This is a genomic window from Arthrobacter sp. StoSoilB20 (genome assembly GCF_019977295.1).
GTDB classification, from domain to species: Bacteria; Actinomycetota; Actinomycetes; order Actinomycetales; family Micrococcaceae; genus Arthrobacter; species Arthrobacter nicotinovorans_A.
In genome coordinates this window covers 1-57476 of the sequence record NZ_AP024651.1, presented here as the reverse complement: position 1 = coordinate 57476, position 57476 = coordinate 1, and the positions used below count along the sequence as shown (strand labels likewise).

52 protein-coding genes and 3 tRNA genes (1 of these 55 running past the window's edge) are annotated in these 57476 nt (G+C 62.4%); 26 read left to right on the top strand and 29 right to left on the bottom strand.

Going from position 1 to position 57476, the window contains the following annotated elements; all coding sequences use genetic code 11:
• A protein-coding gene (locus LDN85_RS00275) for a bile acid:sodium symporter family protein (protein ID WP_223944294.1) crosses the window boundary here: on the top strand, nt 1–649 show its 3' portion. 347 nt of this gene lie to the left of the window's left edge; the window shows 649 of its 996 coding nt (coding positions 348–996); its start codon lies beyond the left edge, outside the window; the stop codon is at nt 647–649.
• Between the two features lie 3 nt (nt 650–652).
• Here the strand turns inward: LDN85_RS00275 and LDN85_RS00270 are convergent, their stop codons facing one another.
• Nucleotides 653–1657, bottom strand: a complete 1005-nt coding sequence (locus tag LDN85_RS00270) for a LacI family DNA-binding transcriptional regulator (protein ID WP_223944293.1) — start codon at nt 1655–1657, stop codon at nt 653–655.
• Nucleotides 1658–1785: 128 nt separating this feature from the next.
• Here LDN85_RS00270 and LDN85_RS00265 point away from each other — a divergent pair, with 128 nt between their 5' ends.
• Entirely contained in the window at nt 1786–3033 is a 1248-nt protein-coding gene (locus tag LDN85_RS00265; RefSeq protein ID WP_223944292.1) for a D-arabinono-1,4-lactone oxidase, read from the top strand.
• 76 nt (nt 3034–3109) lie between these two features.
• Here the strand turns inward: LDN85_RS00265 and LDN85_RS00260 are convergent, their stop codons facing one another.
• The 4 genes from LDN85_RS00260 to LDN85_RS00245 are packed head-to-tail and all read right to left on the bottom strand — an operon-like array spanning nt 3110 to nt 8713.
• Nucleotides 3110–4873 (bottom strand): biotin carboxylase N-terminal domain-containing protein, encoded by a 1764-nt coding sequence (locus LDN85_RS00260; RefSeq protein WP_223944291.1) that lies wholly within the window; start codon nt 4871–4873, stop codon nt 3110–3112.
• A 7-nt stretch (nt 4874–4880) separates the two neighbouring features.
• Nucleotides 4881–6551, bottom strand: a complete 1671-nt coding sequence (locus tag LDN85_RS00255) for a 5-oxoprolinase/urea amidolyase family protein (protein ID WP_223944290.1) — start codon at nt 6549–6551, stop codon at nt 4881–4883.
• A 6-nt stretch (nt 6552–6557) separates the two neighbouring features.
• Nucleotides 6558–7907: an MFS transporter gene (locus tag LDN85_RS00250; protein ID WP_026547236.1), complete on the bottom strand. Its 1350-nt coding sequence runs from the start codon at nt 7905–7907 to the stop codon at nt 6558–6560.
• 47 nt (nt 7908–7954) lie between these two features.
• On the bottom strand, nt 7955–8713 hold the full coding sequence (locus LDN85_RS00245; protein ID WP_223944289.1) for a 5-oxoprolinase subunit PxpA: 759 nt from the start codon (nt 8711–8713) through the stop codon (nt 7955–7957).
• Nucleotides 8714–8822: 109 nt separating this feature from the next.
• On the opposite strand from LDN85_RS00245, the gene LDN85_RS00240 reads away from it, so the two are divergent.
• Nucleotides 8823–9521 carry a GntR family transcriptional regulator gene (locus LDN85_RS00240; RefSeq protein ID WP_223944288.1) on the top strand — a complete coding sequence of 233 codons (699 nt, stop codon included), beginning with the start codon at nt 8823–8825 and terminating at the stop codon, nt 9519–9521.
• 160 nt (nt 9522–9681) lie between these two features.
• On the opposite strand, the gene LDN85_RS00235 is transcribed toward LDN85_RS00240, so the two are convergent.
• Nucleotides 9682–10407 (bottom strand): LysR family substrate-binding domain-containing protein, encoded by a 726-nt coding sequence (locus LDN85_RS00235; protein ID WP_223944287.1) that lies wholly within the window; start codon nt 10405–10407, stop codon nt 9682–9684.
• Nucleotides 10408–10440: 33 nt separating this feature from the next.
• On the opposite strand from LDN85_RS00235, the gene LDN85_RS00230 reads away from it, so the two are divergent.
• Entirely contained in the window at nt 10441–10890 is a 450-nt protein-coding gene (locus LDN85_RS00230; RefSeq protein WP_026540973.1) for a DUF5997 family protein, read from the top strand.
• 50 nt (nt 10891–10940) lie between these two features.
• Here the strand turns inward: LDN85_RS00230 and LDN85_RS00225 are convergent, their stop codons facing one another.
• Nucleotides 10941–11324 carry a VOC family protein gene (locus tag LDN85_RS00225; RefSeq protein ID WP_223944286.1) on the bottom strand — a complete coding sequence of 128 codons (384 nt, stop codon included), beginning with the start codon at nt 11322–11324 and terminating at the stop codon, nt 10941–10943.
• Nucleotides 11325–11428: 104 nt separating this feature from the next.
• Here LDN85_RS00225 and LDN85_RS00220 point away from each other — a divergent pair, with 104 nt between their 5' ends.
• On the top strand, nt 11429–11992 hold the full coding sequence (locus LDN85_RS00220; protein ID WP_223944285.1) for a hypothetical protein: 564 nt from the start codon (nt 11429–11431) through the stop codon (nt 11990–11992).
• A gap of 65 nt (nt 11993–12057) precedes the next feature.
• On the opposite strand, the gene LDN85_RS00215 is transcribed toward LDN85_RS00220, so the two are convergent.
• From LDN85_RS00215 to LDN85_RS00205, 3 genes are all read right to left on the bottom strand, one after another.
• Nucleotides 12058–13563, bottom strand: a complete 1506-nt coding sequence (locus LDN85_RS00215; protein WP_223944284.1) for an APC family permease — start codon at nt 13561–13563, stop codon at nt 12058–12060.
• A gap of 23 nt (nt 13564–13586) precedes the next feature.
• Nucleotides 13587–14462, bottom strand: coding sequence for a universal stress protein (locus LDN85_RS00210; RefSeq protein WP_223945507.1), 876 nt, complete (start codon nt 14460–14462; stop codon nt 13587–13589).
• Between the two features lie 132 nt (nt 14463–14594).
• Complete coding sequence (locus tag LDN85_RS00205; RefSeq protein ID WP_223945506.1) at nt 14595–15974, bottom strand: NAD(P)/FAD-dependent oxidoreductase; 1380 nt, start codon at nt 15972–15974, stop codon at nt 14595–14597.
• A 106-nt stretch (nt 15975–16080) separates the two neighbouring features.
• On the opposite strand from LDN85_RS00205, the gene LDN85_RS00200 reads away from it, so the two are divergent.
• Nucleotides 16081–16794 (top strand): TetR/AcrR family transcriptional regulator, encoded by a 714-nt coding sequence (locus LDN85_RS00200; protein WP_223944283.1) that lies wholly within the window; start codon nt 16081–16083, stop codon nt 16792–16794.
• A gap of 10 nt (nt 16795–16804) precedes the next feature.
• Here LDN85_RS00200 and LDN85_RS00195 read toward each other — a convergent pair whose 3' ends face one another.
• Nucleotides 16805–17644 (bottom strand): hypothetical protein, encoded by an 840-nt coding sequence (locus tag LDN85_RS00195; RefSeq protein WP_223944282.1) that lies wholly within the window; start codon nt 17642–17644, stop codon nt 16805–16807.
• A complete protein-coding gene (locus LDN85_RS00190) occupies nt 17641–18204 on the bottom strand; it encodes a sigma-70 family RNA polymerase sigma factor (RefSeq protein WP_223944281.1) in 564 nt (187 codons plus the stop codon). The genes LDN85_RS00195 and LDN85_RS00190 overlap by 4 nt, the downstream gene beginning before the upstream one ends.
• 152 nt (nt 18205–18356) lie before the next feature.
• On the opposite strand from LDN85_RS00190, the gene LDN85_RS00185 reads away from it, so the two are divergent.
• The 3 genes from LDN85_RS00185 (at nt 18357) to LDN85_RS00175 (ending at nt 21230) form a co-directional block, all read left to right on the top strand.
• Complete coding sequence (locus LDN85_RS00185; RefSeq protein WP_223944280.1) at nt 18357–19274, top strand: alpha/beta hydrolase; 918 nt, start codon at nt 18357–18359, stop codon at nt 19272–19274.
• A 119-nt stretch (nt 19275–19393) separates the two neighbouring features.
• Nucleotides 19394–20521: a mandelate racemase/muconate lactonizing enzyme family protein gene (locus LDN85_RS00180; protein ID WP_223944279.1), complete on the top strand. Its 1128-nt coding sequence runs from the start codon at nt 19394–19396 to the stop codon at nt 20519–20521.
• A 10-nt stretch (nt 20522–20531) separates the two neighbouring features.
• Nucleotides 20532–21230, top strand: a complete 699-nt coding sequence (locus LDN85_RS00175; protein ID WP_026540984.1) for a FadR/GntR family transcriptional regulator — start codon at nt 20532–20534, stop codon at nt 21228–21230.
• Between the two features lie 130 nt (nt 21231–21360).
• On the opposite strand, the gene LDN85_RS00170 is transcribed toward LDN85_RS00175, so the two are convergent.
• Nucleotides 21361–21443, bottom strand: a tRNA-Leu gene (locus LDN85_RS00170).
• A gap of 385 nt (nt 21444–21828) precedes the next feature.
• Here LDN85_RS00170 and LDN85_RS00165 point away from each other — a divergent pair.
• From LDN85_RS00165 to pknB, 7 genes are read left to right on the top strand one after another with little or no spacing between them, the layout of a single operon-like run.
• Nucleotides 21829–22578 carry a DUF3662 and FHA domain-containing protein gene (locus LDN85_RS00165; RefSeq protein ID WP_223944278.1) on the top strand — a complete coding sequence of 250 codons (750 nt, stop codon included), beginning with the start codon at nt 21829–21831 and terminating at the stop codon, nt 22576–22578.
• A complete protein-coding gene (locus tag LDN85_RS00160) occupies nt 22575–23063 on the top strand; it encodes an FHA domain-containing protein (protein ID WP_026540986.1) in 489 nt (162 codons plus the stop codon). The genes LDN85_RS00165 and LDN85_RS00160 overlap by 4 nt, the downstream gene beginning before the upstream one ends.
• A gap of 3 nt (nt 23064–23066) precedes the next feature.
• A complete protein-coding gene (locus LDN85_RS00155; protein WP_223944277.1) occupies nt 23067–24758 on the top strand; it encodes a PP2C family serine/threonine-protein phosphatase in 1692 nt (563 codons plus the stop codon).
• Complete coding sequence (locus tag LDN85_RS00150) at nt 24755–26182, top strand: FtsW/RodA/SpoVE family cell cycle protein (protein ID WP_026540988.1); 1428 nt, start codon at nt 24755–24757, stop codon at nt 26180–26182. Before LDN85_RS00155 ends, LDN85_RS00150 begins: the two co-directional genes overlap by 4 nt.
• Nucleotides 26179–27636 carry a penicillin-binding transpeptidase domain-containing protein gene (locus LDN85_RS00145; protein ID WP_026540989.1) on the top strand — a complete coding sequence of 486 codons (1458 nt, stop codon included), beginning with the start codon at nt 26179–26181 and terminating at the stop codon, nt 27634–27636. Before LDN85_RS00150 ends, LDN85_RS00145 begins: the two co-directional genes overlap by 4 nt.
• Entirely contained in the window at nt 27633–29480 is a 1848-nt protein-coding gene (locus LDN85_RS00140; protein WP_026540990.1) for a protein kinase, read from the top strand. Before LDN85_RS00145 ends, LDN85_RS00140 begins: the two co-directional genes overlap by 4 nt.
• A gap of 10 nt (nt 29481–29490) precedes the next feature.
• Nucleotides 29491–31413 carry a Stk1 family PASTA domain-containing Ser/Thr kinase gene (pknB, locus tag LDN85_RS00135; RefSeq protein WP_026540991.1) on the top strand — a complete coding sequence of 641 codons (1923 nt, stop codon included), beginning with the start codon at nt 29491–29493 and terminating at the stop codon, nt 31411–31413.
• A 188-nt stretch (nt 31414–31601) separates the two neighbouring features.
• On the opposite strand, the gene LDN85_RS00130 is transcribed toward pknB, so the two are convergent.
• Entirely contained in the window at nt 31602–32240 is a 639-nt protein-coding gene (locus LDN85_RS00130; RefSeq protein ID WP_026540992.1) for an aminodeoxychorismate/anthranilate synthase component II, read from the bottom strand.
• A 170-nt stretch (nt 32241–32410) separates the two neighbouring features.
• Nucleotides 32411–33238 carry a class E sortase gene (locus tag LDN85_RS00125; protein ID WP_026540994.1) on the bottom strand — a complete coding sequence of 276 codons (828 nt, stop codon included), beginning with the start codon at nt 33236–33238 and terminating at the stop codon, nt 32411–32413.
• A 157-nt stretch (nt 33239–33395) separates the two neighbouring features.
• Between LDN85_RS00125 and LDN85_RS00120 the strand changes: the two genes are divergently transcribed.
• The 7 genes from LDN85_RS00120 to LDN85_RS00090 all read left to right on the top strand — a co-directional run bounded on the left by LDN85_RS00120 (nt 33396) and on the right by LDN85_RS00090 (nt 38259).
• Nucleotides 33396–33650 (top strand): cell division protein CrgA, encoded by a 255-nt coding sequence (locus tag LDN85_RS00120; protein ID WP_026540995.1) that lies wholly within the window; start codon nt 33396–33398, stop codon nt 33648–33650.
• Between the two features lie 45 nt (nt 33651–33695).
• On the top strand, nt 33696–34205 hold the full coding sequence (locus LDN85_RS00115) for a methylated-DNA--[protein]-cysteine S-methyltransferase (protein ID WP_026540996.1): 510 nt from the start codon (nt 33696–33698) through the stop codon (nt 34203–34205).
• Nucleotides 34205–34753 carry an RNA polymerase sigma factor gene (locus tag LDN85_RS00110; RefSeq protein ID WP_026540997.1) on the top strand — a complete coding sequence of 183 codons (549 nt, stop codon included), beginning with the start codon at nt 34205–34207 and terminating at the stop codon, nt 34751–34753. The genes LDN85_RS00115 and LDN85_RS00110 overlap by 1 nt, the downstream gene beginning before the upstream one ends.
• Nucleotides 34750–35379 (top strand): methylated-DNA--[protein]-cysteine S-methyltransferase, encoded by a 630-nt coding sequence (locus tag LDN85_RS00105; RefSeq protein ID WP_026547259.1) that lies wholly within the window; start codon nt 34750–34752, stop codon nt 35377–35379. Before LDN85_RS00110 ends, LDN85_RS00105 begins: the two co-directional genes overlap by 4 nt.
• Nucleotides 35376–36110: an alpha-ketoglutarate-dependent dioxygenase AlkB gene (locus tag LDN85_RS00100; RefSeq protein ID WP_091550504.1), complete on the top strand. Its 735-nt coding sequence runs from the start codon at nt 35376–35378 to the stop codon at nt 36108–36110. The genes LDN85_RS00105 and LDN85_RS00100 overlap by 4 nt, the downstream gene beginning before the upstream one ends.
• 92 nt (nt 36111–36202) lie before the next feature.
• Nucleotides 36203–36802 carry a DNA-3-methyladenine glycosylase I gene (locus LDN85_RS00095; RefSeq protein ID WP_026547261.1) on the top strand — a complete coding sequence of 200 codons (600 nt, stop codon included), beginning with the start codon at nt 36203–36205 and terminating at the stop codon, nt 36800–36802.
• An 836-nt stretch (nt 36803–37638) separates the two neighbouring features.
• Nucleotides 37639–38259 (top strand): GyrI-like domain-containing protein, encoded by a 621-nt coding sequence (locus LDN85_RS00090; RefSeq protein ID WP_223944276.1) that lies wholly within the window; start codon nt 37639–37641, stop codon nt 38257–38259.
• A 149-nt stretch (nt 38260–38408) separates the two neighbouring features.
• Here LDN85_RS00090 and LDN85_RS00085 read toward each other — a convergent pair whose 3' ends face one another.
• Together LDN85_RS00085 and LDN85_RS00080 are read right to left on the bottom strand one after the other, a co-directional pair.
• Nucleotides 38409–39263, bottom strand: coding sequence for a rhomboid family intramembrane serine protease (locus LDN85_RS00085; RefSeq protein WP_223944275.1), 855 nt, complete (start codon nt 39261–39263; stop codon nt 38409–38411).
• A gap of 21 nt (nt 39264–39284) precedes the next feature.
• Complete coding sequence (locus LDN85_RS00080; RefSeq protein ID WP_026541003.1) at nt 39285–39827, bottom strand: peptidylprolyl isomerase; 543 nt, start codon at nt 39825–39827, stop codon at nt 39285–39287.
• A gap of 153 nt (nt 39828–39980) precedes the next feature.
• Between LDN85_RS00080 and LDN85_RS00075 the strand changes: the two genes are divergently transcribed.
• Nucleotides 39981–40961 carry a hypothetical protein gene (locus LDN85_RS00075; protein ID WP_223944274.1) on the top strand — a complete coding sequence of 327 codons (981 nt, stop codon included), beginning with the start codon at nt 39981–39983 and terminating at the stop codon, nt 40959–40961.
• Between the two features lie 141 nt (nt 40962–41102).
• A complete protein-coding gene (locus LDN85_RS00070) occupies nt 41103–41978 on the top strand; it encodes a glycosyltransferase family 2 protein (RefSeq protein ID WP_026541005.1) in 876 nt (291 codons plus the stop codon).
• A gap of 39 nt (nt 41979–42017) precedes the next feature.
• On the opposite strand, the gene LDN85_RS00065 is transcribed toward LDN85_RS00070, so the two are convergent.
• Nucleotides 42018–42926, bottom strand: coding sequence for a DMT family transporter (locus LDN85_RS00065; protein WP_026541006.1), 909 nt, complete (start codon nt 42924–42926; stop codon nt 42018–42020).
• Between the two features lie 118 nt (nt 42927–43044).
• On the opposite strand from LDN85_RS00065, the gene LDN85_RS00060 reads away from it, so the two are divergent.
• Nucleotides 43045–45042, top strand: coding sequence for a beta-N-acetylglucosaminidase domain-containing protein (locus tag LDN85_RS00060; RefSeq protein ID WP_223944273.1), 1998 nt, complete (start codon nt 43045–43047; stop codon nt 45040–45042).
• A 278-nt stretch (nt 45043–45320) separates the two neighbouring features.
• Here LDN85_RS00060 and LDN85_RS00055 read toward each other — a convergent pair.
• The 11 genes from LDN85_RS00055 to dnaA all read right to left on the bottom strand — a co-directional run bounded on the left by LDN85_RS00055 (nt 45321) and on the right by dnaA (nt 57476).
• Nucleotides 45321–45396 (bottom strand) — tRNA-Ala (locus tag LDN85_RS00055).
• Between the two features lie 70 nt (nt 45397–45466).
• Complete coding sequence (locus LDN85_RS00050; protein ID WP_209320078.1) at nt 45467–45586, bottom strand: DLW-39 family protein; 120 nt, start codon at nt 45584–45586, stop codon at nt 45467–45469.
• Between the two features lie 47 nt (nt 45587–45633).
• A tRNA-Ile gene (locus LDN85_RS00045) sits at nt 45634–45707 on the bottom strand.
• Between the two features lie 113 nt (nt 45708–45820).
• On the bottom strand, nt 45821–46525 hold the full coding sequence (locus tag LDN85_RS00040; RefSeq protein ID WP_026541007.1) for a DUF3566 domain-containing protein: 705 nt from the start codon (nt 46523–46525) through the stop codon (nt 45821–45823).
• Nucleotides 46522–49194 carry a DNA gyrase subunit A gene (gene gyrA / locus LDN85_RS00035; protein WP_026547264.1) on the bottom strand — a complete coding sequence of 891 codons (2673 nt, stop codon included), beginning with the start codon at nt 49192–49194 and terminating at the stop codon, nt 46522–46524. The genes LDN85_RS00040 and gyrA overlap by 4 nt, the downstream gene beginning before the upstream one ends.
• A 63-nt stretch (nt 49195–49257) precedes the next feature.
• On the bottom strand, nt 49258–51336 hold the full coding sequence (gyrB, locus tag LDN85_RS00030) for a DNA topoisomerase (ATP-hydrolyzing) subunit B (protein ID WP_026541009.1): 2079 nt from the start codon (nt 51334–51336) through the stop codon (nt 49258–49260).
• 337 nt (nt 51337–51673) lie between these two features.
• Nucleotides 51674–52228, bottom strand: a complete 555-nt coding sequence (locus tag LDN85_RS00025) for a DciA family protein (RefSeq protein WP_026541010.1) — start codon at nt 52226–52228, stop codon at nt 51674–51676.
• On the bottom strand, nt 52215–53408 hold the full coding sequence (gene recF / locus LDN85_RS00020) for a DNA replication/repair protein RecF (RefSeq protein WP_223944272.1): 1194 nt from the start codon (nt 53406–53408) through the stop codon (nt 52215–52217). The genes LDN85_RS00025 and recF overlap by 14 nt, the downstream gene beginning before the upstream one ends.
• A gap of 23 nt (nt 53409–53431) precedes the next feature.
• A complete protein-coding gene (gnd, locus tag LDN85_RS00015) occupies nt 53432–54316 on the bottom strand; it encodes a phosphogluconate dehydrogenase (NAD(+)-dependent, decarboxylating) (protein WP_026541012.1) in 885 nt (294 codons plus the stop codon).
• 41 nt (nt 54317–54357) lie between these two features.
• On the bottom strand, nt 54358–55482 hold the full coding sequence (dnaN, locus tag LDN85_RS00010; protein ID WP_026541013.1) for a DNA polymerase III subunit beta: 1125 nt from the start codon (nt 55480–55482) through the stop codon (nt 54358–54360).
• A 575-nt stretch (nt 55483–56057) separates the two neighbouring features.
• Nucleotides 56058–57476 carry a chromosomal replication initiator protein DnaA gene (dnaA, locus tag LDN85_RS00005; protein ID WP_026541014.1) on the bottom strand — a complete coding sequence of 473 codons (1419 nt, stop codon included), beginning with the start codon at nt 57474–57476 and terminating at the stop codon, nt 56058–56060.

Here is a 57476-nt window from a genome sequence, read left to right as displayed (position 1 = left end):
GCCGGAACTGGCCGTCGGCCTGATCCTCGTCGGCTGCGCCCCGTCCGGCACTGCGTCCAACGTCATGGCATTCCTGGCCAAGGGCGATGTGGCGCTGTCCGTGGCCGTTGCCTCGGTTTCCACCTTGATCGCGCCCATCGTGACGCCCGCACTGACGCTTTTCCTGGCAGGCTCCTTCCTGCACATTGACGCCGGGGCCATGGTGATGGACATCGTGAAGACCGTCTTGCTGCCCGTGATCGCCGGACTGTTGGCCCGGCTGTTCCTTTCGAAGCTCGTCGCGAAGGTCCTTCCGGCACTTCCTTGGGCCTCCGCCGTCGTGATTTCACTGATCGTGGCGATCGTCGTGGCGGGCAGTGCCAGCAAGATCGTGGCTGCCGGCGGGATCGTTTTCCTCGCAGTAGTCCTCCACAACGGATTCGGCCTGGGCCTTGGGTACTTGGCGGGCAAGCTGGGCAGGCTGGATGACAAGGCACGCCGGGCCCTCGCCTTTGAGGTTGGCATGCAGAACTCCGGCTTGGCCGCGACCCTGGCCACCGCACACTTCAGTCCCCTGGCTGCCCTGCCATCCGCAGTGTTCTCGCTCTGGCACAACATCTCGGGGGCGATCGTGGCAGCCTGGCTGGCACGCCGGCCCCTGAAGGACTAGCTCCTAAGACTGCGTGGTGCCGCGGTGGTGCAGCTTCCACGGCGATGCCACCCGGATGCCCTCCGCCGGGGTGGTGCCCGCCAAGCGGTCAAGCAGCATCCTGACTACTTGCTCGAACATCGGCTCCGGACCCACGGTGGTCAGCGCCGGATCATATTCCTGGCCTTCGGTAGAGTTTCCCACTCCCACGATTTGGACGTCCTCCGGGACCCGTAGACCGAGGCGGTAGGCGGCGCGAATGGCTTGCAAAGCCTCCATGTCGTCTGTGCAGAAGATGGCCGTGGGCCGGTCCGGAAGTTGGAGCAGCTGCAAAGCCGACTGGTACGCGGTGGCCGGCTGATGCTGCGATGTCCTGACCAAGGACTCATCCAGGGGTATGCCTGCTTTCTTCAGTCCGGCTGCGTAAGCATTGAACCGGCTTTTGGGCCGGCCATCCGGAGCGGCCCTGCGGATGCAGGCGATCTGACTGTGGTTTGCAGTGAGATATTCCATGCACTCCGCCAGCCCTTCGTCGGATTCGGGAGCCAGGACATCGAACCCGGCGGGCTTCATGGTTCCGGAGATCACCACTTGCGCAACCCCGCGGCGGGCCAATTCGGTCACTGTTTCATCCTCGGAGCGCGCTTCCGGGAAGTAGCCGATGATGACGCCGTCGGCGCCGCCGGACATCATGAACTTCCTCCAGTCGTCGCCCAGGAGGATGACCGGCTGGTAACCGTGCCCGGGGAGAATCCGGGCTGCGGCTGTTGCGAGGGCCCGGTCCCACGGCCAGTCCAGGTTTCCAATGGCCACCGCCACCACATCCGTCTTGCCGCGACGCATCCCGCGGGCAGCTTGGTTGGGCACATACCCGAGTTCTTTGACCGCGGCCAGAACCCTGTCCTGCGTGGGCTGGCTGATCCGGGTGGTGCCGCCGTGACGGCCGGAGAGAACGTAGGAAACTGTTGTCAGCGATACATCCGCCGCCATCGCTACGTCCCGGATGGTGGGCTTGGATCCCTTGCTCACGTTGTGACTCCTGGTAGACGGCCAATCTCTTGAACTCTAGCCGCAACCGGCGTGGACTCCCCTTGACGCAATTAGTTGAGAACGTTAACAATTGCGGGAGCCTACAAATACGAGCGGGAGATCTTTCGATGAAGAACTGGGCAGGAAATCTTGAGTACTCGTCTGCGGACGTCCAGCGGCCCACAACCGTGGAGCAGCTGTGCGGGCTGGTAGCCAAGGCAACGCAGATCAAGGCCCTTGGTTCCCGGCACTCCTTCAACACCGTTGCCGATACTGACGGCACCCACCTCCTCCTCGATGCCCTTCCCCAGGAGGTCGTTTTGGACACCGCCAAGGGCACGGTGAAAGTCAGCGGTGGCATCAGCTACGGCGCCCTGGGCCGCGCGCTCGAGGAACAGGGCTACGCCATCCACAACCTGGCCTCGCTCCCCCACATCTCCGTTGCGGGTGCCATCCAAACCGGCACGCACGGCAGTGGAGTCAACAACCCCTCCTTGGCTGCCGCCGTCGTCAGTATTGACCTGGTGCGCGCCTCCGGCGAGCTGGTGACCCTGACCGCGGACGACGACGAATTCCTCGCCAGTGTTGTGGGCATGGGAGCCTTGGGCATTGTCACGGGACTGGAACTGGCAGTCCGGCCGAGCTTTGAGGTCCGGCAGCGCGTGCTTACCGGGCTGTCCTGGGATGGCGCTTTGGCGAACTTCCAGGCCATTGCTTCCAGCGCGTACAGCGTCAGCTTCTTCACGAACTACACCGGCGACACCATCCCCCAGGTTTGGCTCAAGGCGCTGGACTCCGAAGCTCCCCTGCCTGATTTGTTCGGGGCAACAGCTGCGACGACGGCCATGCACCCATTGCCGGACATGTCGGCCGAAAACTGCACGGAACAGCTGGACGTGGCTGGGAAGTGGCTCGACCGCTTGCCGCACTTCCGCCACGAGTTCACTCCGAGCAACGGAGAAGAACTTCAGAGCGAATTCCTTTTGCCACTCGACCAGGCACCGGCTGCCCTGCAGGCCGTCCGGGCCCTCGCCCACAAACTGGCCCCGCTCCTGTTCATCTCGGAAGTCCGGACCATTGCAGCTGATGAATTCTGGCTCAGCCCCTTCTACCAGCAGCAAAGCGTAGCGCTGCACTTCACGTGGAAACCCGTGCAGCAAGAGGTGGAAGCAGTGCTGCCCGAGCTCGAGGAAGCCCTGCGCCCGTTCGGTGCCCGGCCCCACTGGGGCAAGCTGTTCACGCCCGGCCAGTACGACTTTGCCGCACTGTACCCGCGGTTCGAAGACTTCCGGGCCCTGGTGCAGGCCCACGATCCCTCGGGGAAGTTCCGCAACGAGCTCCTGGACAGCGTGCTGGGCGTAGCCGTTAAGTCCTAGCCCCCACCCACGTTGCCAACCCTCTGTTCCCCTCGCTGACTGCAACGGGAAAGGGTTGTCAACGTGGTTGGCGGGTTTAGGAGATGTGCGCCAACACGGCGCCGGCAGTAACCACGCCTCCTGGCGCGGACACGACTTCCGAGAGCGTTCCTGTGCGGTGGGCGGGGACCTGGGTTTCCATCTTCATGGCCTCCAGCACCACCAAAGGGTCACCGGCGGATACCTCTTCGCCGGGTTCGACGAGCCACTTCACTACTGTTCCGGCCATGCTGGAGACGAGGGCTGATTCGGCCGGGGAGTCACCTGTGCCGATGACAGAACCCGGCGTATCGGTCGATGGTGAAAAGGCCGGAACACCCTGTCCGGAGCGGGCCCAACCATCCAGGAGGTCAGCCGGGAGCCCCACAGCGAGGCGTTTTCCGTCGACATCCACGGTGATGGTTCTGCGCTCACCCTCCGGGGCCATCACTTTGAACTCCGGATCCACCGGGATCTGGTCTGCGAAGTCCGTCTCTATCCAGCGGGTGTGGACCCGCATCCCGGCAACGGAGGTGAAGTCCTCGGACTCCAGGACTGCGCGGTGGAACGGCAAAACGGTCGCCAGGCCGGTGATGTTGATTTCGGCAAGTGCCCGGCGTGCACGGCGGAGTGCCTGTTGGCGGTCAGCGCCCGTCACGATCAGCTTGGCCAGCAGCGAGTCGAACTGGGGCGCCACGAACGATCCGGAACGGACTCCGGTATCCAGGCGGATGCCCGGACCGGTAGGTGCCTCGAAGAGGGCGACGGTGCCTGGTGAGGGAAGGAATCCGCGGCCGACGTCCTCGGCATTGATGCGGAACTCGAAGGAGTGGCCCCGCGCCACAGGATCTTCCAGGACGCTCAGCGGCAGGCCGGCGGCGATGCGGAACTGCTCCTGCACCAGGTCGATACCTGCGGTTTCCTCCGTAATGGGGTGCTCAACCTGGAGCCGTGTGTTCACCTCAAGGAAGGCCACGGCACCGTCGGCCGAGACAAGGAACTCCACCGTTCCGGCACCGTAATAGCCGGCTTCGCGGACAATTGCCTTGGCGCCGTCGTAGATTTGCTGCCGCTGCACGTCACTGAGGAACGGGGCGGGAGCCTCCTCCACCAGCTTCTGGTGGCGCCGCTGCAACGAGCAATCGCGGGTGCCCACTACAACGACGTTCCCGAGTTTGTCTGCGATGATCTGTGCTTCCACGTGCCGCGGCCGGTCAAGGTACTGCTCCACGAAGCACTCGCCTCGGCCAAAGGCGGCAACAGCTTCACGGACAGCGGAATCGAACGCTTCCTCAACTTCGCCGAGCTCCCGGACCACCTTCAGCCCGCGGCCACCGCCGCCAAATGCGGCTTTGATGGCGAGGGGAAGTCCGTGCTGCTCAGCGAAAGCACGGGCCTCCGCAGCCGACGAAACAGGGCCGTCGCTGCCGGCAACCATGGGTGCGCCCGCGCGGACGGCAATCTCCCGTGCCGTGATCTTGTTACCCAGCAAGCGGATGGACTCCGGTGAGGGGCCGATCCACTCGAGGCCGGCGTCGAGTACCGCCTGCGCGAAGTCCGCATTTTCGGACAGGAAGCCATATCCGGGGTGGACGGCGTCCGCACCGGACTGCGCTGCGATATCGAGGAGTTTCCCCATGTTCAAATACGTTTCAGCCGGCGAGTTTCCCACCAGGCTGTAGGCTTCGTCGGCAGCACCGGCATGCATGGCATCGGCGTCGATGTCCGCGTAGACGGCGACAGACTGTATGCCTGCGTCATCGCAGGCTCTGGCGACGCGGACTGCTATTTCGCCACGGTTCGCGATCAGGACCTTGCGCATCAAATACTCACTTTTCTGGGGACTTGTTGGTGGTGAAATCCGGGGAATCCGGGACGAGGCGGAAGCGGATCCTTCCGCCGATGGGAACCTGCGCGGCGAGGTCAAGGTGTTCGTCACGCACCACGCCAATCACCGGGTATCCGCCCGTGATGGGGTGGTCCGCCAGGAAGAGCACCGGCAATCCGGCCGGTGGGATCTGGAGGGCTCCGGCCATGGTTCCTTCACTGGGCAGTTCGCCATCCCGCGTGCGCTGCAACGGCGTTCCGTCCAGGCGCATGCCCACCCTGTTGGACTGCGGTGTCACCAGCCATTCCTGATTGCAGAGCGAATCCAGGGCATCGGCGCCGAACCAATCCGCCCGCGGCCCGGGAATGACATCGAGCACAGTGACTCCCGTTCCCCGGAGGTCCGGGAAATCCGGCTGGAGTTCGGGGCTTCCCACCGCTGTGGAAGCCGTTTCGTCCCCCACAGCAAGGACCTGCCGGATGGTCAGTGGGGCGGGTCCGATCCCGCTCATGGTGTCCGCGGACCGGCTGCCCAGAACCTTTGGGACATCCACACCGCCACGGATCGCGGTGTAGTTCCGGAACCCCGCTTCCGGAGTGCCCACGGTGAGGATTTCGCCGTCGAGCAATGCGAAAGGAGCGGCCATGGGAACGGTCCGCGTCGCACCCGGCTGGGCGCCGGCGTCGTCCGGCTCTTCGTCCTCAACCCACGACGGCGACTCGATGGTCAGCGTCGTCGGCGCACCGGTCACAGCAATCACCTGATCGCCAACAGCTTCCAGTGCCAGCCCGCCGTTGACCGATTCGATGGCCGCAGCTGAAGCGGCGTTCCCGACCAGCCGGTTGGCCCGACGCAACGAGGCCCTGTCCAGGGCGCCCGCAGCCGAGACACCGAGGGGACCATAGCCTCGGCGGCCGAGATCCTGGATAAGGCTCTGCGCGCCTGGGTTCAGTATCCGCAGGCCGGGCTCAGCATGGTCTTCCTTGTCGGGTTCGCGCGCTGGGGATTCAGCAGCCGTGACAACCTCGCGGACGGCCCGGTACTGGACCCGGTCACCTGGCCGGACAAGGGCCGGTTGTGCCCGGTCCAGGTCCCACATCCTTGAACCGGTGCGTCCAATGAGCTGCCAACCACCCGGAGACCGGCGGGGGTAGACCGCGGAATACTGTCCGCCGAGAGCTACGGATCCGGCCGGCACAGCCGTCCTGGGGGAAGAGCGTCGTGGAACCGTGAGGACCTCATTTTCGCCCACCATGTAGCCGAACCCCGGCGCGAAGCCTGCAAAGGCAACAGTCCAGATCTGGCCCGTATGGGCGGCTATGACGCCCTCCACGCTCAGGCCGGTGAGCACCGCGACATCCGCCAGGTCCTCGCCGTCGTACACGGTATCGATGACCACCAGCCCGGAATCGGTCACGTCCGGCGCAATGAGCTCCAGCTCCAGCAACCGTGCGCCGATTGCCCGGGTGGCCGCTGCGGACTCACCCACCACCATGACAGTTTCTGCGGCGGCCAGAACGTCCACTTGTCCCGGCAGCGGGGACTTGTTGAGCATGTCCTGCAAGGCAAGGACGTCCGGGAGTCCGTCCAGTTCCGCCAGCACGGCACGGGTGCCCACGGGCCTGACGGAGCGAACCCTCTTGGCTGTGGCTGTGTGCATCACGGTTCCCATTGTTCGTTACGCCGCCGGCTGGGCGTGCGTCCCCTGCATGAGCCGGACGTCTTCTTCCGGCTTCGGGTCGCGGCCGAGGAGCATGCCAACGATCGTGACAATGGCAGCGAGGAGGATGTAAACGGCAATCAGGTACCAGCCACCGGTTCCTCCTCCGTAAAGGAGGGTGAAGATCACCGGGGCGAATCCGCCGCCGATGACGCCGGCCAGGGTGTATGCCAGCGAGCTGCCGGCGTAACGAAGCCTTGCCGGGAATTGCTCGGTGATGAAGGCAGCCTGCGGACCGTACATGAAGGCGTGGAGCGCCAGGCCGATAACAGCGCCCAGGATCAGCATTCCAACGGACTTTCCTTGAATCATCAGGAAGAATACCGGGATGTAGGCCGCGGTTGCAGCGGCAGCGATGCCGTAGACCCAGCGACGGTTGAAGCGGTCCGTCAGGGCGCCGGCAAGCGGGATCAGGAAGAGCTGGAAGGCCGAGCCGATCAGGATGGCGGACAGCACGTTGCCCGTGGTCATTCCCAGTTCCTTGGTGGCGTAGACGGCCACGAACACAGTGAACAGCGAGTAGAGGATGTCGGGGCAGATGCGGGATAGCGAGGCAGCAATCAGCGCCCGGGGCTGGGTGGTGAAGACTTCTTTGATGGGAGCCTTGGGACGGTCTCCCTGGGCTTGGATGGCCTTGAACACTGGGGTTTCCTCCAGCTTCAGGCGGATCAGCAAGCCAAAGACCACCAGCACTGCCGAGGAGAGGAATGCCACACGCCAGCCCCAGGAGAGGAAGGCCTGGTCGCTGAGCGAAGCCGCAAGAATGGCGAGGACGCCGTTGGCCATCAGGTTTCCTGCCGGCGGGCCAATCTGCGCCGCCGACGACCAGAAGCCGCGCCTGTTGGGGTCGCCGAACTCACTCGAGAGCAGTACGGCGCCACCCCACTCGCCGCCGACTCCGATGCCCTGCGCGAGGCGCAACAACACAAGGATGATCGGGGCCGCCAGGCCAATCACGGAGTAATCGGGCAAGGCTCCGATGAGGACTGTGGCTGCGCCGATCAGCAGCAAGGTGAAGACCAGGACGTATTTGCGGCCGATCTTGTCGCCGAGCCGGCCAAAGATGACGCCACCGATCGGACGCGCAAAGTAGCCAACTGCGAAGGTGGAGAAGGACAGGATGAGCGCAACGAATTCGTCGTTGCCCGGGAAGAAGATCTTAGGGAACACGAGGGCCGAAGCCACCGAGTAGATGGCGAAGTCGTAGTACTCAAGCGAGGTGCCGGTGAGGCTGGCGATGTACGCCTTGATGGCGCCGGCCGGTGGCTTCCTTGTCACGGCCCTGGCTGCCTTGTTGGTGCTGGTCATGATTTCCTCCGGGGGGATGAGGGATGTGATGCAGAGTCTTGTTGCAGTTAGAGGAACGAGCCGACGGTAACGCCGGCCTCGCCCAGAGCGGACTTCACGGCGGTAGCCATTGCCACGGCTCCGGGTGAGTCACCATGCACGCAGATGCTCTCCGCGCGGATTTTCAGGATGGAACCGTCACGGGTCTTGACGGATTGTTCGGTGGCCATGCGCAACACGTGTTCAGCCACTTCTGCGGGGTCATGGAGAACCGCGCCGGCTTGTGAGCGTGCCACGAGTGTTCCGTCCGGGTTGTAGGCACGGTCCGCAAAAGCCTCAGCAACGCCACGAAGTCCTGCTTCTTCAGCGAGACGCAGCACTTCGGAGCCCGGGAGGCCGAGAATCGGGAGGTTGGGGTCCACCGACTTAACAGCATCCACCACGGCACGCGCCTGGGCCGTGTTCTTGACGATGGCGTTGTAGAGGCCACCATGCGGCTTGACGTACTGGACGCGGGCACCAGCGGTGGCGGCAAGCGCCTGCAGCGCACCAATTTGGTAGACCACGTCATCAGCCAGTTCAACAGGATCGATGTCCATGAAGCGGCGACCGAATCCAGCGAGATCGCGGTAGCCAACGTGGGCACCAATAGCGACGCCGGCCTTGGCCGCATTTTCGCAGGTGCTGCGGATGACACTGGGATCGCCGGCGTGGAAGCCGCACGCAACGTTGGCGCTGGAGACGGAGGCGAACATGGCAGCATCATCGCCGAGCGTCCAGCGCCCGAAAGACTCTCCGACGTCGCTGTTCAGATCGATGGTTGCCATGATGTGATCCCTGCCTCGTGATGTGCGTTACATCCAGCATGCACCAATCTGCTGGATTGTTCAACAATCCAGCGATCCTATTTTTCGGCAATCGTGTAATTTTGGAGTTATGGCCAGTGAAGATCAGGAACCAAGCGAACACGCTGGCTTTGACGGTGCGCGGGCACGCGTCCGCATGAAAGTCCCCTCCGTGGCAGAACGGGTCGCTGAAGAACTGCGCTACCAGTTGGCCGAAGGCTTCCTGGTTCCTGGCGCCAAACTGACCGAAGCCACCATTGCCGAGGATTTGGGCGTCTCCCGGAACACGGTCCGGGAAGCTTTCGCGGAACTGGCCGGGGAACGGCTTCTCCTGCGCCAACCCAACAAGGGCGTCTTTGTGGCAACCCTTGAAGCAGGCGATATCCACGATGTTTATACGGTTCGCCGCGCCATCGAAGTCAGCTCCATCCGGGCGGGGGGTTCACCGGAGCGCATTGCCGCCGTCAGGGCCGCCGTCGAAGAGGGCAAGCGGGCCGCTGCGGCCAACGACAACGAGGGCCTGGGCAGCGCCAACCAGCACTTTCACGGCGCAATCGTCGCCCTGGCCGAGAGCACCCGGCTGGACACGATCATGGCCCAGATCCTGGCGGAGATGCGGCTCTACTTCCACAAAGCCACCATGAACGCCCACTTCTACAGCGATTGGCTCAAGGAAAACGAGCACATCTGTTCGGCGCTGGAAGCCGGCGAACTCGAACGGGCCGGGGATCTGCTCCTTGCCTACCTCAACCGCTCAGAGCAGCAGCAAACAACAATCCACGGCGAGTAGTCAGCGCTCCTCCCCAGTTGGTCACCCCAAATGCGCCAAATTCCCGCTACTTGGGCGCAGGAACGCATCAATTTCCCCACCAACCGGGCAGAAGCGTCACGGCGGAGTGATCCAACCGGGCAGGAGCGTCACGGCGGAGTGATCCAACCGGGCAGGAGTGTCAGCGTTTGCCTTTTTTGCGTGAACCTTTGCCCCGGCCCTTGTCCGGATTCGGAGCGTAGCGCTGCGCGACCGCAGGCTTCCTGGGGCCTCCACCGCGGCGATCCGGCTTGGGTTCCTTCTTGGGCTTCTCCTGCTGCGCCGAGGGCTGGCGCGAACTCTGTGCGGTACGCCCACGGACAATGCCGATGAATTCCTCGATCACCGGGCTGTCAGTACCAATCAGCCATGCCAGGCCAATCTGGGTGGTGGGGGCGCCGGTCAGGCGGCGCATCACAGTGTCCTTGGCATTCAGGTGCCGTGCCACCGACATGGGCAGGATTGCCAGTCCGGCGCCGGAGGCAACCACTTGGAGGGCCATGTCCGGCCCGCCCATCTCGTCAATGTCGAGGAAGTTCTCCTCGGAAAGATCGTCGAGGGCCACCTCTTCAAACACCGAAATCTCGTGCCCCTTGGGAGCCACAACCACGGGCTGTTCTTCATACAAAGGGATGACGTTCAAGCCTTCGCGCTCAACGGGCAACCGAACGAAGCTGAGGTCGGCGGAACCGTCACGCAAAACCGAAACCTGGGCGGCGTGGTCGGACATGAAAGAGTGCAACGGGAAGTTCGGCATCCGTTCTTCCCACCGCCGGATCCATTTCCCAGGAGTCACACCCGCAACATAGGCGAAGCGGAGGCCGGCTAGGGGTTCGGTTGTTTCGGCGGAATCTTCAGCGTCTGGCACACACTCACAGTACCGGCCAGATACCCTTGAAGCATGACGTCCTCGAACTCCCAGTCCATGAAGCCGGCAACCGTTGCCAAGAAACTCGGCATCTACCTGCCCGCAACACCCCAGGAGTTCCAGGATTCGTCCATCTCCCGCGAAGAATTCGCTGAACTCCAGGCCAACCCGCCGGAGTGGCTCGCCGAACTGCGCCGCAATGGCCCGCACCCGCGCCCGGTGGTCGCGCAGAAGCTGAACGTCTCCATCAGCGGCCTCGCACGCGGCGGCGTCGAGGATGCGCTGACGACGGCGGAGATCACCGAGCTGCTGCAGACTCCGCCGCAGTGGCTGGTCACCGAGCGCGCCACACACGCCGCTGTCCGGTCCGAGGCGCAGCGTGTCAAGGACGAGGCCGCCAAGAAGGCCGCAACGAAGGAAGCCCGCGACAACGCTGCCGCAAAGCGCGATGCTCCGAAGACCTCCAAGCGCGACCACGCGTAGCTTTCACGAACTGTGGCCGGGACCTGCGTCCCGGCCACAGTTGTTTAAGCTCAGTCCTGGTGGAGCTGGATGAAGTTCCCGCAACCGTCGTCGAAAACTGCGCTGACGCCGAAAGGGTCCTCGGAGGGTTCGCCTTGGAACGTCACTCCGGCGGCAAGCAGACGCTCGTACTCAGCCCTGACATCCGGCACGCCGAAGGTGATGGCGGCCAGGCCGGACTCGTGCAGGGCGTTCATGTAGTTCGAGGCGATGGGGTTGTCACTGGGTTCCAGCAAAAGCCCTGGCGAACTGCTGTCTTCCGCGCCTGGATCCTTGATGATGTACAGGTTGTACTCGGGCATGGCCATCAGGGTCTCGAAGCCGAGCGTCTCCGTGTAGAAAACGTGGGCGGCGGCGGGGTCCTTGACGTGGATGCTGCACATTTTCAGTCTCATGGTGCCTAGGCTACGCCCCGGGCCCGACAAGGAAACCCCTCGCGCCCACGCAGTCACTGCCGCATACTGAATTCAAAGCAGCGAATTCGCCTGGAGGTGGTCCGATGCCCGCCATGATGCTCCTGTGGGGTGTTGCCCTGGTTCTTGCAACCGCAGCAACCACGTATGTCCTGCACAGGAAACTGACCCACGGCCGCGGCCCGGAGCCGGACGGCGTGTTTTGGGACTTGTTCGGGGGGCTCGTCGTCATAGCGCCCGCCATCATTGTCCCTGCCGTCCATTGGTCTCCCGCCGGGCTCATCATGGTTTTTGTGGGGGTCGCTACTGCGGCCGGAACCCTGCTGAGCATCCGCAAAGTGGAGCGCCTCCACGCAGCTGAGCCCCGCCGTCGTGCTGGTTTCCCGGACGACGCAGCCCGCCACGAAAACATTCTGGAGCAGTGGCGCCAATACGAGCTCGATCCCGCCCGGACCATCGATTTTCCTGCCATGACGGACGTGAGGGCTGCCGAAACAGCGGCGCTGACGCGGGCCATGCGGGAGGCCGAGTACTGCAAGGTGACAGCCGGGACTGACTACCGTGCCGCCGTCGAGCGTCTTGCCGAAGCGCTGGCCGCAGCCGAGCGGGCCGCCGGCGTCCCTGCACCCGCCCTCCCCTCGCCCAGATGACACTTAACGACAATCCCAGTGATCAGGATTGTCGCTAAGTGCAGTCTCGGCGGGGCGGCAGGAACCTACAGAACCTTGCCCTTGAAGAACTCGGGCCGCACCCGGTACATCACCAGCATGATCACCACGCCCAACAGGATGACGCCCATACCCAGGACGAATACCAGCCCGACGCCGCCCACCGATGAGCCCGAGCCGTATTCCGGATCCAAAGAGTCCATGGCCGTCTTCACGAACATGACCAGCAGGATGACGCCGCCCACCAACGGTGCCAGGAACTTGAAGAAGAACGAGCGCGCACCGCGGAAGGCCTCTGCACGGAAGAACCAAACGCAGGCCAGCGCGGTGATGCCGTAGTAGAAGCAGATCATCATGCCGAGGGCCGTGATGGTGTCCCACAGTGCATTCTCGGACACTGTCCTGGTGATCACATAGAACGCCGCAGCGGCTATGGCGGCCGCGATCGTGGCGAAGCTTGGCGACTTGTAAGTGGGGCTGATCTTGCCGAACTTCGGCGAGATGGCGCGGTAGTGGCCCATGGCCAGCATGGTGCGGGCCGGGGAAACGAACGTCGACTGCAACGATGCTGCGGAGCTGCTCAGGATGGCCAGCGACATCAGGATCGCGAACGGGCCCATCACCGGACCCGCCAGTACGGCGAAGATGCTGGACTGGTTCTCCGGATTTCCTGCGCCCAAACCGGTCTCGCCAACGCCGGCGAAGGACAGGGTTGCCAGCGCAACGGTCATGTAGATGATCACAATGACCAGCACCGTGATGGTCGCTGCACGCCCCGGGGTCTTTTCCGGGTTCTTCGTTTCCTCGTTCATGGTGAGGGTGACGTCCCAGCCCCAGTAAATGAAGATCGAGAGAGACACACCTGCGGCAAAGGAGGAGAAGGAGTCCACGGCGAACGGGTTGAACCAGTCCGGTGAAATCGCGGTGGCATCGAAAGCCGTGCCGTTGGCGACGTGGGCGAATGCAGAGACCGCGAACCAGCCCAGGACCAACAGTTGGAAGGCCACCAGCACGTACTGGACGCCCTTGGTGGTCTCCATGCCCCGGTACGAGATCCAACATGCCAGGGCAATGAAGACCAGGGTGGTGGCGATGTTCAGCGGCAGGATCTTGCTGAGATCGGCCAGTTCCGGATTGCTGAAGATCTGGGCGAGCATCAGGTAGAAGAAGTCCACCGCCACGGCCGCCAGGTTGGAAAGCACAATGATGGTGGCCGCGATCAGCCCCCACCCGCCCATCCAACCGATCCACGGACCGAACGCACGGGTGGCCCACGTAAAGGAGGTACCGGCGTCGGGCATGGCGTTGTTCAGTTCGCGGTAGCCCAAGGCCACCAGCAGCATGGGGATGAAGCCCACCAGGAAGATGGCGGGCAGGTGCACGCCTACTTCGGACACCGTTGGCCCCAGGGCCGCGGTCAGCGTATAGGCGGGCGCGATGCAGGAAACGCCGATCACGACGGCGCCGATGAGGCCCACCGATCCGGCCTTCAGGCCCTTTTCACTCAGGGCCGGCGTTTCTTTCGACTGGACCGTCTTTGGTGCAGTTGACATGGGTTTTGCCTCTCAGGCGATTGCTAGGCGCTTTGGCGCGTGTAGTCGCGGGGAACCACGATCATGGGGACGGGGAGGGCACGCAGGATCCGGTTTGCGGTAGTGCCGAGGAACGTGGCGCGCTGTTGGGCCAGGCGGCTGGAACCGATGAGCAGGATTTCGCCGTCCTCCCAGTCGAGCCGGTCCACGGCTTCTTCGATGGTGCGGCCTTGGGCAACGACGATTTCCGGTTCGGGTGCATCAGCAGAGCGGCCGGCGTCAGCGGAACCCACGACGGCGGCAAGTCGGGCGGTGGCATGCTCCCGGGCGGCGTCGGCCAACTCAGGCGAGTCACCGCCGTCGAGCGCCAACAGGGAGACGAGCCGCAGCGGAAGGCCGCGATCGCGGGCGGACTCGACGGCAACATCCAGGAGCTCGTCTGCGCCCGGACGCGTGCCGAATCCGCAACTCATGCGGGTGATGGGATCGGTCCGGTGGTAACCCTGGGGCGCCAGCACGACGGGAACCGGCGATGAGTGAAGCAGCGAGCTTGCAACGGAGCCGATGGTGAAGCGCTTGAACAAGCCGCTGTTGGTGGCACCGATGACCAGAGCCGCTGCATCCGTTTCCACAGCGGCATCGATCAGGGTTTGGGCCTCGGAGTCACCGCGGCGGATGTGCCCGCGGGCGGTGACATCGGCCGGAACCAGGGCGAGGCCTTCGTCCAACCAACGCTGCGCCTGCTCGGTCAGGATGTCGTTGTAGCCGGTCTCCGGTGGGTAGACGGCGTTGTATGGGGAATCCTCCGGCACCACCAGGACAAGGTCCAGGCTCACATCGTGATTCCGGGCCAGCGCAACGGCGAGGTGAACGGCGTCGTGCCCCCTCGCGTTGGCGGTGTAACCCACTACGTAGCGCATGGTGGTCCTTTCCTGGGTGGTGCTCAACTGGATGGTTCTTCCATAAGCGGCGCTGCTTAAGCGGCGCTGCTTAAAAAGTGGCGCCGGCAGGCCGGGCATTGTGCTCCCGGCCTGCCGGTTTGATGCTTGGTCCTAGGCGACCGGGACTGCGCTCAGCTTGTTGGCTTCGACAATGCGGGCGGCAGTTGCCTGGCCCATTCGGACCGCGCCGTCCACGTGCTGGTAGCCCTCGGCTGCGAGGTCGGACGAGGACCAGTAGATCGGTCCGACATTCGCGTGCTGGTCCTTGCCGTAGCGGTGCAGGCCGCCGAGGTCGTAGCTGGATGCGTAGGCACCGCGGGTCCATTCTTCGGAGCCCCAGTCGGACTCGTAGTAGACCTCGGGGTTGAGGGCCTTGTCGCCGAGGAAGCCGGCGATCGACTCAAGGATGGCCTTCTTGCGGTCTTCGGCGCTGAGCTCGAACACGGCGTCGGCCTTTTCGTCGGAAACGAAGCCCACCAAGGTGCCGCGGGTGTCGCCGTGGTTGGTGTTGTCGTAGACCTCCTGGACCAGTGCGCCGGCGCTGAAGCCGGTGCCGGAGAGTCCTTCTTCACGCCAGAACGGAGTGTTGTACACAGCATGGACCTTGATGACCAAACCCAGGGACTGGTGCTGGTGCATCTGGTGCTGGCGGCGCGGCAGCGGCGGGTCGAAGGAGACGCGGGAGTACAGGTTGGGCGGCACGGCCATGATGACGAAGCGGGCGTTGACGGTTGCCTGCTCGGACACGACGGTCACGTTGTTGTTGTGGTCCCACTTGATGGTGCGGACAGGGCTGTTGAGGATGACGTCGTCGCCCAGCTCTGCTGCCTGCAGTAGGGAAACCTGCTGCATGCCGCCGATGACCCGCTTGTCCAGGATGAAGTCCTCATCCGTCAGGTGGCTGAAGGATCCGGCCGAGGCAGCCATGAGGACTGCCTGCAGAGCGGAGAAGGCGTGGGCCGGCTTGGTGAGCATGCCACCGGCGATGAAGAGGCCGATGTTGTTGCAGGCTTCCTCGTCGCTGGAGTTTTGCCGCAGCCAGTGGTGGAAGGAGATGGTGTCCAGCTCGCGTGCCTTGGGGTGGGCCCAGGGTTCGGTGGGGCCGATCTCGGCTGCGAGGCCGTCCAGGATGGCCACGAGCTTGTCCATCTCGGCTTTGGTGGTTTCATTCACCGGGAAGGTGTCACCGGTGTACTGGGTGCGCTTGCCGTCTGCGCCGATGTAGACGGACTCGCCGTCGCGGTAGCGCGAGTACATTTTCAGTCCGAGCTCGTCCAGCAAGTCCATGAGGGCTGTCTGGTCCGGGGAGACCCACTGGCCGCCGATTTCCAGCATGGCGCCATCAATGGTGTCGGTCCAGGTGCGGCCGCCTACCCGGTCGCGTGCTTCGAGCACTGCAACGCTGAGCCCGGCCTTCTTCAATTCGCGTGCGGCCGTCAACCCTGACGGTCCGGCGCCGACGATCACAACGTCGCGATCAAGATTCTGCATGTTGTCCTCTCCGTGGCCGTCCGTGGTGGCTGACCAATAAATGAATGGCATTCATTTACATCCATAGTAGCGCCGGAGTCAGCCGCTGTGAAGACCCAATGAAATAATGCTGGGGATACAGGCAGCAGAAAGGCTCCCGATGCCCGCACCCACCCCCGCTACTTCCAGCCCTGCCGGTGCTGTGCGCCGACGCGCCGGACGACCCACTGCGGCCATCCTGGACCAGGACGGGATTACGACGGCGGCGCTCCAGTTGATCAGCAACAAGGGCTACAACGGACTCACCATGGCGGCCCTTGCGCGCTCCTTGGGCGTTGCACCCTCCGCCCTCTACAACCATGTGGCCTCCAAGGACGACGTACTGCTTCTGGTGGAAGACCACTTGGCCGCGATGGTTGACGTCTCCGCTTTCGGGGTGGAGCCCTGGGATGAAGCTGTACGCCGCTGGGCCTGGTCCTACCGCGACGTTTTCTCGGAGCATACGCCGCTGATCCCCGTCATTGCGGTACTTCCGGTGGCCGATGCACCCAAGACCCTGGCCATGTACGAGGCCGTGACGGCCGGATTCCGCGATGCCGGATTCCCGGAAGAGAAGATCATCTCGGCGATCGTCGCCCTGGAAGCTTTCGTGTTCGGCGCCGCTTACGATGTCAACGCGCCGGAGGACATATTCGACGCCGGCAGCCTCGCCGGGCAGGTCCCCAACCTCACGGCCGCAGTGGACCGGCTGGCTTTGGAACGGCATGAGCGTCCCACTGACGTGGCGTTTAGCTTGGGGCTTGAGGCACTGATTGCCGGATTCGGGGCTTTGCGAGGATAGCTTTCCGTGGTTACCGGGTTGAACCGCCGAGGCTGAGGTAGCGAATTTCGGTCGAGTTATCGGTATACGTCACCTCCACGGGAACGCTTTGGCCGGAGGAGTTCGGCAGTTCCCCGCCCGGGAGCCAAAAAGCGAACTGGCCTTTGGACACCGTGGCCGTGATCTTTTCCCCGGCCCTGCTGGTGTAGGCCATTGCTGCAATATCGGGGCCAACCTGGCCCGAAGCCATGGAGAGGGGATTGTCTGCAATGACGCCGGTTCCCAGTTGCGTCGCCTTGATTTCGCGGAAAATGGGTTTGCGTCCATCGGCGGGCTTTCCCACTGAGCCGAAGGATCCCTTCTTAAACCATGCTGCGGTGGAGTCGGTGGTGCAGGTGGCTTCGAAACCATCAGGGCCGGTGAGGACAACCGTGGTCCAGGCCCCGCGCCTCTCGGCAATGGCAACTTCCGCCGCGTCAACATCGCCGGCGAACATGCCATCACCAACACCCTTACTCGATCGGACGCAATCGGAGACCGCACTCTCCCTCTCGGCACCGACCAATCCACCCGGAGCGGCGGTCCACGTTGCGAAGGCAGGGTCACCCCCCGAAAGTGCCGGCACCACCAGGAACCCGGCCGTCGCGGCAACAGCAACGGCACCCAAAGCGAAGGTTCGACGACGACGGCGGCTTGGGTGCGGCGTCGTGGTTATGTATCCAGCGACTCCGGGATTCATGCCCGTAGAGGTCGGATGGGACCTGAGGATACGTTCCAGATCGTTCTGCGAACGGCGCGGGTCGGGAGCTGCACTCTGCCCGGCTGCGTCCATGGAGCGCAGAAGTGTGTCGATGTTCCGGTTGTTTTTCATGGTGTCCTGGCCTCTTCGGAAAGTGTTGCGGGCAGTTCGTCCTGGGGGACATGGTCCAGAAGGAGCCGCAGGGCCCGCCTTGCGCGGGTAAGGCGGAGCCGAAACGCCACCGGAGAAATACCCACCACCTGGGCTGCCTGGGGTGCCGACAGGTTCTCGAAGACCGCAAGCCCCAGGGTCTCTTGATGGACCTCGGAAAGAAGCGCCCAGGCCCTGCCCAGATCAACGCGGCTGCTGACCAGGTCAGCATGGGAATCAGCGTGGGATATGTCTGTTGCCTCAGCCAAGCGAACACCAAGGGCTTGCCGCCGCTGCTCTCCGCGGCGGGAGTTCAGCATGAGATTCCGTGTGATGCCGAAGAGCCAGGCCCGGGCGTCATCCTGGTGCTTCGGAGCTTCCGGAAACCGCCGCCAGACTGTAAGGAATGCCTCCGCCACTACGTCCTCGGCGTTCGCCGCGTCCGTGCGGCGCTGCACAAAGCCCAGAAGGTCGGGGTAGGCGGATTGGTACAACGACCGAAAGGCCTCTTCCCGATCCGGGGCTCTCGAAAGATAGCTCATACCCTGTACCTGTCCGCCACGTAGCCAAGTGTGTTGCAAGGGCACGGAAAAACGAAAGTAATCGCCGCGTACCAATGACGTGGAACCGGAACCCTGCCCTCCACGTCCGTCTCGCCTCCACCGCCCGCTGGGCGTGATTCCGGAGGCGATGAATGATTCACTTGACTATGGCCATGGGAGAACTGCGCACCGCGAAAACCGATGACCTTGAGGTTGCCTACTACGACAACGGCCCGGCGGACGGAGCAGTCGCGGTACTCCTGCACGGCTTCCCCTACGACGCCCTCAGCTTCGAGGTCGTTGCCTCCATGTTGGCGGACCGCGGGATCCGTTCCATAACCCCGTACCTGCGGGGCTACGGCCAGACCCGGTTCCTTAAGTCCTCGACTCCTCGCTCCGGACAACAAGCCGCCGTCGGACAAGATCTGCTCGACCTCATCGATGCCCTTGAATTGCAGCGTCCAGTGGTGGCCGGGTATGACTGGGGCGGCCGCGCTGCCTGCATTGCCGCAGCCGTCCGCCCTCTGGACATAGCGGGCCTGGTGACTGTCGGGGGCTACGCCATCCAGGACATTGCTTCGTCGATCAAGCCCGCGGAACCACTGGACGAGTATCGGGACTGGTATCAGTGGTACTTCAACACCGATCGCGGACGCGCCGGCCTCCAAGCCAACCGCGACGAATTGTGCCGCCTGCTTTGGCAATTGTGGTCGCCGGAGTGGGCCGACGCCGACGAGGCATTCAACTCCTGCAAGCCCAGCCTGCACAACCCCGATTTCGTTGATGTCGCCGTGCATTCCTACCGTCACCGCCATCGCGCCGCGGTTGGCGATGATCGATTCAACGAGATCGAAGCATTTCTTGCGAAGTCACCGCCTATCCCGGTACCAACCATTTCGTTCGACGCCCTGGCTGACGGGTTCGGGCCGGACGACTCCGCGCGGGACAGGCAGCATTTCGCCGGTCCTTTCGAAGTCCGCAGGCTACCCGGAATAGGTCACAACGTGCCTCAAGAGGCGCCCGGAGCGTTCAGCAACGCTGTCGCCGACCTTCTGTTCGCTGCTATCTGACCTGAAGGGGTTGCCCATCAGCGACAGGACTCCAGCCGGACTGGGGCAGCTCTTGTAATACAAGTCTACAACTTGTAGCCTAAGTGGCAGGCAAGGACGCCGCACCCACTAGGAGAACCATGAGCACCGTAGACCTCATTCGCCACGTCAAGCTATCCACGGCACGTTTGCCCCTCACCGTGCCCATCAGCGATGCCAAGGTCTTCACCGGCCGGCAGAAACCCATGACCGAAGTGGTGTTCCTGTTTGCCGAGATCACCACGGAACAAGGGCACAGCGGCATCGGCTTCAGCTACTCCAAGCGTGCAGGCGGCCCCGCCCAGTACGCCCACGCCAAGGAAGTCGGCGAAGGCATCATCGGCGAGGACCCCAACGACATCGGCAAGATCTACACCAAGCTCCTCTGGGCCGGCGCCTCGGTGGGCCGCTCGGGAGTGGCAACGCAGGCGTTGGCCGCAATCGACATCGCGCTCTACGACCTCAAGGCCAAGCGTGCCGGGCTCCCCCTGGCTAAACTGCTGGGTTCCTACCGCGACTCCGTGCAGACCTACAACACCTCCGGCGGCTTCCTCAACGCAACGCTGGACGAGGTCAAGGAGCGCGCCACACGGTCCATCGACGAGGGCATCGGCGGCATCAAGATCAAGGTTGGCCTGCCGGATTCCAAGGAGGACCTGCGGCGCGTGGCCGGAGTCCGCGAGCACATCGGCTGGGACGTCCCGCTCATGGTGGACGCCAACCAGCAGTGGGACCGTGCCACGGCGCTGCGCATGGGCCGCCAGTTGGAGGAGTTCAACCTCATCTGGATCGAAGAGCCGCTGGATGCGTACGACTTTGAAGGCCACGCCCACCTGGCCCAGGTGCTGGACACCCCGATCGCCACCGGTGAAATGCTCGCGTCCGTGGCAGAACACAAGGGACTCATCAACGCCAACAGCTGCGACATCATCCAGCCCGATGCCCCACGCGTCGGCGGCATCACCCAGTTCCTGCGCCTCGCAGCATTGGCGGACGAGCGGGGCCTCGGCCTGGCACCGCACTTCGCCATGGAAATCCACCTCCACTTGGCCGCCGCCTACCCCCGCGAGCCGTGGGTGGAGCATTTCGACTGGCTTGACCCCTTGTTCGAGGAGCGCCTGGAGACCAAGAACGGCCGCATGATCGTCCCGGATCGCCCCGGTTTGGGCGTCACGCTCAGCGGGCAGGCCCGCGCGTGGACCACGGAATCGGTGGAGTTCGGCGCGTAATCTTGAACCCATGAGCCGAAACCTGACCGCGGATCTCGCCGCCGACCTTCGCAACCGCATCGTCGACGGCGCCATCCAGCCAGGTGAGAAGCTCCCCAGCGAAAACACCCTTATTACCGAGTTCGGGGTGAGCCGGACCGTGGTCCGGAGCGCCCTGACCCGCTTGCAGGCCGAAGGCCTTGTTGAAACCGAACGCGGGCGCGGCAGCTTCGCACTGACCCCGCCCGCGGACGGTCCGGCAACAGCACCAGGAAGCCGGCCCGTTTCCAGCATGGAAGACCGGCTGCAGATGCTCGATTTCCGTATCGGCGTCGAAACTGAAGCCGCAGCATTGGCGGCCAAAAACCACAGCGAACACCAGCTCAAGGCCGTGCATGGCGCGCTGGAACAGTTCACCGCGAGCTCAGGCCACCCGGCCCATTCCATGAAAGCGGACTTCGAGTTCCACAGGGCCGTTGCTGCCGCAACGGGCAATCCCTTTTATACGGACTGCATCTCCGCCTTGGGCCAAACCATGATCACCATGCCACGCCCCCGCCTGGTGGCCAGCGAAGACCAGGACTCCCCCGAACGTTTCGCCCAAGTGGTCCACGAGCACTCCTCTATATACGCAGCAATTGCGGAGGGCGACCAAGTGGCTGCCGCGGCGGCCATGCGCCTGCACCTGAGCAACTCACGACGCCGGTTCACCGGTTCTGCGCGCAGCTGACGGATTGGTGGGAGGCCTCAGCCAACCAAGTAACAGCAACTGCTCCAGTGGAGCGTTATCTGTCACCCAGTTGGGACAGCAGAGAAAACAAAAGAGCCCCGATCCTAAGACCGGGGCTCTTTCAATTGCGTGCGCGAGGGGGGATTTGAACCCCCACACCCTTTCGGATACTGGCACCTGAAGCCAGCGCGTCTGCCGTTCCGCCACTCGCGCGCAACTTCTTTTTCCGGACTTCAGCGGGTTTCCCAGCTTCGTTTCCTTCAAAAGCAGCGAGATCAAGCATAACGGACATTCCGGGCAAAACACCAATCGGGAGGATGGGACCCCCTCCTGCATGCGTCGGAGGCCCCAAAAGACCCCCTATCAACAGGTGAACCCAACGGAAATTTCATGGCCCGACTCCCGCACCAACAAGGGCCGGAACCGAACTTTTCCGGGTCGCAAGGCGTTGTGGATTAAGGCCATTCCCAGTCAGTCCCAGTAGTATCGGGAAGTGGAAGGGCCGTCAGGCGCGTACTTCGCTGTGTGCACAGGCGGACCAAACGCACGGACTATCGGACCAGGCACAGCGGTGCCGCGGCAAGGAAAGGAGAAGGACATGGGTTTGCTGGACAAAGTCGAGCGCGGCATTGAAAAAGCCGTTCGCAACGTCTTCTCCACAGGGTCGCGGGCACGTGTTGAGCCGGTGGAGATTGCGAGCAAGCTAAGGCGCGAGTTGGACAATAAGTCCCTCACCATCGCTGCCGGGCGAACGCTCGCTCCCAATGTTTTTGATGTCCTGCTCAGCGACGAGGATTTCGCCAGGGCCCAGGAATGGGGAACGCCGTTGGCGGAGGAACTGTGCGACGTCGTCATTCAGCACGTCCGCAGCCAGGGCTACACCCTCCAGGGTCCTGTCCGGATTTCGTTCCGGCGCAATGACGAAGAACGCGCCGGTCACTTTGAAATCAACTCCCGGACAGAAAAATCCTCCGATGACGCTGCTCCCGCGGCCCCGGCTCCACGGGCCCACGTTCCGGCGGCCCCGGCACGGCAGCCCACCCGGCTCCAGCCTGTCCTGGACATCGGCGGCCAGCGCTATTCCCTCAACGCCCAGTCGGTGGTACTGGGCCGCTCCTCGGAGGCTGACATCCTGGTGGATGACACAGGCGTCTCCCGAAAGCACCTTGAGGTCCGGACGCAGAACGGCAGCACATGGGCCGTTGACCTTGGCTCCACCAATGGCAGTTACGTCAACGGGCACAAGGTAAACGGCAGCGTGGAACTTACAGACGGCTCAACCATCACGATGGGACGTACCAAGATTATTTTCCGCCTTCTCCCCCAAAACCCGGGTGGCAACGCGTGAACGACGTCAGCGAACTGACCATCACAGCGCTTCGCTTCGGATTCCTCCTGCTGCTGTGGGTGCTGATCTTCAGCATCGTGTCCACCATGCGCCGCGACTTCCAGATTGGCCGGAAAGCCGTCACCGGCGTTCCTACAGCCCGCGAAGTACGCAAACATCCGGAGTTGGCAGCCTCACCGCCGCCGGCGATCCAGCACGCACGCACCCTGGTGGTCACCGAGGGGCCGCTCAAGGGCACCACTGTTCCTTTGGCTGCCAGTCCCATCCTGCTTGGCCGCGCGCAGGAAGCCACACTGGTCCTGGAAGATGACTACGCTTCGGGAAGACATGCCCGCCTGTTTCCACAGGGCAGCCGCTGGTTCATTGAGGACCTCGGCTCCACCAACGGCACCTATCTGGCCGATCAACAGCTCACCCGCGCATTGCCGGTTGAACTTGGCGTCCCCGTGAGAATCGGCAAGACGGTCATTGAATTGAGGCCGTAGTCCATGGCCTCCCCCGAGACCCCCGAAGGCAAGGAAACGCCTGCGGAGCGCCCACTGATCATGCGCTACGCAGCCCGTTCCGACGTCGGACGGATCCGCTCCAAGAATGACGACTCCGCGTATGTGGGTCGTCATCTGGCGGTGGTTGCCGATGGCATGGGTGGTCACGCCGGCGGTGACGTTGCTTCGGCCTCAACGGTCCTGGACATGATCCACCTGGACCACGACGACTATCCCGACGGCGCCGAAACCGTCCTCGCGGACGAGATCCAGACCGCCAATTCCTTGCTCTCGGAACTGGTTCACCAGAACCCCAAGCTTTCCGGCATGGGAACTACCGTGACTGCCCTTCTGCTGGAAGACCGCAAGCTCCATTTTGCGCACATCGGCGACTCACGCGCTTACCGGCTGCGTAACAAGAAGTTCGAGCAAGTGAGCATCGACCACACGTTCGTGCAGCGCCTCATTGACGAGGGACGCCTTCGTCCGGAGGAAGCCGAAACGCATCCCCACAAGAACGTGCTGATGCGCGTCCTTGGCGACGTCGATGCCAGTCCCGAGCTGGATCTTGACGTCCTTGATGTTGAACCAGGAGAACGCTGGCTCCTTTGCTCCGACGGCCTCAACTACGTAGCCGGGCATGTTGTGGAGCGCATGGTCCGCGAGACCAAGGACCTCCGCGAATGCGCTGAGATCCTGGTTGACCTCACGCTGGAAGCCGGCGCCCCGGACAACGTCACGGTCGTGATGCTCGAGATTGTGGAAGAGACCGACGACGACGTCAACACGGCCGCCGTCGACGTCGTTCCTGCTGCGGCGCTTGCCGCGGTAGACGAACCCGAACCGCTCACTGGCTCCACGTCTTCCGAAGGTCCGTCCGCCACCAAATCCGCTGAAGATGCGATCTCCGACTCCAAGGCGAAAGCAGCCCGGGAGGCCGACGCCGGATCGTCATTCAGTGCCGGCGACCCCAGTGACTCAGACGAGGAAGCGGATGACGCATCCTCATCCGCGGACGAGTCCAAAGAACCTCCCACCACCACTGATCCACACCTGGGCGAGCACCTGTCGGCCGAGGTCCTACGCGAAGAATTGGCCAGCCGCCCCCATGAATTGGTCGGTGCCGCGGCAACGGCTGCGGAGACCGGCTCCATCCCCACGGTGGCGGGACGCACCGTTGCCCGAAGGGCTGCCACTGTACTGACCCACAAGGCCGAACAGGATCGCGTGGAAGAGGACGAGCCCGTCAGGCGCCGCGTCCGCTGGTTGATGCCGGCCGTCGCCGCGGTGCTTGTAGTAGGCGTAGTGGTTGGGCTCTGGCTGGGCTATGCCTGGACGCAAACCCGTTACTACGTGGGCGAATTCGATCAGCGCGTGGCAATTTTCAATGGAATTTCGCAACGACTCGGCCCCATTCAGCTTTCCCGGCTCGAGGCCGTAACCGACATCAGGGTGGATTCATTGCCGGAATACGGCCAGCAGAGCGTGCACCAGACGGTTCCCGCGGGTGACCTCGACGACGCGCAGGCCATTGTGGAGAACTTGAAGAACACGGGCAGCGCTTCGGCCAACTGCCCCGCCACGACGGCGACAGCCACGCCGTCGCCGTCGCCCACCGCCACTGTGCCGGTTCCGAGTACTGCGGCCGTCGCCACGCCTACGCCCACCTCGACTCCCTGTGAGGCGGCAAAATGATCCAGACTGATACTGCTCCCAAACCACGCCGGAATGTCGAGCTTGTCCTCATAGTCCTGGCCCTCGCCGTCGGCGTCGGTGCGAGTGCTTTGGTCAGCATCAACTCCGATGTCGGGCTGGACCGTGACTTCTGGTTCCAGTCGAGCTTGCTGGCTGTGGCGGCATTCGCCTTCCATATGGTTCTCCGGCTCCGCGCGAAGTATGCCGATCCGGTAATACTTCCTATCGTCGTGGCCCTCAACGGATTAGGGCTCGCCTTGATCCACCGCATGGACGGGCCCGGGGACGATACCGGCAACAACCAACTCCGTTGGACCCTGATCGCCATGGCTGTCTCCATCGCCGTGATCTGGTTCCTCAAGGACCACCGGATTCTGCGCCGTTTCACCTACATTTCGCTGGCAGCCAGTGCGTTCCTGCTGGTTCTTCCCCTGATCCCGGGCATTTCCGCCGGTGAAATCCTGGGTGCCCGCGTGTGGATCCGTGTTGGTCCCATGACCTTCCAGCCAGGCGAAATCGCCAAGATCACGCTGGCAATATTCTTCGCCGGGTATCTTTCCTCGAACCGGGACCTCATCCTCTTGGCCGGCCGCAAGATCGGCCCCATGCAGTTCCCGCGTTTCAAGGACCTCGGGCCCATGATCACCGCTTGGTTGGTCAGCATCGGCGTTCTGGTCTTCCAACGGGACCTCGGGTCGTCCATTCTCTTCTTCGGCCTGTTCATCGTGATGATCTACGTGGCCACCAGCCGTATTTCCTGGGTGGTCATCGGCCTGTTGCTGATCCTCGGCGGCGGCTTCATCGCCTCGCAGATCTTCTCCCACGTGGCCTTCCGCATCGACAGCTGGATCAATGCTTTCACCCCTGAGGTCTTCGGCAGGTCCCCGGGCGGCAGCGGCCAGATAGTCCAGGGCTTGTTCGGCATGGCCGATGGCGGCCTGGTAGGAACAGGGCTTGGCCAAGGCCGGCCCGATCTGGTTCCTTTCGCCAACAGCGACATGATCGTGGCCCTCATCGGCGAGGAGCTTGGCCTGATCGGTCTTTTCGCCGTCGTCATGCTGTATTTGCTGCTCTTTACCCGAGGCTTCCGCGCTGCCCTTGGCACCCGCGATGCTTTCGGAAAGTTGCTGGCATGCGGTTTGTCCTTCGCGATCGCCCTGCAGTGCTTCGTGGTGATCGGCGGCGTCACACGGCTCATTCCCTTGACCGGCCTGACCACGCCGTTCCTGGCAGCCGGTGGTTCCTCGCTCCTGGCCAACTGGATCATCGTGGGTTTGCTGCTCATGATCTCCAATACGGCCCGCGGGCCGGTGGACACCACACCCATGGTGGGCAAATCCCCGGCCAGCAGCAGCGCGCCCGCACGTAAACCGACCACAGGCCAGACACCCAGCGCACCAACAGAGGCGGTGAAGCAACAATGAACCAGGCTATTCGCAGCTCCTGGATGGCCGCCGTCGCCATGTTTGCGTTGATCTTCGGCGCCATCAGCTATGTCCAGGTCATTGGCGCGGACGATCTCAATGCCAACCCCTGGAACCAGCGCGCCATCCTCGCCTCATTCTGTAACGACCGCGGTGCGATCATCGTGGGGGGCAAGCCGGTTGCCGAGTCTGTTACCGGCACCGAGTCCTGCGCGTTCCAGCGCAAGTACAACGAGCCCGAACTCTACGCAGGCATCACGGGTTACTTCTCAAAGGGCTTCGGCTCGACGGGTCTTGAACAGTCCATGGGCGATACTTTGGCCGGAAACTCGGACCAACTCTTCCTGGACCGCATCAGCCAGATGTTCCTGGGCAACGAGCCCAAGGGCGCGTCGGTGGAACTGACCTTGGACCCCGAAATCCAAAAACTGGCTTTCGACCTCATCCCCGATGGTCAGCGCGGATCCATCGTGGTCACCAACCCCAGGACCGGTGCTGTCCTGGCGATGGTCTCCAAGCCGTCCTACGACCCCAACCTGATCGCAACCCATGACACCACCGCCGCAGCGGCGAGCTATGCAGAACTGAACCAGGTCCCGGGCATCAACCTGAACCAGAACGTCAGCGGCCCCACGGGCAACCTGCTTTCCCCGGGCTCGGTGTTCAAACTCATCGACACTGCTGCTGCGCTGAACTCGGGCAAATACAACAAGGACAGCGAGCTGCCGAACCCCAGCGCCCTGCCGTTGCCTGGTTCCAGTGCGAGCCTGCCCAACTATGCCGGCGGTAACTGCAATGTCCGGGAGACGGCGTCGTTCGCTTTTGCTTTGGAGCAGTCCTGCAACACACCGTTTGCCAGCATTGCGCTGGACCTCGGCCAGGATGCCATCCGGGAGCAAGCCCAAAAGTTCGGCTTTGGTGAGACCTTCGGCGATCAACTCAAGCTCCAGCAGGCCCCGAGCATTTTCCCTGAGGACCTCGACCAGGCCCAGCTCGCACAGTCTTCCGTGGGCCAGCGCGACGTCAAGGCCACTCCGCTGCAGATCAACATGATGACCGCGGCGATCGCCAATGGCGGAGTGCAAATGAAGCCCAACCTGATCAAGACGGTCCGCGCTCCGGACCTCCGCGTCATCAGCGAACTCAGGCCCGAGGCCCTCCGCACCAGCACTACGCAGCCCATCGCGGCACAGATCACCGAGTGGATGACCAGTGCCGTGGACAACGGCATTGCCAAGGGTGCTGCAGTGCCCGGCGTGAAGGTGGCCGGCAAGACCGGTACAGCCGAACTCGGTGATTCAGGTTTGAACAACTCATGGTTTACCGGGTTCGCCCCGGCAAACGATCCGCAGGTAGCAGTCACCATTGTCATGGAGAGTGTGGATGTGCTCAGCGGTGCCCAGCTAACCAGTCCGAACGCAAAGAAGATTTTTGAGGCGGTGTTGAATAAGTGAGGCCTACTTCGGGAATCACACTCGGCGGCAGGTTCCAACTGACCAGTCGCATTGCGATTGGCGGCATGGGCGAGGTCTGGAAGGCCAAGGACCAGATCCTTGGCCGGATCGTTGCCATCAAGGTGCTCAAAGAGGAATACACGGGCGACCCCGGCTTCCTCCAGCGGTTCCGTGCCGAGGCGCGTCACACCGCGCTGCTCAACCACGTGGGCATCGCCAACGTCTTCGATTACGGCGAAGAAGCCGGCTCGGCCTATTTGGTCATGGAGCTCGTTCCTGGACATCCCTTGAGTGGAATCCTTGAGCGCGAGCAGGTGCTGTCCCCGGACATGACCTTGTCCATCATTTCCCAGACTGCACGGGCCCTGGCAGTTGCCCACGCACAGGGCCTGGTCCACCGGGACATCAAGCCGGGCAACCTGCTGATCACCCCTGACAACCGGGTCAAGGTCACCGACTTCGGCATCGCACGCCTTGCAGACCAGGTTCCGCTGACACAGACCGGCCAGGTCATGGGCACCGCCCAGTACCTGGCTCCCGAGCAGGCAACCGGTCAGACCGCCACGGGTTCCTCGGATATCTACTCCTTGGGTGTCATTGGGTACGAGTGCCTCACCGGCCACCGTCCGTTCTCCGGCGAATCGCAGATCGCCATCGCTTTGGCACAAGTCAACGATGCTCCGCCGCCCCTGCCGGAAACCCTGCCCACTCCCGTGCGGGCCCTCCTGATGTCCATGCTGGCCAAGGACCCCAAGAACCGTCCCGCCAACGCCATCAAGCTGGCCGAAGCCGCCGACGCCATCCGCAACGGCGACATCGCCACGGCCCACGCCGCCGTACCCGGCATGCTGCTGTTCGAGTCCAATACCGGACCCATCACTGCGCCGGTGGACACCGCAACGGCCCCCACCGGCGTCGTTACCTCGCCTTATGGTAAGGAACAGTCCTCGACGGCGACCTCCGCACTTCCGGTGCTGGGCGCAGGTGCAGCCGGTGCTGCCCTGGGAGCAGCAGCTGCCTCTTCTGATCACCCGCTGTCACGCGCCAATGCACTCGAAGCAGAGCGCCAGCTGAACGACGAAGAGGAAGTCGCCTACACCGAAGAGGAAAACTTCGACGATCGCGATCCCGAACGCAAGAAGCGCAGCCCCTGGACCTGGCCCTTGGTTGCCTTGATCCTGCTGGTGCTGTTTGCGCTGGTTGGATTCCTGATTTCGCAGTCCGGATTCTTCTCACCCAGCCCCAGCCCGAGCCAGTCCACTTCTGCAAGCCAGAGCCGGACGGCGAGCCCTACATCCACCTCGGCTACGCCAACACCAACGCAGACGTCTGAGGCGCCGTCTCCGACGCCGACGCAGTCGACACCGCAGACCATTAATTTGATTTCCGCTGAGTACCTCGGCAAGCCCTTTGATACCGTCAGCGCCCAGCTCGCCGCCCTCGGCCTCCAGGTCAGGGGCGAGCAGGTCTTCGATGACGATGCTGCAGTCGGCATCGTGACCGACATTAATCCAACGGGTGCTGTTCAGCCCGGCGAAGTGATCACTGTGCAGTATTCAAAGGGTCCGCAGGCGCCCGCGACAGTCGCAGTTCCTGCCATCGGAGTGGGCGTCGACGAGGCACGGGTACGGGCTGCGATCGAAGGCGCCGGCCTGCGATGGGTAGCTGGAGATCCCGTCAACGGAGCCGTGGGCCAACAGCCGGGCACGTTCGTGAGGTCTTCACCTGCCGCCGGGGCCGAGGTTCCCGAGGGCTCCACTGTGACCTACTTCCTGTCCAAGGCTGCCGCACCCACCAGCCCCGGTTCCTCCAGCGCCAGCCCCAGCGGCAGCCCGAGTAAATAACTGATCCGCCATGTCTACCCCCCGCCAAGGTCCCGCGCATCGAGAGGAGAGCACACCTGTGTCTTCACAGCGCATCCTCAATGACCGCTACGAACTCGGTGACCTGATCGGTCGTGGCGGGATGGCGGACGTATACCGCGGAACGGATACATTGCTGGGGCGGACCATTGCGGTCAAGATCCTGCGTGCAGATCTTGCCCGTGACCCCCAGTTCCAGGCCCGCTTCAAACGCGAAGCCCAGGCTGTAGCGGCGTTGAACCACCCGTCAATCGTGGCCATCTTCGATACCGGCGAATACTCCGTGCCCGGAGGCCCCGGCGAGGACGTCCGTGTCCCGTTCATCGTCATGGAATACGTGGCCGGCCGCACCCTGCGGGACATGATCAAGGCGAACGAGCTGGGGGTTGAGAATTCCATCGGCTTCACCCTCGGTGTCCTTGCGGCCCTGGAGTACAGCCATCGCGCAGGCATAGTCCACCGCGACATCAAACCGGCCAACGTCATGGTCTGCGCAGATACGGGAGACGTCAAAGTCATGGACTTTGGCATCGCGCGTGCCATGGCGGATTCCGCTGCCACCATGACCCAGACACAGGCAGTTGTAGGCACGGCACAATACCTTTCGCCGGAGCAGGCCCGCGGCGAAACCGTGGACGCCCGCAGCGACCTCTACTCAGCTGGTTGCCTCCTCTACGAGCTGCTGACCAGCAGGCCGCCCTTTGTTGGAGACAGTCCCGTCTCCGTGGCCTACCAGCACGTCCGTGAAATCCCGGACATGCCCAGCGCCCACAACCCCGATGTCTCCGAAGCCCTCGATTCGGTCCTGGCCAAGGCTCTTCAGAAGAGCCGGACAGACCGCTTCCAGGACGCTTCGTCCTTCCGGCGCGCACTCCGCGCTGCAAGCAACGGCATTCCAGTTCCGGCTCTGCCGGCCAGTGAGGCGCCTACAGATCCGAACGACCTCGTGGATCAAGAGGACCCTGCTACCCAGCTCCTGAGCTCCACCGCTGTCGGTTTGCTGTCAGCGGATGAATTCAAGGACGCCGAGTACAGGGACGAGCCTGTTGACCAGCAGCCGGATGAGCCGCTTCCCTTGGGCCTCCCACCGGAGCGCGAGCGGTCAGCGGGACAGAACAAACGCCGTCGAACCTGGATCGCTACCCTGGTGATCTTCACGGTCATTGTCCTGGCAGGCGGCGGTTTCTGGCTTTACAACCTCATGAACACACAGCCACCGCCCCCGGCGAAAATCGCCGTGCCCGTGGTGGCCAATATGTCGGAATCCCAGGCAATTCAGGAACTGTACTCAGCAAAACTGGTTCCCAAGAGCGTGCGGGAGGCCAGCGATACGGTGGCCAAGGACATGACCATCGGCACTTCGCCTACGGCCGGTTCCATGTTGGATCAGGACAGCGAAGTTGTCCTGAAGATCTCCAGCGGACCCAGCTCCGTGACCATTCCGGCCGATATCGTGGGCCGTACGGAGCCGGACGCCCGTGACGCCCTGCGCAGGCTGGGCATCACCGGCGACATCGTGACTGTCCGGACGCACAGTGCCACTGTGCCCGTGGGACTGGTGATCAACACCGGGCCGGCCCCTGGCGGAGCCATCGCCATCAGCTCCAAGGTGGAGCTCCAGGTCTCCTCGGGCAAGGTACTCATGCCCCAGCTGATAGGCCTGCCCCTCGCTGAGGCGGAAGCCGCACTGAAGACAAATGGCCTGCCGATGGTGGTGGCGGAGCAGGAAAACTCCGAGGTGGCTGCAGGCACAGTGACCGCCCAGAGCGAAACGTTCAACACCGAGGTGGATCAGGGTAAGTCAGTCACCGTCACGGTAGCCAAGGCCCCCGCGCCCAGCCCCACACCCACTCCGACTCCAACGGAAACCGAGACGGACAAGCCGACCCCCAAACCGACGCCCACCAAGAAGTAACGGGAGGGCCGCCAGCCGCGACCGCCAACCTCCGCGTGCGTCAAAGCGAGGAACGAGCTGGCACGCCGAGGCGGCGGCTACGTCCGACCGAAGGCGGCGGGCCCGCGCCCGGAAGCGTGCGTCAAAGCGAGGAACGAGCTAGCACGCGGAGGGCGGCGGCCCGCTGCCTTCCGCCGCAGCCGCGCAAACTAGTGCTTGATCAGCGGGCTCAGCTTGGAGGCGCGTTCGGCCGCTCCGGTCATGCCCAATGACTCCAACCAGTTGCCGAGCATCTGGTAGCCGCCTTCTGTGAGGACCGATTCCGGGTGGAACTGGACTCCGCAGAGGGGTGCTGTCCGGTGCTGGAGACCCATGACTACGCCGTTGGTGGTTTCAGCGGTGATCTCCAGGACGTCCGGGATGGAATCGCGAACCGCGGCGAGGGAGTGGTAGCGCGTTGCCGTGACAGGCGAGGGGAGTCCGGCGAAAACGCTCTTGCCTTCGTGCTGCACGGGAGATGTCTTGCCATGCATGAGCTCAGGCGCATGGGTCACTACGCCGCCGTATGCTTCGGCCAGGGCCTGATGCCCCAAGCAAACGCCGAACATCGGCTTGCTGTTGTCACCACACCACTTGATGAGCTCTATGCAGACGCCGGCTTCCGCAGGGGTGCCTGGACCCGGCGAGACGAGTACGCCGTCGCGGGTTGCTGCGAGCTCGGTGGCCTCGGCGAGTGTCACGTCGTCGTTGCGGACCACGGTGGTCTCGGCTCCGAGCTCCTGGAGGTATCCCACCAAGGTGTAGACGAAGCTGTCGTAGTTATCCACTACAAGAATTTTTGTGCTCATGGCTGCTGCACTAAACCAATCGTTGAGTCAGTCAAACTGGTGAATTGGGAGAACCAGGGAAAAAGGAACTGGACCATCAGTACCAGGGCTGCTGCCACCAGTACCAAACAAGTCAGGATCCGTACCCAGACCGGTCCCGGTAAGTTGCGGAAAATCCATGCGTACATCCGCTACCCCTTTCCTTGTGCCTTGGCTACTTGGGCGGCAATTTCCGACGGCGGTCCTGCTGACGCGGGCTGCCACCCCTCCATCACGGAGTAGGCGATGATGCGTTCCTGCGACCCGAAGCGCGGGTTGCAGCTGGTCATGGTCAGGATTCTTTCTTCCGGCGCGACACCCGGCTGGGTGGGGACGGGCAGCAACACATCGGTCCGGTTGGGGAGGACGATTTGGTTGTTGCGGAAGACGTAGGTGTAGTACCCGTCAACGGTTTGAACGTAGATCTTGTCCCCGGGAACCAGCGTATGGATGCTGTCCAGGACGGCTCCATGCGTTTGCCGGTGGCCCGCCACCGCGAAATTGCCAATGGAGCCGGGCATGCTGGTGCTTCCGTAATGGCCAAGGCCCAGCGTGTCCAGAACATCAGCACCGGTTCCTTCGATGATGGGACGGGTGTAGTCGGCACCGAAGCGGGGGATGTACATAATCCCGATCGTTTGCCCATTGCCGGGGGCTGTACCTATTACGGGATCCCCAAAATCAGCCGGGTTAACCGATTCTGCCGGAGCCACCGGCCCGGTGAGCTGGTGGGAGAATTCCTGGATGGCTTGGGTCTGCTTGGCGTTCGCCTCGACATTGGTCCACCACAGTTGCCAGCCCACAAACAACAGCAGGACAACGCCGCCGGTGATGAGCAGTTCGCCCAGAATCCGGCTGAATATTCGAACGACGTCTGAAGCACGGAGGCGCTTGCGGGGAGCTTGTTCCTGCCCCCGACGCCCGGACGGCACGGCAGAGGCCGCCGTCGTCTGCTGATGCGCCACAGCGTCTCCTTGGATCGGGCGCGGGCGCGGCGGGCGGGCCCCCGGTTGCGGCTAGACTTGACAGCTAGAACCAACCCGGAACGCCGCGTGGCCGTTAACCGCTGGAATTTTCCTTCCTGCAGGATATCAAGGCTGGCTGGAACGGGTATCAACGTACAGCCAAGGAGGATCCGTGCCCGAGTCCAAGCCCCGCAAGCGGCCTGCCCGTCAGGACCAGCAGGCTTCCACAGCGCAGCAGTACAAGCCAAACCCGGTTTGGTACAAGGCCGTCATGTTCGGACTGATGATCCTCGGTCTCATCTGGATCATCACTTTCTACATCACCGAGGGTCAGTTCCCGGTCCGCGACTGGGCGTCATGGAACATCGTTGCCGGCTTCGGCATCGCGATCGTGGGCTTCCTGATGACCACGCGCTGGCGCTCCTAGGAAACCTGCACCTCACATCTGCGTGCCCGTGGACGTCTACAAGATATGAGCATCCGGCACACCACCATGGATTCCCCGTTGGGACAGTTGACGTTGACTGCCAGCGGGGAATTCTTGACGGGCATTTTCTACGAGGGCCACTGGCATATGCCTCCTCCCGATTACTTCGGGGTCCCCGCAGGGCTTGAGGATCCGGTTTTCGCCCATACCCGGCATGAACTTGACGAGTATTTGGGTGGCCACCGCACTGTTTTCAATGTCCCGCTCCAGGCCCACGGAAATCCCTTCCAGGAGAAGGTCTGGGCGCGCCTTCAAGATATCCCCTTCGGCGAGACCGTCAGTTATGGCGGGTTGGCCGTTGAATTGGGGGATCCGCACTTGGCACAGGCCGTAGGTTCGGCTGTTGGCCGCAATCCCATCAGCATCATCATTCCGTGCCATCGCGTGGTGGGACGCAAGGGCCAATTGACCGGGTATGCGGGCGGTCTTCGGAACAAGCGCTACCTTCTTGAACTGGAAGAGCCTGCTGCAGTGAAAGAAGGAAAGCTCTTCTAATGGGTAAGAGGCAGGCGGTCAGCAAGAAGCCTTTTGAGACGGTAGTGGAGGAGCAGGGCGCCACCGTCCTGCGGGTATGCCGCGCGGTCCTGGGAGTGCACGACGCCGACGACGCCTGGTCTGATACCTTCCTTGCTGCCCTTCAGGCTTATCCGGGCCTTCCACAGGAGGCCAACGTGCAGGCTTGGCTGGTCACTATCGCCCACCGAAAATGCATTGACCATCTGCGCGCGGGCAACCGGCGTGCGGTCCCGGTGGATTCCCCGCCCGAACACCCTTCCCCCCTTGGCATTCCCGGAGCGGACCATGCCGAATTGTTGGACGCGGTGAACCACCTTCCACCCAAACAGCGGCAGGCAGTGGCGTATCACTACCTTGCCGGACTTCCCTATAAGGACATTGCCGCACTTTTGGGGGGTACTCCTGAGGCTGCACGGCGTGCTGGAGCGGACGGCGTCAAAGCCCTTCGCAATGCACTGGCTTCTCTACCGGCGTTGGTTGATGTGCCTGCGCTGGTGCATTCACTTCCAAAGGGAGAAATCCGATGACCCTTGACCCAACCACTGACCGCCTGGACGTGCTGTCCCTCCTGGAACCCCTCGATGCCGGGCTGGAGCCCGCACTTGAGAGCCTCCGCGCCCGCCTTGCCCGGGACGCCCAACTGACCCACACCTTGGATGTCGCCTACAGGGTAGTGGACTCACCTGTGGGCAAACTGCTGTTGGCTGCCACTGACCGGGGCATAGTCAGGGTGGCCTTTGATGTGGAAAACCATTCCGAGGTCCTGCAGCGCCTGTCCGAAACCATCAGCCCCCGCATTCTTCAAGCGCCGGCGAGGTTGGATGATGCTGCATGGCAACTCGAGGAGTACTTCAACGGCAGCCGGAAAGAGTTCGATCTCACGGTGGACTTCCGCCTGTCCCGCGGGTTCCGGCTCAATGTGTTGCAGCACCTGCCCCGGATTGGCTACGGGCGCACCGAAAGCTATGCACAGGTGGCGTCGGCTGCGGGAAGCCCCAACGCTGTGCGGGCCGTTGGAACCGCCTGTGCCACCAACCCGCTTCCCGTCATCATTCCGTGCCACCGGGTAGTGAAATCGGATGGCAGTTTTGGCGGCTACCTCGGCGGGCCGGAGGCGAAACGCGCCCTGCTGACCCTGGAGGCAGCAGCGTGAACGACGACGCCCTGTTCCCGTTGGAGTTGGTCCAGGCAGAAGCGCACGACGCCGGACCCCGGCTGATTGCCCCGGGCGCGGTTTATGTTCCCGGCTGGCTCACGGCCGAACAGCAGCGGTGGATTGTGGGTCGCTTCGGTGAATGGACGCAGGGCCCCGTGCCGTTGCGGGCCGCAACACTTCCGGGCGGCCGCAAGATGTCAGTACGAACCGTCTGCCTTGGGTGGCACTGGCAACCGTATAAGTACACGCGGGAAGCCACCGACGTCAACGGCCGCCCCGTGCTGGATTTCCCTGATTGGATGGTTCGTTTGGGGCGGAAAGCCGTTGCAGACGCCTATAAGTCCGGAATCGACGGTGAGGAAGGCCTGGAGGGTTTGGAATGCCTGGGTGCCGTCGCCGAGGGCTACACACCGGACGCCGCGCTGGTGAATTTCTACGACGACGGTGCTGCCATGGGTATGCATCAGGACAAGGACGAACACTCCGGGGCGCCCGTCGTGTCCCTCAGCATCGGCGAAGACTGCCTTTTCCGCTTCGGCAATACGGAGACCCGCACCAAGCCGTACAAGGATGTTCGCCTCCGCTCGGGAGACCTGTTCGTCTTCGGTGGGCCTTCCAGGTTTGCCTTTCATGGCATTCCCAAAGTCTTCCCCGGAACTGCTCCGAAGGATTGTGGCCTCACGCACGGCAGAATCAATATCACCATGAGGGTCACGGGGTTGTCCTAGAACCCTGAATGTCAGAGCCACACGGCAGAATATCTCCAATAGGCACAACAACTGGCCGGGGTTCCAGCAACCTCGGCCGCGGAGGAGCATGCATGAGTCCGGACAACGGCACCGTCATTGGTGAAGACGGGCTTGCACGGCCCCTGTGGGCTGCTTCAGACCCTCTTATGCAGGCTTACTACGATCACGAGTGGGGAATGCCTGTCCGGGATGAGCAGGGCATGTACGAGCGCATCAGTCTCGAGGCGTTCCAAGCGGGGCTTTCCTGGGCCACGATTCTCCGGAAACGGGAAGCATTCCGGGCGGCCTTCGTGGACTTCCACCCAGAGAGCGTTGCAGCCTTCACTGAAGAGGACGTTGAACGTCTCATGATGGACGCCGGCATTGTTCGGAACCGTCTCAAGATCCGTGCCGCCATCACCAATGCCAAAGCAACCATTGCACTGCGCGAAGAGGGCGGGCTGGTGGACTTTGTATGGTCTTTCCAACCTGAGACCACCCCGGCACCGCATACCTTTGCAGACATCCCCACCACTTCACCGGAGTCGATCGCGTTGTCCAAGGCACTCCGGAAGAAGGGCTTCGCGTTTGTTGGGCCCACCACCATGTACGCGCTCATGGAAGCAATCGGCATCATCGACACCCACCTCTTGGACAGTCATCGCCGTGGATCCTCAGGAGTGTGGGTCTAAGCTCCCGGCTCACAGGGCCGTCGGATTGCCGAAGGGCATCCCTGGCTCATATCCCCGGCTCTTGTCCACAGAAGTGCGCAACTTTATCCACAGGCGTGGATAAACTCTGTGGACATCCACGTAAATGCCACCATGATCGCCGGATTGGCGCCAAATTTGCGCACTATCTGCGGCGAGGGCAGTTATACCCACTGTGTACGGTGCTGTGGATAGTGATCCAAGCTTCACTCAAAGTTCAACACCGTGGGATTGCCGGTTTTGCTTCCGGGGCGCTTCCAGGGACAACACCCCATCAACATGGTTGGCTCGGAATCCCCTAATTCCGCCGCGAAGGACTATGAAGTCGATGCCAAGTCCACGCAGCACTCGCGGGTTACCCACTTAATAACAACCGCCTACCCACAAGTTATCCACAGATGGGGAAAACTTGTGGGTTTCACGACGCAGATCCGCGCCATGACGGACCGCAGGGGCCTTCCCGAGTGGTGAACTACACCTTTGTAAGTTATTAACAATGTTGATAAGCCTGTTGATAGAAGGTGCTCCTGGAAGTGATTAACAGGGTTGTCCACAGTTGTTGGTATCAAGCCCTATTTGTCCACATTTTTGCACCCGACGGGGACAAAGTTATCCACAGGTGTGGAGAAATTCATGCCATTCGGGGGATATCTACGGATCTGGCGGCTCTTGAAGAGGGTTTTGGACCTAACTACACGCTTGTAAGTTACGCACAGTGTGGATAACAGCTGTGGATAACCAGCAACTACGGCCCCCCTTGCACCCGGGGTGGGGGCCGGGCCGCCACATGCGGCCACCCGGCGGCGTACCGTGGTCCCATGAAGAGCGACTTCAAGAAACTGGTCACCACCTACAGCGCCAAACCCGGGATATTCGCGGTGGTTACAGTCCCCAAACTGCAATTCCTGATGATTGACGGCCATGGTGATCCCAACAGCTCCCAGGCATACAAGGACGCTCTGCTCACGCTCTATCCGGTGGCCTACAAGCTCAAGTTCTTCAGCAAAGAGCAGCTGGGGCGGGATTATGCTGTGATGCCGTTGGAAGCCCTGTGGTGGGCCGATGACATGGAGTCCTTCACCTCGGCCAGGGACAAGTCCCAGTGGGACTGGACGTTGATGATCATGGCCCCTGACTGGCTCGGACCGGATCATTTTGCAGCTGCACGCGAGGCCGTTGCCGGGAAGGGGGAGGCCGTCGCGTTGGACGCTCTCCGCTTGGAGCACCTTGAGGAAGGCATGAGTGTGCAAACACTTCATATAGGGCCCTACGACGACGAAGCTCCGGTCCTCCAGGAGATGCATGGAAGCTTCATTCCCGGGCAGTCCTTGGCCATGACAGGCAAGCACCACGAGATCTACCTCAGTGATCCCCGCCGTACGGCTCCCGAAAAGCTCAAGACGATACTGCGGCAGCCGGTCAGGCCGGCTGAAAGCTAAGAGGGCAGCAGCCGGAAACGACTTCCCGTCGGGCCCGACCCCATCGCCGGGTGCTGCTAAGCAGCCAGCGCGGTCAAGTCAGTTGGCGCGGTCAAGACAAGCCGACCCGGACCCATCAGCCGGCGCAGTTAGCCAAAGCGAGCGGCTAGTCAGCCGGAGGTGACGCGGAACCACGTGGCCACAGCCAACACGCCAGCCACCAAAACGAGGCCACCGGCTTGGAGGAGGCCCCGGTTCTTGCCCTGAGGGGCATAGGCAATCACTGCGGCAGCGAGGCCGCCTGTGATCAGACCGCCCAGGTGCGCCTGCCAGGCAATGCTGGGAACAAAGAAGCCGATGGCACCATTGATGGCAATCAGGACCCAGAGTTGTTTGGTTTCGCCGCCCCGGTGTCGTTGGACCACCAGCATGGCGCCGAAGAGGCCAAAGATGGCCCCCGAAGCACCCACGACGCCCACCACGGGCCGGTCGGGAGTCAACAAAAGGAAGCCCACTGATCCGCCGATCGCGGACAGCAGGTACACGGCAAGGAATCGGATCCGCCCGAGCAAGGGCTCAAGGGCCTGTCCGAAGATCCACAGCGTGTACATGTTCAGGACAATGTGGAGCAGGAATCCCTGGGAATGCAGGAATGCGGCGGTGAGCATGCGCCAAGGCTCAGTATCGGCAAAAACGTTGGCAAAGGCGAAGTTTTGGAACACTGCCTCGCCGGGCACAAGCCACTGAAGGACAAAGACCAACAGGCACAGGCCGATGATCGTGTACGTCACCAAAGGCTTGCCCACGGCCAGGGCGCCGCCGTACGGGGACCGGTAGACCGGCGTCGAACGTTTTTGTTCGTTGATGCAATCAACGCACTGGAACCCGACGGCGGCCGCCCGCTGGCACTCGGGGCATGCAGGGCGCCCGCAGCGCTGGCACCGCACATAGGAGGGCCTGTCCGGGTGCCTGGGGCACACCGGAATATCAGCGGACGGCTCTGCCGACGGGATTCCGTAACTCATGAGCTCAGGTTCAGGGTGTGACTAGAGCTGTTCGATGTCGATGCTGTTGATGACGACGTCCTCGACGGGGCGGTCGCCCATGCCGGTACGGACGGCTTCAATGGAATCCACAACCTTGCGGGATTCCTCATCGGTGACCTCACCGAAGATGCTGTGCTTGCCGAACAGCCAGTCGGTGTTCACGGTGGTGATGAAGAACTGTGACCCGTTGGTGCCCTTGCCCATCTGGATGCCGGCGTTGGCCATGGCCAGCTTGTAGGGAGCGTTGAAGGTCAGTTCGGGGTGGATCTCGTCGTCGAACTGGTAGCCCGGTCCGCCAACGCCGCGACCCAGGGGATCGCCGCCCTGGATCATGAAGTCCTTGATGATGCGGTGGAAGATGGTGCCGTCGTACAGCGGCGTTCCGGTCTTGTCTTCGCCGGTCTCGGGGTGGTTCCAGGACTTTTCGCCCGTGGCCAAGCCAATGAAGTTGGCGACCGTCTTGGGCGCGTGGTTGCCGAAGAGGTCAACCTTGATGTCGCCGAGGGTCGTGTGGATCGTTGCTTTTGCGGTTGCGATGGTCATGGCCCCATTCTTCCATGCAGGGTCAACGCCGGTGCAGTTGTAAAGCCGGTTCCGCGCTCGGTGAAATCCGGGACGAATCCGGCAGATGAATAGCCGGTGTTCGCCAAGCGACGTAGGCTAGCAACAAACGAGCATGTGTATCGGGAGGTAGTTGTGAAGAAATCAGACCGTATTGCCCGCGACCTCGAACAATCCGTTGTGGCCGGTGTAGACAACGCCCGCGACTGGGCGGCACCCCGTGTGGAAGCCGCTGTCAACTGGGCTGTTCCGCGTATCCAGCACGGCATTGATACCGCTTCCCCCAAGATCCAAGAGGGGCTGAAGTCCGCGGCGCACAACCTCGCCGACGGCGTTGCTGTTGTTACGCCGCGGATTCAGGATGGGTTGGCGCACCTTGCGCCGAAGATCCATGACGTAGTGGAGGACGCAACGCCCAGGATCCAGGAGACGCTCAACAAAGCCACTCCGGCCCTCGGCATCGCCCGGGACAAAGTAGTGGACGAGTACCTGCCCAAGCTGTCCGAGCAATTGGGCCAGGCTTCGGTAGCCGTTCACCACGCTTTGGAGAACGCACCGGCACAAGTTGATGCCGTGGCGCAGAAACTGGTCGATTCCGGCGTTGTACACAGTGTCCAGGAGCAGGCCCAGGCTACAGGCAAGCACATCAAGGCTGTTACGGATCAGGCCGGCAAGGCAGTTTCCACCGCTTTGGTGAAGGAGCAGCCCAAGCCGAAGAAGCGCGGTTGGCTGATCGTGACCGTCATTGCTGCGGCCGCTGCCGCCGGTGTTGCGGCCTGGAAGGCTTCCAAGCCTGTGGAAGACCCGTGGAAGACGCCTTCCCCGGTCACGCCGACGCCCGCTCCGGTTCCTGCTGCCCCGGCAGCTGCTTCGGCAGCGGATGATGCCCCGGCATCAGCAACGGCCGCCGCGTCCACTGGGTCCGGCACCGCCGACATCACCCCTGAGGATGCCGCGGCTGAGGCAGAGCAGGCCACCAAGGATGCCTTCAAGAACGTTGAGGACTCCTCTGCGAAGGTGGCAACCGACGCCAAGACTGCCGTGAAGAACATTGCGGCCAGCTTGCACAAGGACTCTGAAGGCTCGGACTCCGATGCCAAAGGTGCACAGAACTAAGCACTGACATGAGGCCTTGAGCAGGCCAATACGTCAACAAACTGAAGGGATCCCGGTCATGGCCGGGATCCCTTCAGTGTTTGCCGGCTTGTAACCAAAGCCTCCGCGGGTGGCGCGGCCCCGGGTGTTAGATTTGGAGTGATGTCAGCCGATAGACCCTCTGCGGGTGCCCAACAGGATGGTCCGGTGCCCCCGGGCGTGTCCATCGTCATCCCGGCGTATAACGAAGAAAGCGTCATTCGCCAGTGTCTCATCGCGGCCATTTACCAGTCCGTTCCTGCTGACGAGATCATCGTGGTGGACAACCTCTCCACGGACCGGACCGCACGTATCGTGCGCCAGATGCAGCAGGAATATCCCGAGAGCCCCATTATCCTCCTGCGCCAGGAAGCCTTTCAGGGCCTGATTCCCACCCGCAACCATGGGCTGAACAACGCCACAAGCGAGGTGGTGGGACGTATCGACGCGGATTCCGTCCTGGAGCCGGATTGGGTTGAACAGGTCCAAAAAGCGTTCATGGACCAGTCGGTCGCTGCCGCAACGGGTCCTGTTGTCTATTACGACATGCCCATGCGCCGCTTCGGCCTCAAGGCGGACGACAAGATGCGCCAACTCATGCTGCGCCTGGCCAAGCACCAGTACCATTTCCTCTTCGGTTCCAACATGGCTCTCCGACGTTCAGCTTGGGAGACCATCCGCGACGAAGCGTGCCTGGACCCCAAGGATGAGATGCACGAGGATATCGATCTCTCCTTGCACCTCTTCGAGCACGACCTCAAGGTGCAGTATGTGCCACAGATGGTTTCCGGGATGTCCGCCCGCCGGTTGGAGGATTCACCCCGCGATTACCGCTACTACGTGCAGCGCTTCGACAGGACCTACAAGGCCCACAACGTCAAGAAGATGGCACTCAAAGCACCCATGGTGGTGTTCTTCTCGGTATATTTCCCGGCCAAGATACTCCGCGCCATCCACACGTCCAACGCCGCGCAGGGCGCCCGGCGCGGTGGCCTTTAGCGGTACAGCGACAAAGCGCCCGCGCCCGACGGCGGATCCTCAGTCAGTGCCCAACCCGGCTTCGCGTCGGTCTGCTTCAGCCCGGCCCCGCCGCTGCCCGGCGACAACTACAGCCAGGCCAACCAGGATCAGCGCCAGTCCTGCATAGGTCCCGGCAGGCAAGGTCTCAGCAAGGAAGATGGCTGCAAGGATCGCAGCGCCCGGAATCTCCAGCAGGATGATCATGGACACCAGCAGCGGACTCATTGTGGCCAGCAAGTGGTTGAAGGCCGTGTGTCCTACCAACTGCGCGCATACGGTGATGGCGATAATGCCAAGCCAGCCTCCGGCGTCGAACCCTGTCAGTGGCTGGGCGCTGAACAAAGCCATCACCGCCACGATCGCCGCGCACATGCCGTAGCAGAGCGTGGTGTAGGTACCGGTTCCCATGGATTGGCGGGCCTTTCCTCCCGCCAGCGTGTAGAGGCCGGCCAGTGCTCCGCCTGCCAGGGCCAAGAGGTCACCCAGCAGTGCTTCAGGGGATGAGCCCATGTCGAATCCCGTGATGGCCACGACTCCGCCGAAAGCGATGCCCAGGCCAACCAATACCGGCCAGCGGTGCCGCGTTCCCCGGAACAACTGGAACACCGCGATCCATGCCGATTGCAAGCACACCAAGGCCGTAGCGGCAGCCACCGACGTCAACTGGAGGGCGGTAATGAAGCAGGCGAAGTGGAAGGCCAGTGCGACGGCAGCAACAGTGGACCAGCCAAATTCCCGCCGGGTGATCCTGCTGAACGCTTTCGGCTCGCGGATAGCCACCGGAGCTGCCATGACGACGGCACCAATCGCGTTCCGCCAGAAAGCGATCGCCAAGGCCGTCACTGAAGTCGCTCCCAGGGTGCCCGCGATGAGCGGTCCGGAAGAGGCGACACCCAGGACACCCAGGGCGGCAATGAGAAGGGTCACGGATCAACACTAGTGGGGCGCGGGTGCGTTCCAGACCCTATCTGATGCTCCAACAGTGTGATTGTCTTGACTCAACATTCCAGTGAGCCGGTAACGGCGTACCCAAGGGGTTATCTGATTGAACACCGCACCCGCCGGCTCCGGCACCAAGCGCCGGCGGTCTCTTCTGCTGATGGTGGCAGGGTTGCTCGCAGCTGCCCTGGTTGCCGCCGGCTGGTTCGCTGTTTCACGTGAGCGTCCCGATGGTCCAGGCGGAGCCGAAGTCAGTACAGGTGTTCCAAGCATCTTCCCGGTACCTCAGCATGCCCGGTTGGGGAATGGGGCCCCGGTCCCCATCACCGGGCACGTGTACGTTGTGGCACCCGCCGGAACGGACCAGGCCTCGACTGCCGCCGTCCGGGACCTCGTTGCTGCCTCAGGAGGAACCGCGGAGGTTGTGACAGCCCTTCCCTCCCCACAGGAAGGGTCATCGGCCATCCACCTGGGCACTGAGTCCGCGGTGGGCCCGGTCCTCAAAGCCTTGCAAGTGGACGGCGACTCCTCAGTCCGTGATGCCCTTGGACGTGCTGAAGGCTATTCGATCGCAACCGGACAGTCCGACGGGATTCCGACGGCGGTTCTCGCCGGACGCGACGACGACGGCGTTTTCCACGCCGTCCAGACCCTCCGGCAGGTGCTTAAGGACGGCGCTGTGGCCCCGGTCCAGGTAAGTGACTGGCCGCTGATGGAAACACGTGGTGTGATCGAGGGCTTCTACGGAACGCCCTGGTCCCACGAAGCCCGTTTGGATGTCATTGAATTTGCGGGCAGCCAGAAAATGAACACCTACATCTATTCGCCCAAAGACGATCCCCTGCTCCGGGACAAATGGCGTGAGCTGTACTCGGACAGGGAGCTCAGCGAGCTGCGGGAATTGATCGACGCCGCGGCCGCCAACCACGTCCGGTTCAGCTACGCTCTCTCGCCGGGGATTGACGTTTGCTATTCCCGTGAAGCGGACCTTGAGGATGCAGTGGCAAAGCTTGAATCCCTGTATTCGCTGGGGGTGCGCTCGTTCGTGATTCCCTTGGACGACATCGCCACCAAGGTCCAATGCGCGGAGGACCTCCGGGAATTCGGCGCCGGACAGGTGAACCTGGCGAAAGCGCAGGCATCGTTCGTCAATGACGTCAATGCCAAGTTCATCTCCGGCAAAGCAGGTGTCCTGCCGCTCGAAACGGTCCCCACCTTCTACAACGGATCCGGAAGCACGCCGTACAAGAAAGAACTTGGCCGCGCACTGAACCCCGAAATTGTGGTGCAGTGGACGGGTGAAGACGTGGTCTCCCACCGGATCACCACGAAATCGGCGGAAACTGCGGGCGATACCTACGGGTCACCCGGCAAACCCCGGAGCCTGGTCATCTGGGACAACTATCCGGTTACTGACTTCTCCCAGGACCATCTCTTCCTGGCACCCGTGATTGGCAGGGACGCCGACCTTCATCGATCCATCAAGGGAATCGTCACCAACCCGATGATCCAGCCCTACCTCTCCCTGCCGGCAATCTTCAACTACGCAGATCTCTCCTGGAATGGGCCTGCGTACAAGCCCGGGCCATCCATGGATGCCGCGCTGTCCTTGCTCGCCGGCCCCGACCCCGAAGTGCGGGCAGCCGTACGGGCTTTCGTGGACCTGAACCAGGACTGGCAGGACGACGAACTCACCCCCTCAGCACCGGAGCTTCGCCGGGATGTCGACCAGTTCTGGTCGGAATACGACGCCGGCAAGTCACCATCGGCGGCACTGAGGAACCGCGCTGGGCTGCTTCAAAAGCTTCCCACGCTCCTGCCACGCATGGCCGAGCCCGGATTCGCCCAGGATGGCACTGCATGGATTGCAGCGGCTTCGGAGTACGGGCGGGGTGTGGAAGAGGCGATCACCATGCTGGAGGCAGCCAAGCGTGAGGATACGCAAGCCGCTACTGCGGCCCGGTCCGCCGTGGAGGGTGCCCTGAAGACAGCCGGAGCCAAGACACAGCCCACCTTGGAACTCGGCGTTGTGACCCCCGTCCTGGGCAACGACGAGCTGGCGGCTTTCATCGAGCGCGCCCTGCAGCGGGTTCCGGCAGCCTGAACGGTTGAACACTGGGCGCTGGTTCCTGAGCGCCTGTTGCGGGACAGCTAGGATCCTGCGGACTGCGGGACAGCGGGTTGCGGGACTGCGGGACAGCTAGGATCCTGCGGACTGCGGGACAGCTGGGTCCTGCGGACTGTAGCCCCTACCGGTCGCGGACCACTCCCCGGGGTTCTCTGCCCTGCCGAATAATCAACGGGCCCGATCTTCTGGTTAAGAGCACCCGGTCTTCTGGTTAAAGCAAAAGTCCCGGTCATTTCTGACCGGGACTTTTCTTATGGTGGAGGCACGGGGACTCGAACCCCGAACCCCCTGCTTGCAAAGCAGGTGCGCTACCAATTGCGCCATGCCCCCATAAGAAGCAACCCGTCAATCATACCCCATGTCCAGGCTGGTAATTACCAGTTCGGACCGGGCCCTTCGGCTAGTCGACCGTGTCGGTTGACTTGCTCCAGACATCTTTCCGGGCCTCGGATTCCTGCGCCTTTTTATAGACCAGGACACCTGCGACTGCCGCTGCTACAACTACCAGCAACTTCTTCACAAGTACCTCATTCCGGTTCAGTTTTACCTGAACCTCTTTCGGTTCCGTGGGCGTACCAGGACTTGAACCTGGGACCTCTTCGTTATCAGCGAAGCGCTCTAACCGCCTGAGCTATACGCCCCGATGCCTCATCGGGCCGAGATATGACTGTACAGCACATCCCGGCCCGATCTCAAATCGAGGCATTTCCGAGAGGGAATTCCGCCTCTTTGGGCGGAATTCCGCGGATTTTTCTTAGTCGTCGGTCAGGGTGACGCCGACGCCACCAACCAACGTTGCGGAAATGTTATAGAGAACGGCGGAAAGCATGGACAGTGCCGTCAGCAGGACCACGTTCACCACGGCAATAATCGTGGCAAAGGACGCTACCTGGCCCAGCGAAGCAATCTTCTTCAGTTCGAATCCACTGCCTTCTGATCCCGCCAGGGTGCCAAGGAGGCTGTCCACCTGGTTGAAGATGCCTGTGAGATCCAGCACAGTCCACAGAACGATGGCAGCCACTACGGTGACGATGCCCAGTGCAACGGACAGGAGGAATGCCATCTTCAGCACGGACCAAGGATCCACCTTGCTGACCAGCAGGCGTGCGCGGCGAACCTTTGCCTTGGGGGCAGGCTTTACCAAGCCGGGAGCACCCTGCGCGGGGCGCTGACCCGACTGGGCGGGACGTTGTCCGGGCTGCGCCGGGCGTTGTCCGGGAGCACCCTGGGCGGGACGCTGACCCGACTGGGCCGGCCGCTGGCCGGGAGCACCGGTAGGACGCTGCCCGGAGCCGGTCCCGGTTGCGGGTCGTGCGCCTGCGGCATCGGATCCGGAAGCCCCGGATCCGGGACGCTGCTGGGGCCGCGCGGGCGTTCCTGCCTGGGCGCTGCCTGAGGGCTGCCGGAGTCCGCCGGGGACACCTGTGCTCGGCTTGGGATATGAGTCGGAATTACTCACTCGTTACCTCCGGTGTTGTCTTCGTTCAGCTCCGCGCCCGTTTCAGTTTCCGGGTCTGCGTCGTTTTCCGTTTCGGCCGTCACGGTCGCCTCAGAGGCGCCGTCGTTTGCAGCCAACGTTACGTCATCGTCGAGTCCGTCTTCTGACTCTTCGACTTCCAGGCCGCGTTCGCTGTTGCGCGCAACCTCAATAATGCGGTCATTCTTGTCCGGCTTGGCGAAGATGACGCCCATGGTGTCACGGCCCTTGGCCGGCACGCCGGTTACCGCCGAGCGGACCACCTTGCCGCCCTCCATGACCACCAGGACTTCGTCTTCTTCCTGCACGATCAACGCGCCCACAAGGTCACCGCGGTCTTCAGCAAGCTTGGCAACCTTGATCCCCAAACCGCCACGTCCCTGCAAACGGTATTCGTCCACAGCGGTCCGTTTGGCGTAACCGCCCTCAGTCACGATGAAGACGAAGGAACCGTCCTGGACGACATCCGCGGCAAGCAGTTCGTCATCTTCACGGAACTTCATCCCGGTCACACCGGACGTAGCGCGGCCCATGGGGCGCAGTGCGTCATCGGTAGCTGTGAAGCGGATGGACTGGCCCTTGCGCGAGACCAGCAGGAGGTCGTCGGTCTCGCTGACCAACTGGGCGGAGACCAGTTCGTCCTCATCGCGCAGGTTGATGGCGATAACGCCGGCTGTGCGGTTGGTGTCGTAGTCCTCAAGCCTTGTCTTCTTGACCAGGCCATTCTTGGTGGCAAGCACCAGGTAAGGAGCCTGCTGGTAGTCCCGCAAGTCCAGGACCTGGGCGATGTGCTCGTCCGGCTGGAAGGCCAGCAGATTGGCAACGTGCTGGCCCTTGGCATCGCGTCCCGCCTCAGCGAGCTCGTATGCCTTGGCACGGTAGACGCGCCCCAGATTGGTGAAGAACAACAACCAGTGGTGGGTGGTCGTGACAAAGAAGTGCTCCACGACGTCGTCTCCGCGCAACTGGGCACCCTTGATGCCCTTGCCGCCGCGCTGCTGGGAACGGTAGTTGTCGCTGCGCGTGCGCTTGACGTAGCCGCCACGCGTAATGGTGACAACCATTTCCTCTTCGGGAATCAGGTCTTCCATGGACATGTCGCCGTCGAAACCCATCAGGATGTGGGTGCGTCGGTCATCACCGTGCTTGGCGACGATCTCGGCAAGTTCCTCGCTGATGATCTGGCGCTGCCGCTCTTCGGAAGCCAGGATCGCGTTGTATTCCTGGATCATCGCTTCGAGCTCGGAGTGGCGGTCCTGGATCTTCTGGCGTTCCAGGGCGGCCAAACGACGCAGCTGCATGTCCAGAATGGCCCGGGCCTGGAGCTCGTCAATTTCCAGGAGCTCCATGAGGCCTTCACGCGCAGCCTCTGTGGTGTTGGAGGCACGGATGAGTGCAATGACTTCATCCAGCATGTCCAGGGCCTTGAGGAGCGCGCGCAGGATGTGTGCTTCTTCCTCGGCCTTGCGCAGGCGGTACCGGGTACGGCGGGCAATGACGTCCATCTGGTGCGCAACCCAGTGCCGGATGAAGGCATCAAGGCTCAAGGTGCGCGGAACGCCGTCGACAATTGCCAGCATGTTCGCCGAGAAGTTGTCCTGCAACTGCGTGTGTTTGTAAAGGTTGTTCAGGACCACCTTGGCAACGGCATCGCGCTTGAGCACAATCACCAGTCGCTGGCCGGTACGGCCCGAGGTTTCATCACGAAGGTCCGCGATGCCTGAAATCTTGCCGTCCTTGACCAGTTCGGCAATCTTGATGGCCAGGTTGTCCGGGTTTGCCTGGTACGGAAGCTCGGTCACCACCAGGCAGGTACGGCCCTGGAGTTCCTCGACGTTCACCACGGCACGCATGGTGATGGATCCGCGGCCGGTGCGGTAAGCGTCCTCGATGCCCTTATGGCCCAGGATGGTGGCGCCGGTGGGGAAATCCGGGCCCTTGATCCGCAACAGCAGCGCTTCAAGGAGCTCTTCGCGCGTGGCCGTGGGATTCTCAAGTGCCCACTGGACACCCTCGGCGACCTCGCGAAGGTTGTGCGGCGGAATGTTGGTGGCCATGCCGACGGCGATGCCGGAGGAGCCGTTGACCAACAAGTTGGGGAAACGCGCCGGCAGGATGGTGGGTTCCTGGTTCTTGCCGTCGTAGTTGTCCTGGAAGTCGACGGTTTCCTCGTCGATGTCCCGGACCATCTCCATGGCCAGCTGTGCCATTTTGGTTTCGGTGTAACGCGGAGCAGCAGCGCCGTCGTTGCCGGGCGAACCGAAGTTGCCCTGGCCAAGAGCCAGCGGGTACCGCATGGTCCAGTCCTGGATCAGGCGCACCAAAGCGTCGTAGATCGCCATGTCACCGTGCGGGTGGTAGGTACCCATGACATCGCCCACCACGCGGGCACACTTGTTGAACGAGCGGTCCGGACGGTAACCGCCGTCGAACATAGCGTAGAGAACGCGGCGGTGCACCGGCTTCAAGCCGTCCCGGACATCCGGAAGGGCGCGGCCCACGATGACGGCCATGGCGTAGTCCAGGTAGGACCGCTGCATTTCGGTCTGCAGGTCCACCTGCTCGACGCGGTCGGTCAGCACATCACCCTCAAGAACTACATCCTCGGCGTCGTTCGATTCCGCCGGGACTTCGGGAGTTTCGTCACTCATAATCTAAAGTTTCCGTTTCAGGTATATGTCAGTTCTGGAATATTCAAAGCCCTTAGCGGAGCCCTAGATATCGAGGAACCTGACGTCCTTGGCGTTCTGCTGGATGAAGTTTCGGCGCGACTCAACGTCTTCGCCCATCAGGACGGAGAAGGTCTGGTCGGCAGCCAAGGCATCATCCATGGTGACCTGCAGCAGCGTGCGGCGATCCGGATCCATGGTGGTGTCCCATAGCTCGGTGTAGTCCATCTCGCCCAGACCCTTGTAGCGCTGGATGCCGTTGTCCTTGGGGAGTCGCTTGTTCATCGCGGCACCCTTGCGGATGGTTTCATCACGTTCGCGGTCGCTGTAGACGTAATCGTGGGCAGCGTTGGACCACTTGATCCTGTAGAGCGGCGGCTGGGCCAGGTAGACGTAGCCGTTCTCGATCAGTGGGCGCATGTAGCGGAACAACAGTGTCATCAAGAGGGTGGTGATGTGCTGGCCATCAACGTCAGCATCGGCCATCAACACAATCTTGTGATACCGGAGCTTGGCTATATCGAAGTCCTCGCCAATACCCGTGCCGAATGCCGTGATCATGGACTGGACTTCCGCGTTCCCCAAGGCCTTGTCCAAGCGGGCACGTTCCACGTTCAGGATCTTGCCACGCAGGGGCAGGATGGCCTGGGTTTCGGGGTTGCGGCCACGCTTGGCCGAGCCACCGGCGGAGTCACCCTCCACGAGGTAGACCTCGCAGCGCGACGGATCCTTGGAGGAGCAGTCGGAAAGCTTGCCGGGCATGCCGAAGGATTCCAACGGGCTCTTTCGGCGGGCGTTATCGCGTGCCTTGCGGGCAGCCATGCGTGCCTGGGCAGCCGAAATGGCCTTCCGGATGACATCGCGGGCAGGACCGGGGTTACGTTCCAGCCAGTCACCCAGCTGATCCGTGACGACGCGCTGGACAAAACCCTTGACCTCGGAGTTACCCAGCTTGGTCTTGGTCTGCCCTTCGAACTGCGGCTCGGAAAGCTTGACGGAAATAACAGCCGTCAGGCCTTCACGAATGTCATCACCGGTAAGGTTGTCTTCCTTTTCCTTGATGATGCTCTTCTCGCGCGCATAGCGGTTGATCAGGGAGGTCATCGCGGCGCGGAAGCCTTCTTCGTGCGTTCCACCCTCATGCGTGTTGATGGTGTTCGCGTAGGTGTGGACGCTTTCCGAGTACGCAGTGGTCCACTGCATGGCAACCTCGACGGCGATGTGCCGCTCGGTGTCTTCGGTTTCGAAAGCGATGACGTCCTCGTGGACGATCTCCACCTTCTTGTTCGAGTTCAGGTGCTTGACGTAGTCCAACAAGCCATCCGGGTACTGATACACCACGGTCCTGTGTTCGGCGGCTACTTCACCTTCAGTGGCCACGGCATCCAGGTCGAGGTCGCCATCGCCGTCGCGGGAGGCAGGACGCTCATCGGTCAGCGTGATCCGCAGGCCCTTGTTGAGGAAGGCCATCTGCTGGAAGCGGGCACGGAGGGTTTCGAAATCGAACTCGGTGGACTCGAAAATGGTGCCGTCCGGGTAGAACGTCTGGGACGTTCCGGTGACGTCTGTTTCTTCTCCCTTGACCAGCTCGCCCTGGGGCTTGCCGCCGTCGGCGAAGGTCATCCGCCATACGTGGCCCTGCCGGCGGACTTCCGTGTCCACACGGCGGGACAAAGCGTTCACCACGGAGATACCCACACCGTGGAGGCCGCCGGAGACTGCATAACCGCCGCCACCGAACTTGCCGCCTGCGTGGAGGATGGTCATGACCACTTCAACCGTCGGCTTGCCTTCGGTGGGGTGGATGTCCACGGGGATGCCGCGCCCATCATCAACAACGCGCACGCCGCCATCGGCACGGAGCGTGACCTCAATGTGGCTGCAGTAGCCGGCCAGCGCCTCATCAACCGAGTTGTCCACCACTTCATAAACCAGGTGGTGCAAGCCGCGGGGGCCGGTGGATCCGATATACATGCCGGGGCGTTTGCGCACCGCTTCGAGGCCCTCCAGCACGGTGATGTCGCTGGCACCGTACTCCCTGGGCGCCACCTCAGGCGTGTCAGGCTTGGGAACAGTCTCCTCTTCGGGCTCTACTGCCAAGGTCTCTGCATTGTCGTTAGCCACAGGCGCTTTCGACTCCTCTGTACTCGATGTCGGCCGTTCCCGGTGGTGTCCACGGCGAACCGCAGCCGTCAACGGGCACGTGACTGATTGCGCCGACTAGTCGGACGAAGGGGGTACCCTGCCACAAGAGTGGATCCAGGAACCCCAACGACGTTTCACCGGCGCTCAGTGATCTACACCAATTCTATCGTGGAAACGCACAAATCCTTGCAAATACGGGGGCAGCCCAGAGCTGAATATGGCCGTGGGAGGCCGCTGGCCCTATCTGCAATGGCCCTGCGGTGGTCCCGATGGGGGCCTATACGACTCCGGGGCGTTGAATCGCCCTGCACGCCGTTCAGCCGTAAGTGTCCCGCGGTCCGCGACCGTTCACGCTGCGCCCGCCCTTTCGCCAACTCGGAGCCGAAGGACCCAGCACTTGAATGCTGGTCACTACGCCTTCGCCCAGTTCGTTGCGGAACATCTCCAAAAGACTGCTGCTCAGCAGACGAAGCTGCGTAGCCCAGGCCGTGGAATCGCAGCGAACATGGAGCGTTGTGTCCGTGAAGCTCTCCGGCGTGCAGTGGGCGGAAATGTCCGGTCCAACCAAGGTTTCCCATTCGGCCATGACGGATCCCACGGCCACAGGCGACGTCCACCCCCGCTCGGCCACCAGGCGTCCCACCACATTGCCAAGGCCCAACGGATCACGGCCGCTTCCATGGAATTGCGCAAAACCCCTGGTGTCCCGGATGCCCTTCCGCTTAGGGGCCGATCCGGGCCTGGGTGCGCGCTGCCGGACTTCGCCGCGGGCGGCCGCAGCCTCCCGCATCCGGTTCAGCGCCGCCTGGGCGGCGTCGATTTCGTCCGGATCGCGGCCGGGTTGAAGTCCGTCGCGGCTATCCTTCGCCATCGATGCCTCCCGGAACAACGGTTACGCGCCGTCCGGCCAGCTCCTCGGGGATATCGGCGTCGACGGCGGCAGTCACCAGTACTTGCTCGGCACCGGCGACTATTGCAGCCAGTTTACGCCGGCGCTGTACATCAAGTTCGGCAAACACATCGTCCAGGATCAGGATCGGAGCGGTGCCCCCGGTGCGCGCGTCATCGAGCATCACATAGTAGGAAGCCAGGCGGAGGGACAAACACATGGACCAGGTTTCACCATGGGACGCGTAGCCCTTGGCCGGAGCTTGGCCCAACACCAGTTCCAGTTCATCGCGGTGCGGACCCACCAGGGAGATGCCGCGTTCCAGCTCTTTTTTTCGGGATGCTGCGAATGACTGGATGTAGCGTTCGGTGAGTTCGTCGATGGACAGCAGCCGGAGGTCATCAACCGACGCCGAAGGTTCCGTACCAGGATCGGCGGGACCGCCGTCGTCGTCCAGTACGCCCTGGATGGTCGAGCGGTAAACCGCACCTGCCTCTTTGGACCCATCAGTGAGCTGCGCGTATGCGCTGTTCAAGTGCGGACGTAAACGTTCCACCAGTTCCAGCCTGGCATGGAGCAGCTCGGCCCCGGCCCGGGCCATGTGCTGGTCCCAAACGTCCAGGGTTGCCTCATGGCCGGCAGTGAACTTACCCGCACGGGCAGATTTCAGGAGGGCGTTGCGTTGTTTCAGGACGCGATCGTAGTCGCTTCGCGTAGCTGCATGCCGTGGAACCAGGCTGACCAGCAGCTCGTCCAGGAATCGGCGGCGGTTCGAGGGATCGCCCTTGACCAGAGCCAAATCCTCCGGCGCGAACAACACCGTGTGGCAGATCCCCAGAATGTCCCTGGCACGCACCGGATTTCCGCGGTTGATACGGCCACGGTTGGCTCGCCCGGCATTGATTTCCAGCTCGAGCATCGTGGATTGTTCTCCACGAACGAGCCTGGCCCGGATCATTGCGCGCTCGGCACCGAAGCGCAGCAGCGGTGCGTCCGTGCTGACCCGGTGGGAGCTCAGGGTCGCCAGGTATCCGATTGCTTCCATCAGGTTGGTTTTGCCAATTCCGTTGGAACCAACCAGGACAGTCACACCAGGGCCGAGTTTGAGGTCGACTTGTGCGTAACTGCGGAAGTCCGTCAGCGAAAGATGTTCGAGGTACACGCCGTTTGCAGGACTCCTGCGGCCTAGTTGGCCGGACGGGTGGCGTGTCCGCCGAACTGGTGGCGCAGGGCAGAGACCATCTTCATGGCAGGCGAGTTGTCCTCACGGGAAGCAAACCGGGCGAAAAGCGCGGCAGTGATGGCCGGCGCCGGCACTGCGTTGGCGATTGCTTCCTCAACGGTCCACCGGCCCTCGCCGGAATCCTCAACGTAGTCGTCAATCGAAGCCAGGCCCGGATCTTCGTCAAGTGCCTTGACCATGAGGTCCAGCAGCCAGGACCGCACGACCGTGCCCTTTTGCCAGGCGCGGAAAGTCCCTGGAAGATCCTTCACGATGTCCTTGGCCGCCAGCAGTTCATAGCCTTCGGCGTAGGCCTGCATCAAGCCGTATTCGATGCCGTTGTGGACCATCTTCGCGTAGTGGCCGGCACCCACACCGCCAACGTGGACAAAGCTGTCGGCACGTTCGCCTTCGGGCCGGAGGGCATCAAAAACCGGCATTGCCAGTTCGATGTCTTCATCTGCGCCGCCTGCCATCAGGCCGTAACCATTCTCGAGGCCCCAAACGCCACCGGAGACACCGCAATCGGCAAAGCGGATGCCTTTTTCGGCAAGGGCAGCTGCGTGCTTCTGGTCCTCCGTGAAACGTGAGTTGCCGCCGTCGATGACCAGGTCGCCGGGGCTGAGCTTCTCGCCAAGTTCGCTGACCACGGCATCGGTGATCGCACCTGAGGGAACCATGACCCACACCAGCCGGGGGCTGGGAAGCGCTGCGATGAGTTCATCCACGGAAGCAACATCGGTGACGTCCGGATTGCGGTCGAAACCAGTAACTTCGACTCCACCGTTCCGCATGCGCTGCCGCATGTTGAAACCCATTTTTCCGAGGCCGATCAGACCGATGTGCACAGTGTGAACTCTTTTCTGCGAAGGTGGCGGGTACGTTTCGGTTAGTTGGGGAGGCGGACCGGCATGACGAGGTAGCGGTAATCGTCCTGGTCTTCTCCGTCAGCCTCAGCCTGGGCCGTAATCATGGCCGGCTTGGGAGCCGTGGTGAAGGAGAAGCGCACGTACTTGGTCTCGATAACGCTCAAGCCTTCAACAAGGTAGTGAGGATTGAAGGCAACAGTGATGTCTTCGCCGGAAAGTTGGGCCTCGAGCTCTTCGGACGCCTGGGCGTCCTCGCCGGTGCCGGCGTCGAGGTTCAGCAAGCCTTGGGTGAAGGCCAAACGCACGGGAGTGTTCCGCTCTGCGACGAGGGACACGCGGCGAACGGCTTCAACCAGTTCCTGGGTCTGGACTGTTGCGTGGATGGGTGTGGAATCCGGGAACAGTGATCGGATTTTCGGGTAATCACCATCCACCAGGAGCGATGTGGTGGTGCGTCCGCCGCTTTCAAAACCAATGAGCCGGCTGTCATCATCCGCCAAGGCCAAGTTGATGTCACCGCTGCCACCAAGGGTCTTGGCAACCTCGTTCAGTGTCTTGGATTTGACGAGGGCGCTTGTGGAAATTCCTGGTGTGACCGGCTTCCAGGGAACTTCGCGCATGGCGAGGCGGTAGCGGTCGGTGGCAAGGAGGGTGATGAGGTCATCCTCGATCTCCATGCGCACACCGGTGAGGATCGGGAGGGTGTCATCCTTGCTGGCCGCAATGATTACCTGGGAAACAGCCTGGGCAAATGCATCGCCGGGCAGGGTTCCACTGATGGTGGGCAGTGCCGGGAGTGCGGGGTATTCACCCTCAGGCATGGTGGCCAAGTGGAAGCTGCTTCGGCGGCAGGTCAATGTCACCTTGCTGCCATCGGTCTCCACTTCCACGGGAGCTGAAGGAAGGCTGCGGCAAATATCAGCCAGCAAGCGCCCGGACACCAGGATGGTTCCCTCGACAGCGATGTCAGCAGGAATTTCCAAGCGTGCCGAGGTCTCGTAGTCAAAGCTCGAGAGACTGACTGTTCCTGCCTCAGCTTTGAGGAGGAGGCCGGAAAGTACCGGTACGGGCGGCCGCGGAGACAACGACCGCGCGGTCCACGTAACGGCTTCTGCCAGGACGTCGCGGTCGACTCTGAACTTCACGGAGGGGTGCCGCCTTTCATTGCTGCTGCCATGTAGTACCTGCGGATTCCTGCTTGGAATCCGCTAAAACTTCGCAATCCGGCACCGGAACCTGCATGGTCCGCACTGAGCGAACTACAAACAGACCCAAGGATGGGAGCGCTGCTGACAGCTTAGCCGGAACATCCGCGATTAACCCATCCCCGCTTGGCCGGACCCCTCGTATGTGGACAGCCGGAAGCCGGCCTTGGGACCTCTGGTTGGTCTGCTTCCGTCGGGGCGGGGAGGTGGCAGAACGAGATTGTTATTTGAGGGATTTCAATTTTTTGGGATTCGTAGTGTTAATAACTGCTGTGGAAACTGTGGATAACCCCATCCCACCGCGTCGTTCCGCGGTTAAGGCCTGTTCACGGATTGTGCGTTAACTGGGTTTTAAACAGGGTGTGGATGGGGACAACTCCCAGGGCGGTTTTTAACGATCCACAGGCGCCTTAAGGGTTTTAAGCCCATTAACCGAGCTTGTCCCCTTAAGTATCCACAGGCTTATCCACATGCACCTGTTAATAAGGTATGTAGTGGCGCCTACGTTGTGGATGTCAGGAGTCGCGCTGCTGCTGTTTGATGCGGTTGGTGAGTTCAGTGACCTGGTTGTAAATCACACGACGCTCAGCCATCAGCTCGCGGATCTTGCGGTCAGCGTGGATGACCGTGGTGTGATCGCGTCCACCAAGTTCCTGGCCGATCTTCGGCAGGGACATGTCAGTGAGCTCACGGCACAGGTACATGGCGATTTGCCGGGCGGTCACCAACGTGCGGGTGCGGGACTTGCTGCAGAGCTCTTCCATGCTGAGCTTGAAGTAGTCCGCTGTCTGGTCCAGGATCTGCTTCGCGGTGATCTCCTGGGCTCCGTCATCAGTGATGAGGTCCTTGAGCACCATTTCCGCCAGGGCCACATCCACCGGCTGGCGGTTGAGGCTTGCGAAGGCCGTGACCCGGATGAGGGCACCTTCAAGTTCGCGGATGTTGCTCGAGATCTTGGACGCGATGTACTCCAAGGCGTCATCCGGTGCGGACAGGCCTTCGCTGAGGCCCTTCTTGCGGAGGATCGCAATGCGGGTCTCAAGCTCAGGGGGCTGGATGTCCGTCAGCAGGCCCCATTCGAAACGGGACGTCATGCGGTCCTCGAAGCCGGCGAGCATCTTGGGTGGCTGGTCCGAGGTGATGACAACCTGCTTGTTGGCATTGTGCAGGGCGTTGAACGTGTGGAAGAACTCCTCCTGGGTCCGGTCCTTGCCCGCCAGGAACTGGATGTCATCGATCAGCAGCACATCGACATTCCGGTACGTGGTCTTGAAGCTGGTGCCTTCGTCATCACGGATGGAGTTGATGAAGTCGTTGGTGAATTCCTCGGAGTTCACGTAGCGGACACGGATCCCGCTGTAGAGCCGGCGGGCATAATGACCGATCGCGTGCAGCAGGTGGGTCTTGCCCAGGCCGGAGTCGCCGTAGATGAACAACGGGTTGTACGCCTTGGCCGGCGCTTCGGCGACGGCGACGGCGGCCGCGTGCGCAAAGCGGTTGGAAGAGCCGATCACAAAGGTGTCGAAAATGTACTTGGGATTGAGCCGGCCAAACTCATGCGAGGTGCTGGGCGGAGTGGGCTGTGGCTTCGGCTCAGCGAAGTCGGACACAGCGGAAAGCTCGACGACGGGCTCCGGCTCTGCATGGACGGGCACCAGATCGGTGTCCACATCGATCGCGCAGCGGATGTCGTCGGAGAAGACGCTGCGGAGTGCATCGTCCAAGGCGTCCTTGACCTGGGTCTGCAGGACTTCGCGGGTGAGTTCGTTGGGAACGGCCACCAAGAGTGTGGAACCAATGAGTCCCTGCGCCTGGGCGAGGATGACGAAACCGCGCTGACGGGGTGAAACCCGGTCGTCCTGTTCCATGAGGCTCAGCACCCTGCGCCAGGAACTTCCGACAGTGTTGGCGTGGTTGGCTTCGTCTACTGTCAT

Excerpts from the sequence above, each read along its gene's own strand:
- LDN85_RS00265 (WP_223944292.1), top strand. The coding sequence starts at position 1,786 with ATGAAGAACTGGGCAGGAAATCTTGAGTACTCGTCTGCGGACGTCCAG.
- LDN85_RS00260 (WP_223944291.1), bottom strand. The coding sequence starts at position 4,873 with ATGCGCAAGGTCCTGATCGCGAACCGTGGCGAAATAGCAGTCCGCGTC.
- LDN85_RS00255 (WP_223944290.1), bottom strand. The coding sequence starts at position 6,551 with ATGGGAACCGTGATGCACACAGCCACAGCCAAGAGGGTTCGCTCCGTC.
- LDN85_RS00250 (WP_026547236.1), bottom strand. The coding sequence starts at position 7,907 with ATGACCAGCACCAACAAGGCAGCCAGGGCCGTGACAAGGAAGCCACCG.
- LDN85_RS00245 (WP_223944289.1), bottom strand. The coding sequence starts at position 8,713 with ATGGCAACCATCGATCTGAACAGCGACGTCGGAGAGTCTTTCGGGCGC.
- LDN85_RS00240 (WP_223944288.1), top strand. The coding sequence starts at position 8,823 with ATGGCCAGTGAAGATCAGGAACCAAGCGAACACGCTGGCTTTGACGGT.
- LDN85_RS00230 (WP_026540973.1), top strand. The coding sequence starts at position 10,441 with ATGACGTCCTCGAACTCCCAGTCCATGAAGCCGGCAACCGTTGCCAAG.
- LDN85_RS00225 (WP_223944286.1), bottom strand. The coding sequence starts at position 11,324 with ATGAGACTGAAAATGTGCAGCATCCACGTCAAGGACCCCGCCGCCGCC.
- LDN85_RS00220 (WP_223944285.1), top strand. The coding sequence starts at position 11,429 with ATGCCCGCCATGATGCTCCTGTGGGGTGTTGCCCTGGTTCTTGCAACC.
- LDN85_RS00215 (WP_223944284.1), bottom strand. The coding sequence starts at position 13,563 with ATGTCAACTGCACCAAAGACGGTCCAGTCGAAAGAAACGCCGGCCCTG.
- LDN85_RS00210 (WP_223945507.1), bottom strand. The coding sequence starts at position 14,462 with ATGCGCTACGTAGTGGGTTACACCGCCAACGCGAGGGGGCACGACGCC.
- LDN85_RS00205 (WP_223945506.1), bottom strand. The coding sequence starts at position 15,974 with ATGCAGAATCTTGATCGCGACGTTGTGATCGTCGGCGCCGGACCGTCA.
- LDN85_RS00200 (WP_223944283.1), top strand. The coding sequence starts at position 16,081 with ATGCTGGGGATACAGGCAGCAGAAAGGCTCCCGATGCCCGCACCCACC.
- LDN85_RS00195 (WP_223944282.1), bottom strand. The coding sequence starts at position 17,644 with ATGAAAAACAACCGGAACATCGACACACTTCTGCGCTCCATGGACGCA.
- LDN85_RS00190 (WP_223944281.1), bottom strand. The coding sequence starts at position 18,204 with ATGAGCTATCTTTCGAGAGCCCCGGATCGGGAAGAGGCCTTTCGGTCG.
- LDN85_RS00185 (WP_223944280.1), top strand. The coding sequence starts at position 18,357 with ATGATTCACTTGACTATGGCCATGGGAGAACTGCGCACCGCGAAAACC.
- LDN85_RS00180 (WP_223944279.1), top strand. The coding sequence starts at position 19,394 with ATGAGCACCGTAGACCTCATTCGCCACGTCAAGCTATCCACGGCACGT.
- LDN85_RS00175 (WP_026540984.1), top strand. The coding sequence starts at position 20,532 with ATGAGCCGAAACCTGACCGCGGATCTCGCCGCCGACCTTCGCAACCGC.
- LDN85_RS00165 (WP_223944278.1), top strand. The coding sequence starts at position 21,829 with ATGGGTTTGCTGGACAAAGTCGAGCGCGGCATTGAAAAAGCCGTTCGC.
- LDN85_RS00155 (WP_223944277.1), top strand. The coding sequence starts at position 23,067 with ATGGCCTCCCCCGAGACCCCCGAAGGCAAGGAAACGCCTGCGGAGCGC.
- LDN85_RS00150 (WP_026540988.1), top strand. The coding sequence starts at position 24,755 with ATGATCCAGACTGATACTGCTCCCAAACCACGCCGGAATGTCGAGCTT.
- LDN85_RS00145 (WP_026540989.1), top strand. The coding sequence starts at position 26,179 with ATGAACCAGGCTATTCGCAGCTCCTGGATGGCCGCCGTCGCCATGTTT.
- pknB (WP_026540991.1), top strand. The coding sequence starts at position 29,491 with ATGTCTACCCCCCGCCAAGGTCCCGCGCATCGAGAGGAGAGCACACCT.
- LDN85_RS00130 (WP_026540992.1), bottom strand. The coding sequence starts at position 32,240 with ATGAGCACAAAAATTCTTGTAGTGGATAACTACGACAGCTTCGTCTAC.
- LDN85_RS00115 (WP_026540996.1), top strand. The coding sequence starts at position 33,696 with ATGAGCATCCGGCACACCACCATGGATTCCCCGTTGGGACAGTTGACG.
- LDN85_RS00110 (WP_026540997.1), top strand. The coding sequence starts at position 34,205 with ATGGGTAAGAGGCAGGCGGTCAGCAAGAAGCCTTTTGAGACGGTAGTG.
- LDN85_RS00105 (WP_026547259.1), top strand. The coding sequence starts at position 34,750 with ATGACCCTTGACCCAACCACTGACCGCCTGGACGTGCTGTCCCTCCTG.
- LDN85_RS00095 (WP_026547261.1), top strand. The coding sequence starts at position 36,203 with ATGAGTCCGGACAACGGCACCGTCATTGGTGAAGACGGGCTTGCACGG.
- LDN85_RS00090 (WP_223944276.1), top strand. The coding sequence starts at position 37,639 with ATGAAGAGCGACTTCAAGAAACTGGTCACCACCTACAGCGCCAAACCC.
- LDN85_RS00085 (WP_223944275.1), bottom strand. The coding sequence starts at position 39,263 with ATGAGTTACGGAATCCCGTCGGCAGAGCCGTCCGCTGATATTCCGGTG.
- LDN85_RS00080 (WP_026541003.1), bottom strand. The coding sequence starts at position 39,827 with ATGACCATCGCAACCGCAAAAGCAACGATCCACACGACCCTCGGCGAC.
- LDN85_RS00070 (WP_026541005.1), top strand. The coding sequence starts at position 41,103 with ATGTCAGCCGATAGACCCTCTGCGGGTGCCCAACAGGATGGTCCGGTG.
- gyrA (WP_026547264.1), bottom strand. The coding sequence starts at position 49,194 with ATGAGTGACGAAACTCCCGAAGTCCCGGCGGAATCGAACGACGCCGAG.
- LDN85_RS00025 (WP_026541010.1), bottom strand. The coding sequence starts at position 52,228 with ATGGCGAAGGATAGCCGCGACGGACTTCAACCCGGCCGCGATCCGGAC.
- dnaA (WP_026541014.1), bottom strand. The coding sequence starts at position 57,476 with ATGACAGTAGACGAAGCCAACCACGCCAACACTGTCGGAAGTTCCTGG.